We start from the raw sequence: 53878 nt of genomic DNA, 5'->3' as shown, positions 1-53878 counted from the left end.
AGGTGTAGGACAGGGACCTGTTCGGCTCGGCTGTCCGGACCTCGCAGTCGACCGAGCCCCAGTCGGCGCTCACATTGAAGCGGTACCCCACGTCCGGCTTGAAGTCGCTCTTCATGAACCACTCCTCCATCAGGTGCGGCTGCGTCAGCGCACGCCAGATCTTCTCCGGCGGATGGGGGATTTCTCTCTCGACGATGATTGTGAGCGTTTCGGCGGCGATGTCGGTCACTGGTCCATCCTCTTGAGCAGGTCCTCCAGGTCGTCGAAGCGGTCTCGCCAAAACCCGCCCATCTGCTTCGTCCAGTCGACTAGCGGGGCTAGCGCGCCGACCTCTGCGCTATAGTGCGTCTGCCGCCCCTGTTGCCGGTCGCGCACAAGCCCGGCCCGCTTCAGGACGCCAAGATGCTTGGAGACGGCCGGCTGCGAGACCCCGGCCGCTGCCGTCAGCGCCCCGACGGTCTGGTCTCCCTCGCGGCACAACCGCTCGAAAATGGCCCGCCGCGTCGGATCGGCGAGGGTTCTGAACAGGACATCGTGGGGCTGGAGCATTCGACCCATAACTCGTCGGCTATCGGTCCGATCCATAACCGCACGGATATATGTTCGTCAAGCCGGAAGTCGGGGGCAGGATGAAATCTCGCCGGATGCCCTGGGGGCTGTCGCCGGCGAAAGGCGTCACAGCATGGCGAGCACGCGCTGGCGCAGGTCTTCCGCCACGCGGCGGACTTCATCCCGGCGTGCCTGCCAATCGACGCTGACCGCGCCGAGATACTCCCTGCCGGCGCAAGTGATCAACCCGGCCGCTTCTTCAGGCAGCCGCGGCGCCGCCCACTCCGCCGCGACGTCCTTGGGCACGAACTCCCCGGTGCTGAGGGTACGCCACATGCGCGCGAGGGTCAGAAGGACGTTGCGCTCATCTCCGTCGAGCGAGGCGAGCAGGGCAGGCAGCAAATCGCCGATCGCCCGGCCTATGTGGGCTTGCGGGATGACCGGCAGCATTTCCGCTGGATCGGGACCGATCAGGGTTCTGGCTTCCCTTCGCGCTTGCGCCAGGATCAGGGTCATCTCCGGATCGCCTGCGGGTTCGGGCACACCGCCCGCCTTGAACGCGTCGCGCAGCCATTCGCCATAAATGAACTCGCTACGCGCCGGATAGGACGGTGGCGTGAGATCAGCGCGGAGGAAGACGATCAGCTCCAGTGGACGCGAGCCGTCGCCGCTGCCGGGCGCGCCGGACATCTTCATCAGTCCAGCAACCAGTTGCGCCCGCTCCGCATGCGTAATCGGCCGGCCGATGACCGCCAGCACGTCCACGTCACTGTTTGGGCGCAGGCCGCCGGCTACCGCCGAACCATGCAGATAGGCAGCCAGGAGCGACTTCCCGAAGGATCGCTCAAGGGCGCTCACCGCATCGATGGCCAGGGCAGGAATGGCTGCCTCGCTCATGATCCCGGTCGGCTCCGGGACTATTCGCCCGTCGTCGCGGATGCCGCATCCATATTCATCCAGGCCGGCTCGAAGGTGTGGCCGTCGGGGTCCTCGAACGTGCGCAGATACATGAAGCCCATGTCCTGACGCTCGCGGATGTCGGCTTTGCCGCCGGCAGCCGCCGCGGCCTCCGTGATGGTGTCCACCGCTTCGCGGCTGTCGCAGGAAAGGGCGATCAGCATCCCGACGGTCTCCCGCGCATCGGCAATCGGCTTCGTCGCGAAGGTCGCAAAGTAATCGCGCGTCAGAAGCTGGAACGTGATCGTGTCGGACCACACCATCGAGGCCGCGTTCTGGTCGCTGAACTGCTCATTCTTTCTGCACCCGATCGCCTCATAGAATCGGGTGGAGACGGCAAGATCCCTCACCGGCAGGTTCACGAAGATCATCTTCGGCATTGCGTTCTCCTCTGCGGTTTCCGTGGTTTTGGCTTCAAGCCGGCTCCTGCACGATCCTATCGCTGGGATGGATGCAGACAAGCTCTAGTCTGTCGTCACCCACATTGACGAAGCGGTGCGGAACATTGGCGGCCGCGACGACGATGTCTTCCGGAAAGGCTCGTGTCTTGTCGTCGCCGACGGTGAACTCGGCCTGACCCTTCCTGACGACCCATGTCTCTGAATAGGGATGCACATGCAGGGCCGATCCGCGGCCCGGCTCGGCATCGACCAGGAAGAAGGACACCGGGCCGCCGAGCTCCCGTCCCTCGAACCGGACTGTCCGGCTCTGGCCGGGCTGCGGCTCCTGATGGCGATGAATCCTGAACATTTGGTCCACCTCTTTCGCGCTCTGAATTGTCTTCGCAGGAAGATATCCTATAAAACTATCTTCTTGTCAAGATATATATCTTCCAATCGAGATATCTTTCTCGGCCTTTTGGAAGCATGTATGCTCTGCGCCCGTATCGGCATCCGAGGGCAGCATGGCGGGCGGAACTGAAGCGAAAGAAGAATGGGCGGTAGAGGACCATGTCGACCGGCTGCGCCGGCAATGGGCGCGGGAACTGCCAGATCTCGATACCGAGCCGATGGCGATTCTCGGCCGAGCCTACCGGCTGTCGAACTTGGTGCGCGGCAGCATAGAGGCGACCTTTGCCGCCTTCGGCCTGGACCGCGGCGAATTCGACGTGATGGCGACTCTACGACGTTCCGGGCCGCCTTACCGCCTGACGCCGACGGAACTTTACACGTCGCTGATGATATCTTCGGGCGGTCTCACCCACAGGCTTGACCGGCTGGAGAAGGCAGGGCTGATCCGGCGCGAGAAGTCGCCGAATGACGGGCGCAGCGTGCTCGTGGCTTTGACTGACGCCGGCGTCGCGCGCGCCGAGGAGGCATTTCGCACGGACATGGCGAACGAATCCTCCTTTCTGAAGGCTCTCGAGCCAAAAGAGCGCGAGATGCTTGCAGCCCTGCTGCGCAAGCTGATCGTCGGGGTCGAGAACGAGCTGGCGCGGAGGGAAGCCCAGGGCTCCGACGAGGGTTAGGGTGTGGAAGCCGGTGCGGTCTCCCTCCGCTTGAGCTTACTTCCGCCGCGCACGACGCAATCCTGCCCGGAACTGTCTTGCCCAAATGAGAAAGCCCCGCGAGCTTTTGAGGCGCGCGGGGCTTCGTCTGTCGATCGCAGGTGCGGAGGATTACTCCTTGCCGCCCTGCTTCTTGAGCGCGGCGCCCAGGATGTCGCCGAGCGAGGCGCCGGAGTCGGTCGAGCCGTACTGGGCCACCGCTTCCTTCTCCTCGGCAATCTCGAGCGCCTTGATGGACACGGTCAGCTTGCGCGTCTTCTTGTCGAACTGGATGACCCGGGCATCAACCTTCTGGCCGACAGCGAAGCGCTCGGGGCGCTGCTCGTCGCGGTCGCGTGAAAGGTCGGAGCGCTTGATGAAGGTGTCGAGGTCGTGGTCGACGAGACGGACCTCGATGCCGCCGTCCTTGATCGCCGTGACCTCGCAGGTGACCACCGCATTTTTGCGCAGGTCGCCGGAGGCGACTGCCTCGCCCACCGCATCGCGGCCGAGCTGCTTGATGCCGAGCGAGATGCGTTCCTTCTCGACATCGACGTCGAGCACCTGCGCCTTGACCATGTCGCCGCGGTTGTACTCCTCGATCACCTGCTCGCCGGGACGCGACCAGTCGAGATCGGAGAGGTGGACCATGCCGTCCACGTCGCCTTCCAGGCCGATGAACAGGCCGAACTCGGTCTTGTTCTTGACCTCGCCTTCGACCTGGCTGCCGACCGGGTGGTTGCGGGCAAAAGCCTCCCACGGGTTCTCCAGCGTCTGCTTGAGACCGAGCGAAATGCGGCGCTTGACCGGATCCACCTCCAGAACCACCACCTCGACTTCCTGCGTCGTGGACAGAATTTTGCCGGGGTGCACGTTCTTCTTGGTCCAGGACATCTCCGAGACGTGGATGAGGCCCTCGATGCCGGGCTCCAGCTCCACGAAGGCGCCGTAGTCGGTGATGTTGGTAACGCGGCCCTGCACCTTCTTCCCAAGCGGGTACTTGGCGCCGATGCCTTCCCACGGGTCGGCCTCGAGCTGCTTCATGCCCAGCGAGATGCGGTGCGTTTCCTGGTTGATGCGGATGATCTGCACCTTCACCGTCTGGCCGATATTGAGGATTTCGGTCGGATGGTTGACGCGCCTCCAGGCCATGTCGGTGACATGGAGCAGGCCGTCGATACCGCCCAGATCCACGAATGCGCCGTAGTCGGTGATGTTCTTGACGACACCCTCGACCACCTGGCCCTCTTCGAGGTTCTGCACGATCTCCGAGCGCTGCTCGGCCCGGCTCTCCTCGAGCACGGTACGGCGGGAAACGACGATGTTGCCGCGGCGCTTGTCCATCTTGAGGATTTCGAAGGGCTGCGGTGTGTGCATGAGCGGGGTGACGTCGCGGATCGGCCGGATGTCCACCTGCGAGCGCGGCAGGAAGGCCACGGCGCCGTCCAGATCGACGGTGAAGCCGCCCTTGACCTGGTTGAAGATGACGCCTTCGACGCGCTCGCCCTTGTTGAATTTCTCTTCGAGCTTGACCCAGCTCTCCTCGCGGCGCGCCTTCTCGCGGGAAAGCATCGCCTCGCCCAGCGCATTCTCGATGCGCTCCACATAGACCTCGACCTGGTCGCCGGGCTTCAGCTGGCCGTCCTTCGCCCTAGCGCCGAACTCCTTGAGCGGGACACGGCCTTCGACCTTGAGGCCGACGTCGATGATGGCCATGTCTTTTTCGATAGCGGTAACGGTACCCTTGACGACGGATCCTTCGACCGCATCGCGCTCGGACAAGGATTCTTCGAGTAGGCTCGCGAAATCATCGCGAGAAGGATTGAGTTGCGACATTGAATCTCCTGAAGACACCCCGGTGATGCGGGGCGAGGCGCCGGGTGGTTAGCGTTGCGTCTGGCCTGCCATGCATCCGGGCTCTTATGAAGCCCAGGGCCGCTCATCTTGCGGCAATCCGGCGCGTGGGGATGCGGGCAGACCGGTTCGTCATGCGTGCATCGCGAACATAGGCATTCGCGATGCACCTAAGCCGAAAAAGCGCCCGCCGCTTTCCCTGGGGGAAGCGCCGGCGCTGCTCTTTCAAACTTTGCTCCTCGCCGCCAGAGCCTTCTCGATGAGGGACCGGGCCGTGAGGAACGCGGTCTCTATATCCATTTCGCTTGTATCTAGCAAGTGCGCGTCCGCAGCAGGTTTTAGCGGGCTGATGGCACGGTTCATGTCGCGCGCGTCGCGCCGCTCCACATCCGCCAGGATCTCGGCGTAATCGGCTTCACCGCCGCCGTCTAGAATCTCGCGCCAGCGGCGCTCTGCGCGCACGGCGGCGCTTGCCGTCACATAGAGCTTCACGTCCGCATCGGGGAAAACCACGGTGCCGATGTCGCGGCCGTCGAGCACAGCGCCGGGTGGCTGCGCCGCGAATTCGCGCTGCTTTTCGACCAATGCGCCGCGCACTGGCGTCATCACCGCCACCTTCGAAGCCGCTTCGCCCACGCCGTGGGCGGACAGGACTTCTCGATCAAGCGATGTGAGATCGACCGCCCGCGCCGCCTTCTCGGCTTCCGCCTCGTCGTCGAGGGGCAGCCGCGCATCGATGAGCGCCTTCGCCACGGCGCGATAGGTAAGGCCGGTGTCGAGATGATTGAGCCCGAAATGACCGGCGAGCCTGCGCGCCAGCGTGCCCTTTCCGGAAGCGGCCGGACCGTCGATGGCGATGACGAGGTGGTCCGGCATCATACGGATCGTGTGACGCCGCCGTCGACGCGGATATTCTGGCCGGTGATGTAGCTCGACCGGTCCGACGCAAGGAACAGGATGAGTTCGGCCACCTCCTGCGATGTGCCGTAGCGCTTCATCGGAATACGGCTCCGGCGCTCCTCCTTCTCCGGCAGGCTGTCGATGAAGCCTGGCAGCACATTGTTCATGCGCACGTTGTCGGCCGCATACTTGTCGGCGAAGAGCTTTGTGAATGCCGCGAGGCCCGAGCGGAAGACGCCGGAGGTCGGAAAAGCCTCCTCCGGCTCGAATGCGGCATAGGTCGAGATGTTGACGATGGCGCCAGATTTCTGCGCCTGCATAACCGGCGTGACCAGGCGGGCGATGCGGACCACGTTGAGCAGGTAGAATTCCATCCCGAGCTGCCAGTCAGCGTCGGAAATCTCCAGCAGAGTCCCCTTTGGTCCGTGGCCGGCGCTGTTGACCACGGCGTCGATGCGGCCGAAGCGATCGAGCACGGCCTGGGTGAAACGCTGAAGATCCTCCACGGAACGGTTCGAGCCTGTAAAGCCCAGCCCGCCGAGTTCCTTGGCAAGTCTCTCCCCCTTGCCCGACGAGGAGAGAACCGCGACGGAAAAGCCGTCCTCTGCCAGCCTGCGCGCGGCTGCGGCGCCCATGCCGCTGCCGCCGCCGATCACCATTGCCACCTTCGCTTCCGCCATCATCCTGCCTCGCCGCGCTGCTCGATCGTGGCCCCGAGGCCCGTCATCAGCTCCATGAATTCCGGAAAACTGGTGGCGATCATCGACGCGTCGTCGATCGTGACGGGCCTTTCCGTCGCAAGGCCCAACACGAGGAAGGCCATGGCGATGCGATGGTCGAGGTGGGTGGCGACCGTTCCGCCGCCGAAACCCTTGCCGTCCGGACGGCCGCGCACGGACAGGGAGGCGTCGCCCTCGGTGCAATCTATGCCGTTTGCCTTGAGCCCTGCGGCCACGGCCGCAAGCCGGTCCGACTCCTTCACACGCAGCTCCTCAAGGCCAAGCATGACGGTCTCGCCTTCGGCGAAGCTCGCCGCGACGGCAAGCACCGGATACTCGTCGATCATCGAGGGGGCGCGTTCCGGCGGCACCGTGACGCCCTTCAGCTTGGACGAGCGGACGCGCAGATCCGCCACCTCCTCGCCGCCTGCGTCGCGCCGGTTCATGAGCTCGATTTCGGCTCCCATCTCCTGAAGCGTGAGGATGAGGCCGGTGCGCGTGGGGTTCATCAGCACGTTTTGGATGGTGAGGTCGGAACCCGGCACGAGGAGGGCGGCCACCAGGGGAAAGGCTGCGGAGGAAGGATCGCCCGGCACGGCGATGGTCTGTCCCTTCAGATCTCCCTGGCCCTTTATGCGGATGTGGCGCGCGCCTTCGGCGTCCTTCTCCACTTCGATCTCCGCGCCGAAGCCGGCCAGCATCTTTTCCGTGTGGTCGCGCGTCATCACCGGCTCGATCACCGTCGTTATGCCGGGCGTATTGAGGCCAGCGAGCAGCACGGCCGATTTCACCTGCGCCGATGCCATCGGCACGCGATAGGTGATGGGAGCCGCATGCTTCGGTCCGCGCAAGGTGATGGGCAGCCGGTTGCCTGCTTCCGCCTCCAGCACCTGTGTGCCCATCTGCCGCAGCGAATCGAGCACCCGGCCCATCGGCCGCTTCGAGAGCGAAGCATCGCCCACGAAGCGCGTGGTCATCTCATAGGTGCCGACGAGGCCCATGGTGAGACGCGCGCCGGTCCCGGCATTGCCGAAATCCAGCGGCGCTTCCGGCTCGAGCAGGCAGCCATTGCCCGTGCCCCTTATCACCCAGCTGTCGCCCTGCCGCTCGATGAGCGCGCCCATGGCGCGCATCGCGTCGGCCGTGCGCAGCACATCCTCGCCTTCGAGCAGGCCGGTGATCCGCGTCTCGCCGGAGGCGAGGCCGCCGAACATCAGCGAGCGGTGCGAGATCGACTTATCGCCGGGCACGCGCACGCGGCCGGACAGCGCCTGCGAGCGGCGGCTGAGCGCGGGGTGCGGCATTGCATCGTGGCTCATGGGCATCTCTCCGGCGGCATGTCTGGCCGTCGCTCTAGCATGCCGGAAAAAGCCGGTCATCCCCTTGCGGTTGCGCTTTTCGCCGGCGCGCGATTCTGCCCGCGAGGAGCCGTTCATTTGGCTTTGACAGCCGCCCGTTCTGTGGTTATGGGGACCCCAAACCCATACGGCAGCGGCGGCTGGCTTGGCCCGCCGGACCAGTCGGTCATCAGGCCGGCAAGGAACAGGATGAGGCAGGACGGTGGCTAAACCCGAACTCGGCACAAAGCGCATCTGCCCGGAAACGGGCCGCAAATTCTACGACCTGAACAAGGACCCGATCGTTTCGCCCTATACCGGCGTTTCCTATCCGCGCAGCTATTTCGAGTCCGGCGTCGAGCCGATTATCGAGGAAGATGACGAGGTCGCGGAGAAGGAACTCGACGCCGAGGAGGCGCCGGAGATCGTCTCGCTCGAGGATGCGGACGAGGAGGCCAAGGGCGACGAGGCGGATCTGCCCGATATCGACGACGAGGATGTCGATCTCGGCGACGAGGACGACACATTCCTCGAGGAGGAAGAGGAAGACGACGATGACGTGGCCGACATCATCGGGGTCGGCGAGGATGACGAAGAGCACTGAGGCGGTATCCGGCCACACCATTTATGCGGGGCTTGATTCTGCGGCCGGTCGGGTTTAGAAGCCGCCAACACCTTCGGCTGCCCAAGGCCGAAGAGTTCCCGCCGGCGACGGCGGCGGCCCTATCAGGGCCAAAGTGGGGCCATAGCTCAGTTGGGAGAGCGCTTGAATGGCATTCAAGAGGTCAGGGGTTCGACTCCCCTTGGCTCCACCAATTTCCTCAGCGTACTTTAGCCCGCACTGTTTGCCCGTTGTCGTGCAGAGCATGCGCCGGGTAGAGCGCGGCGCATCAGGCGCTCGAAGCACCGCGTTTGCCATGGCGCAGCAATAGCCGGCAGGCCCCCTGCCGAAATCGGAGGAGGCTCTTCAGGAATGAACGACGGTGGCGACGCTAGCGCTTCAGCGCGTCGCGAACCTTGTCCTTCGCCTTGCCGACGCCCTTCTGTACGCTTCCTTCGGCCTTGTCGGCCTTGCCCTCACCGCGCAGCTTTTCGTCGCCGGTGGCCTTGCCCACGGTTTCCTTGACGCTTCCGCGCACTTTCTTGGCGGAACCTTTGGCTTCGTCCTTGTGCATCACACTCTCCCTTGTTCAGAAGGTCAACCGACGAAAGGCCCGAAACGTTCCATCTCCGCCGGTAGGGCGGCAGTCCCCGGCAGCTGGTATCTAGTGGGAGCCGGCCGGACGGCTCGGCGTGGCTTGGAACCAAAATCCAGGTGGCCCATTCCCGCCCCATGAAAAGCACCGAACCGAAGAATCCCAATCCCCTGCGGTCACTCGTTACGCTCGCGGCGATCTGCTTCGCGATCGTGCTTGTTTTCCTCATCGGCTGGCGCTTTTCGGAGCCCGGTCAGGAACTGATGATCATTCCGACCGACGGCGCCGCTGACGACGCCCCGATGCCGCGATGAGGTGATCGCGCGCTCTTGGCCTTCCCGTTCGGATCGCTGCGCGATCAAAATCCCGTCCCGCTGCGGCACGGCCCTTGCAGGGAGAGCCGGCGGGGCGTGCGAGCGAGGAATTCACAGCAGGTTATGTTTCAAAACGAGACAAGCAGGAATCGCGGGAGCGGGCTGGATGCGAATACCCAGTGCAAAATACTGGTCACCGGCGGCGGGGGCTTCATCGGCTCTCATCTGGTGGACGCGCTTCTTGGGAGCTACCCGAATGCGATCGTAACGGTGCTCGACGCCTTTACCTATGCGGCGGACTACAGGAACCTTCTGATGGCCGGAGCCACGGGGCGCCTCGGCATTCTCCGCGGTTCCGTTGAGGATTGCGATCTCCTCGATCGGGCGGTTCGCGGTGTCGCATTGGTGTGCCATGTGGCGGCGGAGAGCCACGTGCCGCGATCCTTTGCCGATCCCGAACTGTTCGACCGCGTCAACCGTCTGGGCACGCGCAACGTGCTGGCCGCGGCCCTCGAAGCCGGTGTGCCACGCGTACTCCATTTCAGCACGGACGAGGTCTATGGCAGCCGCGTCACCCCCGCCGACGAGGAGACGGTGCTGGCCCCCACCAGCCCATATGCGATCTCCAAGGCCGAGGCTGAAGCCGAGGTGGAGAGGTTCCGCAGCGCGGGCCTCGATGTGACGATCTTGCGACCCAGCAATGTGGTCGGCCCGCGGCAGCACCGGGAAAAGCTCGTTCCCCGCTTCATCGAGCATGCACGTGCCGGACTGCCCTTTCCCATCGAGGGATCAGGCCGGCAGCGGCGCACCTTCCTGTCCGTCTCCGATCTCATGGCGGCGGTCCTGCTCGTGCTGGAGCGGGGCGAGCGGAACGGCACCTATAACGTGGCTGGACGGGAGACGCTGACTGTCATCGAGGCGGCCCGGGCGATAGGCGAGGCGCTGGGCACCGATTGCTGGTTCGACTATGTTGCCGATCGGCCCGTCAACGATCAGGCCCATATGCTCGACGGTAGCCGGCTTGCGGCGCTCGGCTTCCGCCAGCGCGGGAACTTCCGCCAGGCGGTGCTGGAGGCGGCGCGCTGGATGCGCATCCCGGCCCACTCCGGTGCCTGGGTCAGCAGCTTGATCCTGGGCGAGGTGGCGGCGTAGGCGGGTTGGCGAAGGGCGAGAAGCCCTCGATCGCCGAACCGTCTCTGGCTACCGCGCCAGACGAAAAGGCAGGCGAACTGTGTGGCACGGGCCGTTGCGGCTGGCACGCTGGCTTCAGGCGGGTGGGCTCCCGTACAGGCGGGCCTACTAAGTGTTGCTCCATCCGTCGCCGCGCGCCCCGCGCTAGCCGCCGGCTGGCGGCTGGGCTTGCGGCGGTTCGGGGTTCCGGTGGTAGCCAGGCCCGACGGTCAGCGGCTTGTCGGGCACTATCGTATCGCTGATCTGGCTCCGGTAACTGCGCTCCGTCTGCCAGATAAGCTGCTTGTGCTCTCGGTCATAGACCTTGATCGCCACGCGGTAGGGCTTGCCCGCCTCGACGCCGCGGATCGGCGGCGAGCGCAGGGAGTAGCGGTCGGTCATCGTGCTGACCCGCTCGGAGACGAGATGCGGCGGCCCGCCCCCGGGATCCTCGAAGCTGGCCTCGATGATCGAGCCTGAGGCGAGCGGCCGCGAGACCACTGCGGTGAAGCCGTAATAAACATCGGCCGTGCGATAGTTGAACATGAAGCCGCCGCCCATGATCTTCAGATAGGGCTCGTTCGACCGATCCTCGCGCGTCAGCCAGCCGACCGCAAAGAGCAGGGTGCAAAGCGCCAGTGCGGCGCCCAGGACCTTCTTTTCCGACCAGTGCCAGGGCATCTCTCCCTCCTATGCCCCATGCCGCGCAGCATAGCGGCGCGCTTTCGCGGCGCCGCCGCAATGGGCCATGCTGCACCATCGCCGCGAGGCGTTCTTCGTCTCGTCGTAAAAGAGCCAGCCGCAGCCTTCCGGGCCAGGACATTCCTTGAGCCGGGCAAGTTCATCCTCGGCAAGGAGGCTGCCCGCCGAAAGCGCGACCGCGTGGAGGGGCGAGTCGAGATCGAGACGCGCCTCGTCCCAGCCCCAGAAGAAATCGGTCCCCGCCGCGGCGAGTACCTGTCTTGCCCGCGCGTTGCGCAGACAGCGATTGAGAAGATCCATGTCTTCTCCGCGCGGGCTGGCTCGGTCGATGACATTGCGAAAAATCCGGTAAAGCCCTTCACGGAGCGCAAGCGCTGCCGCATGCGCTTCTTCGGCTCGCCGAGGGGCGGATGCGGCTTGTGCTTGCAGTCGCTTCAGGATGGTGTTGTCGAACAGTGCTGTCTGCCCGCACCAGCCGATGAGCGCTTGCCAGTCAGGAAGATAATCGCGCGTCGCCGGCCGCGACCGGCTGTTCACCGTATTGACGAAGTCGAGACAAAGCCGACCGCCGAAGAAGAAGGGGACCGGTCCCTCGGCGGCGGTTTCCATACGGTGGCTCATGCTGCAGAACAACTTCAACCAGCTAAATAAATTTTGCCGGTTGAGTCAAGCTGAGGGCGCGCAGCATGAACCTGCGGCAAGGCCAGCGCCGCCGCAGGGGGATCCCTGAAAACGCGGCGGGGCAGGCAAATGCCCGCCGGGTCTTTGAGGCCGGATCTTAGAAATTCACCTTGGCGTTTTCACCCATGGCGGGCCGGGTGCTGGACACGGCGGCGGCAGCCATTTTCACGTAGCTGATGATGGTGCCGGGGCTGTCCCAATACTGGGCGTCCTGCGGCACCACCTTCAGGACGCGGATTTTCGGATCGTCCGGGCTGTCCCACCAGGCCTTCGCCGGCGTCGACCACAATTCGCGCACCTTCTCGCGGTCATTCAGGATCTCGGCGATCCCGGTCACGGAGAGATAGGTCTGGCTGCCGGTATCGGCGAAGGCGAGCGCCACATGCGGATCGCGCTCAAGCTCTTCCTTCTTGTGGCTGTCGGCATCTGTCAGGAAATAGATGATGTGGGTGTCGCGGTCGAAATAGGCCGCCATCGGCCGGGAGCGCAGGTCATCGCCGTCGCGGCTCACCAGCATGCAGATGCCGATCTTGCGCACCAGCTCCCATACGCGTTCTTCCTTGTCCATCTGTCCCATGGCGAGAAATCTCCATCTTGGCTCTTGCCGGACGAACAATGACCGCCTGCCCTTGTTCCGCATGGTGACGAATTGACGGTGCGGCCAGCCACGGGCGCCGGTTGGCAGCGGAAGGCACGCATGCTACCTGTTTGACCAAACGATAAAATCCGAGGGGAAGACGGCTGGCCCATGGCGGACGCTGCGATCGAACTGGTCGGCATCGACAAGAGTTTCGGTATGGTCCATGCTAACCGGAACATCAGCCTCAAGATACCGGCCGGGACGATCCACGGCATTGTCGGCGAGAACGGCGCCGGCAAGTCTACGCTGATGTCCATCCTCTACGGCTTCTACCAGGCCGATCGCGGCGAGATCCTGGTCGGCGGCAAGCGGGCGGATATTCAGACGCCGAGCGATGCGATCGCCCGTGGCATCGGCATGGTGCACCAGCACTTCATGCTCGTGCACAATTTCACCGTTCTGGAAAACGTGATCCTTGGCGCCGAAGGCGAGCCGCTGCTGAAGACCTCCATCTCCAAGGCGCGCGCGGAGCTTCAGCGGCTCGAGCGTGACTACGGCCTGGAAGTCGATCCCGACGCGGTGGTGGAGGACCTGCCGGTCGGCCTGCAGCAGCGGGTGGAAATCCTGAAGGCGCTTTACCGCGGCGCCGATATCCTGATCCTCGACGAGCCGACGGGCGTGCTCACCCCCGCCGAGGCTGATCATCTCTTCCGCATCCTCCGCCAGCTCAAGGAGGAAGGGAAGACGGTGGTGCTGATTACGCACAAGCTGCGCGAGATCATGGCCGTCACGGACAATGTCTCGGTCATGCGGCAGGGGACGGTGGTCGCCACGAGGAAGACCGGCGAGACCACCGTGGAGGAGCTGGCCGAACTGATGGTCGGCCGCCGCGTGTTGCTGCGCGTCGAGAAGGGGCCAGCAAGGCCGGGCGAGGTGCTGCTGTCCGTCCGGAACCTGACGGTCAGGGATGCGCGGGGCGTGACAATGGTGGACAATGTCTCCTTCGATGTGCGCGCCGGCGAGATCGTCGGGATTGCCGGGGTTGCGGGCAACGGCCAGTCGGAGCTCCTGGAGACGATCACCGGCATCCGCAAGGCCGTTTCGGGCACGGTGACGCTGGCGGGCAGGCCGGTGGACCTGACCGGTGCAGCCGACCCTGCCGAGCTGCGCGCCCGCGGCATGGCCCATGTGCCGGAGGACCGGCACCACATGGGCCTCGTGCTCGCCTTCGAGGAGAGCGAGAATTCCATCCTCGGCTATCACCGGCAGGAGCGATATCGGAACGGTCCGCTCCTTGACGTGGATGCGATCCGCAGCGATGCGCGCGAGAAGATAGAGAAATACGACATCCGGCCCGCCGACTGCCGCCTGAGGACCGCCAATTTCTCGGGCGGCAACCAGCAGAAGATCGTGCTGGCGCGCGAGATGGAGCAGGACCCGAAAGTGCTGATCGTCGGTCAGCCGACCCGCGGCGTCGATGTCGGCGCCATCGAATTCATCCACAAGCGGCTCATCGAGATGCGTGACCGCGGCAAGGCCGTGCTTCTTGTCTCCGTCGAGCTCGACGAGATCCGCGCCCTTTCCGACCGCATCCTGGTGATGTTCGCCGGCCGCATCGTCGGCGAGCGCGAGGCCCAGGCGAGCGAGGGCGAGCTCGGGCTGCTGATGGCAGGCGTGGAGCAGAAGGAAGCTGCGGAATGAGCGCGCCCTATGCAAAGCTGCCGGCCTGGGCCGATTACGGGCTCATCCCGCTCATCAACCTTACCGTCGCCTTCATCGTAGCCGGCCTGGTCGTGTTGCTCATAGGCGAGAACCCGCTGCGCGCCGCGGTGATCCTGATCGATGGCGCGGTGGGGCGCGGGCAGTCGATCGCCTACACGCTCTACTACGCGACGAGCTTCATCTTCACGGGCCTGGCGGTCGCCGTCGCCTTTCATTGCGGCTTGTTCAATATCGGCGGCGAGGGGCAGGCCTATATCGGCGGCTTGGGCGTGGCGCTGGTCTGTCTCACCTTTGACAGCATCCTGCCGTGGTGGCTCACCTTTCCCATTGCCATTGCGGGTGCGGCACTGTTCGGCGCCGCCTGGGCCTTCATCCCGGCCTATCTGCAGGCCAGGCGCGGCTCGCACATCGTCATCACCACCATCATGTTCAATTTCATTGCCGCGAGCCTGATGGTCTATCTGCTCGTCAACGTGCTGAAGCCGGCCGGAAGCCAGGCGCCGCAGACCCGCACTTTCCTCGAAGGCGGGCAGTTGCCGAAGCTCAACTGGCTGCTGGAGGCCCTCGGGCTTTCGGTACGCTCCTCGCCTTTCAACCTGTCCTTCCTGCTGGCCCTGCTCGCGGCCTTCCTCGTCTGGCTGCTGATCTGGCGCACGCGGCTCGGCTATGAGATCCGCACGCGCGGCCACAGCGCCAAAGCCGCGCGTTACGCGGGCGTGAGCGAGACGCGCATCATCGTGATCACGATGCTGGTCTCCGGCGCGCTGGCCGGCATGATGGCGCTCAACCCTGTGATGGGCGACCAGAACCGTCTGGCGATCGACTTCGTCAGCGGCGCCGGGTTCGTCGGCATCGCTGTAGCGCTGATGGGGCGCTCGCATCCGGCGGGCATCGTGCCGGCGGCGATCCTTTTCGGCATCCTCTATCAGGGCGGTGCGGAACTTGCCTTCGAGATGCCGGGCATCTCGCGCGACATGATCGTCATCATCCAGGGGCTCGTCATCCTCTTCGCCGGCGCGCTCGAGCATATGTTCCGGCCCGGCATCCAGGGGCTTTTCGCCAGCCTGAGCCCGCGCTCCATTGCCGTCGAGGCCAAGCAGGGGGAGCGTGCCTGAGATGGAATTCTTCAACACGCTCATCTTCCTGCTCGACTCCACCATCCGCCTCTCCGTGCCTCTTCTCCTGGCCGCCCTTGCGGGTCTTTATGCGGAGCGCTCCGGCGTCTTCGATATCGGCCTGGAGGGAAAGATGCTGGCCGGCGCCTTCGCGGCCGGTGCCGCGGCGGCGATTTCGGGTTCGGCCTGGGCCGGGCTTCTTGCCGCCGTGGGCATCGCCGTCTTCCTTTCGCTGGTGCATGGCTTTGCGTCGATCACCCACCGGGGTAACCAGATCGTATCCGGCGTGGCGATCAACTTCATTGCCGCCGGCTCCACCATCATCCTTGGGCAGGCCTGGTTCGCCCAGGGCGGGCGTACTCCATCCCTCGGAGGCGATGCACGCTTCGGCTCCATTCAGCTCCCTTTCGCGGAAGCTTTGAGCGGCGTGCCTCTCGTCGGCGACCTCTATTCCGACCTGCTGTCCGGCCATTCCCTGATCGCCTATATCGCCTTCTTGCTGGTGCCCTTCACCTGGTGGGTGCTGTTCCGCACCCGCTTCGGGCTGCGGCTGCGCGCCGTGGGCGAGAACCCCGCCGCCGTTGACACGGCGGGCATTTCCGTCGCCTGGCTGCGCTATCGCGCCGTCATCTGCACGGGCGTCCTCACCGGGCTCGCCGGTACTTATCTGGCGCTGTCGCAGAATGCCGGCTTCGTGAAGGACATGACGGCGGGCCGCGGCTTCATCGCTCTCGCCGCCCTGATCTTCGCCAAATGGCGCCCGGTCCCGGTGATGTTCGCCTGCCTGCTGTTTGGCTTTCTCGACGCTTTTTCCATCCGCGTCCAGGGTACGGGCCTCCCGCTCATCGGCCATGTCCCGGTGCAGTTCATGCAGGCGCTGCCGTATATCCTTACGGTCGTCCTGCTGGCGGGCTTCATCGGCAGGGCCGAGCCGCCGCGGGCCGGCGGCATCCCCTATGTGAAGGAGCGCTGATGGCTGAGGAACTTTTCGCCGCCGCCAAGGCCGCGATGGAACGAGCCTATTCGCCCTATTCGCGCTTTCCTGTGGGCTCCGCGATCCGCACCGAAGCAGGCGCTGTCCATGCCGGCTGCAATATCGAGAACGCTTCCTACCCCGAAGGCTGGTGCGCGGAGACCACCGCGCTCGGCCATATGATCATGGCGGGCGGCGGTCGTGTCTCGGAGATCGCCGTGGTGGCGGAGAAAATGCCGCGCATCATGCCCTGCGGCGGCTGTCGGCAGCGCTTGTCGGAATTCGTGACGGCCGATGCGAAGCTGCATCTGTGCGATATCAATGGGGTCCTGGAGACGGTGCCCTTCGCTTCTATCTTCCCACGCGCCTTCGACATGGAGCCCGGCGCGTGAAGCAAACCATCGACATACTTATCGAGCGGCTGAACGGCCTGGCGCCTCGCCTGGCGCTCATCCTCGGCTCGGGGCTGGGCGGGCTGGCGCACCAGGTGGAGGAGGCGGTGCGTCTTCCCTATGCGGATCTGCCCGGTTTCCCCCGAAGCGGCGTCACCGGCCATGCGGGCGAACTGGTCGCCGGCTATTTTGCCGGAACGCCGGTCATCATGCTGGCCGGCCGCGCCCACTATTACGAGCACGGCAATGCCGCGGCCATGCGCCCGGTGCTGGAGGTGCTGGCGGGGATCGGCGTCAGCGCGGTCATCCTCACCAACGCCGCCGGCTCGCTCAAGGCAGAGATGCCGCCCGGCTCGGTGATGCTGATCGAGGACCACATCAATTTCTCCGGCACGAACCCGCTGATCGGCGAGCCGACCGAGCGACGCTTCGTCGGTATGAGCGAGGCTTACGATGAGGATCTGCGAGGGGCGCTGGAACGGGCTGCGGAACGAGCCGGCGTATTGCTTCAAAAGGGCGTCTATATGTGGTTCTCGGGTCCCACCTTCGAGACGCCGGCTGAAATCCGCATGGCTCGCATTCTCGGTGCGGATGCTGTGGGCATGTCCACCGTGCCCGAAGTGATCCTCGCGCGCTTCCTCGGCCTGCGCGTCGCTGCCTGCTCGGTGATCACCAATCTTGCCGCCGGCATGGCGGCGGGCGAGCTGTCGCATGAGGAGACGAAGGACATGGCGCCAGTGGGCGGGGAGAAGCTGGCGCGGATATTGCGGCAATTCCTTTCGGACGGGGTGCCCGATGCCTGAGGAGTTCCATAGCCTCCTCTGCCAGCAACTGCCGCTGCCGGGAGGTTAGAAGGCGACATGACGATGCTCCCCCAGGAGATCATCCGCAGGAAGCGGGATGGGAAAACCCTCGCGCAGGAGGAGATCGCCGAATTCGTCGCCGGGCTTACCTCCGGCGCATGGAGCGAAGGGCAGGTCGCCGCGCTCGCGATGGCGGTCCTGCTGAACGGCATGGATCGCGAGGAGACCGTCGCGCTGACGCTGGCCATGCGCGATTCGGGCGAGGTTCTCGACTGGTCGTTCCTGCCGGGGCCGGTCACCGATAAGCATTCGACGGGCGGCGTCGGCGACAATGTCTCGCTGATGCTGGCGCCCATCGTCGCGGCCTGCGGCGCCTACGTGCCAATGATCTCCGGCCGCGGGCTTGGCCACACCGGCGGCACGCTCGACAAGATGGATTCCATCCCCGGCTACCGCAGTCAGCCGACCCAGCAGGACTTTGAACGGGCCGTCCGAGCGGCGGGCTGCGCCATCATCGGCCAGACAGGCGAGCTCGCGCCCGCCGACCGCCGTCTTTATGCTGTGCGCGACGTCACGGCTACGGTGGAGTCGATCCCGCTCATCACCGCTTCGATCCTCTCCAAGAAGCTGGCAGCCGGCCTGCAGTCGCTGGTCCTGGACGTCAAATCCGGCAATGGCGCCTTCATGGCGCGCAAGGAGGATGCGGTTGCGCTGGCGAAAAGCCTCGTTCAGGTGGCGCAGGGCGCGGGACTTGCCGCAAGCGCACTCATCACAGACATGAACCAACCGCTCGCTAGCGCGGCGGGAAACGCCGTCGAAGTGCGCAACGCCGTGGATTTCCTGGCCGGAGAGGCGCAAGATCCCCGGCTGGAAGAGGTCACGCTGGCGCTCGCCGCGGAAATGCTGGTGGCTGCGGGGATAGCGCTGACCGCAGATGAGGCGCAGTCGCGGGCGCGCCAGGCGCTGGACAGCGGGAGCGCCGCGGAGCGCTTCGGCACCATGGTGGAAGCCCTGGGCGGCCCCGCGGATTTCCTGGAAAAGGCCGACAAGTATCTGCCGCGGGCGCCGGAGCGGCTTGCGGCCGGTGCCGAATGCGGCGGCTTCGTCGGCCGCATCGATACGCGCGCCCTGGGCGTCGCCGTGGTCGAGCTTGGCGGCGGCCGGCGCAAGCCGGAGGATGCGGTGGACCATGCCGTGGGCCTCACCGGCATTGTGCCGATCGGCACGGAAATCAGGCGCGGCGACCCTCTTGCTATCGTCCATGCCCGCAACCCGATCGATGCGCAACGCGCCGCCGAAGCGGTGCGCGATGCCTATGAGGTCATCGATGAACGCCCACCTGCGAATGCGCCCGTTCTGGAGAGGATCACGGGATAGGGGAGAGCCGGCTGCGGCCGGCTCTCGATAGGCTTCAGGCAGCCGGCGCCAGGGCGGGATGCCCGCGCATGAGAGCGTAGTGCAGGGCGCCCCCGAGTGCGGCGCCGATCAGCCAGGCAAAACCCGACAAGGCGGTGAGCGCAGGCACCCACACCGACGCCACCGAGAAGACCGCGGCTATGGCGAAGGCGATGAGCGCCTTCGTGTTCCAGCCGCTGTCGTAGTAATAGGCGCTGCCCGGCTCGGACGAGAAGAGCTGCTGGATATCAAGCTGCTGCTTTCGCACGAGGTAGTAGTCGACGACGAGGATCCCGTAGAGCGGTGCCAGCACGGCCCCGAGCGTGTCCACGAAGCCGGCGATGCCGATGCGGCTGATCAGCGACACCCACAGCGCGCCGATGAAGAAGGCGATGATTGCCGTGATGATGCCGCCCGTCCGCGAGGAGATGCGCGAGGGCGAAAGATTGGCGATGTCGTAGGCCGGCGGAATGAAGTTCGCGACCAGATTAATGCCCACCGTGGCGGCGAAGAAGGTGATCGCGGCCACGATGGTCAGCGGAAGGCTGTCGACCCGCTCCACGATCTCTGCGGGATTCGTAAGCGTCTCGCCGAAGACCACGACCGTGCCCGCGGTGACGAAGAGCGCGATCACGGAGAAGAGGGCGATATTCCCCGGCAATCCTATGAGATTGCCCTTGCGCATCTGGGCCTCCGTTTTCACGAAGCGGGAGAAATCGCCGAAATTGATGATGACCGCCGCGAAATAGGCGACCATGGTTCCGACCACGGCGACGAAGGCTCCGACCGAGCTCCCCTCATACTCGCCCGTGCCCCGGAAGATGTCGCCAACCGCGGCAAGCAGGCCGCTTCCGGCATAGTACCAGAGGACGAGCATCAGCAGGATCATCACCACATAGACCAGCGGCCCGGCCCAGTTGAGGAAGCGCGCGACAGTGTCGATGCCTCGCAGGAACAGGGCAAGCTGGAAGACGGCGACGAGCAGATAGGACAGCCACCCGACGGCCGTCATGCCCAGGAACTCGGCGCCCCCGGTAAGACCGAACAGTGAGTTGATCAGGAGGGCAACGGCTGTCGAGGCGAAATAGGTCTGCACGCCGTACCAGAAGATGGCGACGATGCCTCGGATCATGGCCGGGAAGTTTGCGCCTCGTACGCCCATGGAGGCGCGCGCCATGACCGGATAGGGAATGCCGTAGCGCACGCTCGGCCGCCCGGAGAGGTTGACCAGCACCATGACGATAAATCCGGCGACGATGATCGCGGCGAGCACCGCCCAGCCGTTCAGCCCATAGGAGAGAAAGAGCGAGGCCGCGAGCGTGTAGCCGAAAAGGCTCTGCACGTCATTTGACCACACGTTGAAGATCTCGAACCAGCCCCATTTGCGCTTTTCGGGCGGAAGAGGCGCGAGGTCCTCGTTGTAAAGCGACGGATCTATCTTGCGGATCTGAAAGTCTGAATTCGCCATAGAGGCCGGCCCCCTTCTGATTGCCCACGGGACTATTGGGCCCAAAGCAAGCGAAGTCAAACAGGAGCCGGGCTATGGTCCTGGTTGCAAACAGAATAGAGGCGTCCCCCTATTACTGCTCCAGGACAAGCGAGCCGCCCTCGACCTCGAAACGGGCGAGCCTGCCGAGAAAGCTCATGCCGACCAGCGTCGTGGCCAAGGCGCGGTCCTCCAGCACCATCGCCTGCACGTTATCTACGCGGATCCGGCCGATCTGCAGGCTTTCGAGCGTCACAGCGCCGGCGCGGGCCTTGCCATTGGCCGTGTCCACCTCATAGCGGAAATCGGATGCAGCAACCTTTAGGCCGATCCGCCGGGCGGTGGACTGGTTGATCGCCACCAAAGTGGCGCCCGTGTCCACAAGCCCGGTGACGGCGCGGCCATTGAGCTTGAAATCGGCGATATAGTGGCCCTGGGCATCGGCGGGAAGGCGCACTTTCCTGCCCAGGAGGACTTCTGCGCCGCCGTTGCGTTCCGGATTGAACCGCGAACCGGATGCTGGTTCCCCGCCGCCTTGCCTCGGCATGCGCAGGATCGCCTCGAAGAGGTCCGGGTTCTGCCTATGGAGGGCGGGGACAGAGAGAGCTGCGCCAACCGCGAGGGCGCCGAGGAGAATGAGTCTGCGCAGCACCGCCATGCCCCTGGTTGTGAAGTGGAGACGCTGGCAGGGCATTCTCACCGGCGCGTTAACGGCAACGGGCTTTGTTGCGAATGGTTAAGGACTGCCTAAGCTATTTCGTGCCGTACATGCGGTCGCCGGCATCGCCCAGGCCGGGCAAGATATAGCCCTGCTCGTTGAGACGCTCGTCGATCGAGGCGGTGAAGATCGGCACCTCCGGATGCGCCGAGCGGAAGCGGGCAATCCCTTCCGGGGCGGCGAGCAGACAGAGGAAGCGGATGTTGGTGGCCCCGCGCGACTTCAGCTTGTCGACGGCCGCCACGGCCGAATTCGCCGTCGCCAGCATGGGATCGACGACGATGACCAGCCGGTTCTCCAGATCGCTCGGCGCTTTGAAAAAATATTCGACGGCCTGCAAGGTCTCATGGTCGCGGTAGAGCCCGATATGGGCAACGCGCGCCGCGGGGACGAGGTCGAGCATGCCGTCGAGCAGGCCGTTGCCGGCGCGCAGAACCGAGGCGAAGACCAGCTTCTTCCCCTCCAGAGTGGGCGCCTCCATGGTGGTGAGCGGAGTCTCGATCGTGCGCGTGGTCAGTTCCAGGTCGCGCGTGACTTCGTAGCACAGAAGCAGTGAGATCTCGCGCAGGAGCCGGCGAAATCCGGCCGTGGAGGTCTCCTTGTCCCGCATGATTGTGAGCTTGTGCTGGACAAGCGGATGATCGACGACGGTTACGCCCTGCATATGCAACTCTCCACGGAACTCCTGCTCGCGCAGTGACAATAACCTCTATGCGCCACGCGTCCTACCGCGGCGCGTCTTCGGCCACAGAATTTGTCGCCGCTCAGGCGGGCGCCTTCTCCTGCGCGAGGCGGGCAAGCAGCGCCGGGCGTGTCTCCTCGTCCACGAAGGCCGCCTTGATCGCCGTACGCGTGATCGCTTCAAGCACAGTTTGATCGAGGCCGAAGTGTTCCGGCGCGACCTGGTATTCCCGGCGGATGCTCGTATGGAAATGCGGCGGGTCGTCGGAATTGAGCGTCACCCGGCAGCCCGCTGCGAGCAGGTGCGGAATGGGATGGCTGGCGAAATCCGGAAAGACCTTCAGCATGACATTGGAGACGGGGCAGACTTCCAGCACCACGCCTTCATCGGCGATGCGGCGCACCAGGTCCGGATCTTCGACCGCCCGCACGCCGTGGCCGAGGCGGGACGGGCGCACATGGTCGAGCGCGGCCCTCACGCTCTCCGCTCCGCCGAACTCGCCCGCATGAATGGTGATGCCGAGGCCGGCCTCTCGCGCGATCTCGAAGGCCCGCGCAAAGTCGCGCGGGTGACCGATGCGCTCGTCGCCCGCCACTCCGAAACCGGTGACGAGCGGGTGATTGCAGCTTGCGGCGAAGCGGGCCGCCCTTTCCACCGCTTCGGTGCCAAAATGCCGCACGCCGGTGACGATCATGCGCGCCTCGATGCCGGTGGCAGCCTTGGCGCGGGCGATGCCTTCGCCCAGCGCCTCGGTGTAGGCGTGAGGCGAAAGCCCGGCGCGTTCGGCATGGTCGGGCGAGGTGAAGAATTCGCTGTAGATGGCGTCCTCGGCGGCCAGCTCCGTCAGATAGGTTTCAGCAAGAAGCGCATAGTCCTCCGGCGTGCGGAACAGGCTTGCCGCCTTGTCATAGGCGAGGAGGAAGCTTGTGAAATCCGTCCAGCAATAGGCGCCGTCGCGGATGAAGGAGGAGATGTCGACGCCATATTTCTGCGCCTGGGCGGCAACGAGGGCGGGCGAGGCCGCGCCTTCGACATGGCAATGCAGTTCAGCCTTGAGCACCATCCGGCCTGATCCCCTTCGGGTCAGACCATATCACAAACGTCGCTCCAGGCAGCCGCCTTGCGCAGCGCTTCGAGGAACCGTTCGCCCGCCTGCTCCAGCGGCCCCGAATTGTCGATGACGAGGGCTTCGGGGACGGCGAGCTCGCCCGCGCTGGCTCGGGCAAGCCGTGCGAGCACCTCGTCCCGTGTCTCGCGGCCGCGCCGGGCAAGCCGCTCAGCCAGCACTTCGCGTGGGGCCGTGACGACGACCGGCTGGACATGGGCATAGCGCGACCGGAGCTCGGGAATGACCGTCCGCGAGACATTCGCAACGACGACGCGGCCCTGACGCATGACATCGTCGAGCGTTGCCGGCAGGGCATAGCTCAAGCCGTTCGCGCGCCAGGAGAGAGCGAAACGCCCACCCGCCTTCTCCCGCTCGAACCCCGCCTCGTCCAGCGTGTCGTGCTCCTCGCTTCCCGGCTCCATGGGCCGGGTTATGATCCTGCGGGCGAAGACGATGTCAGACTGAAGCTCGCCGAGGCGCTGGCGGGCATAGTTGATGACGGAATCCTTGCCTCCTCCCGACGGACCTGCCACCGCGACGAAGACGCCCCGGCGGATAGGAAAGGGCGCCTCGTCCTGCGCGCGTTCTATGGAGGCGGAGATCATCAGGCGACGCGCCGCCCCTCGCGCCAGACGGTGCGAACGACAGGAATGCCGTCATCCAACCGCACACGCACGAGATCGGCGCGCCGGCCCGGCTCGATGACACCGCGATCGTCGAGGCCGACGGCATCCGCTGGGTTCTTCGTGACCGTCGCGATGGCTTGCGGGAGACTGATCCCGTCCACCACCTCACCGAGGAAGAAGGCCGCCTGAACCATGCTGAAAGGGATATAGTCGGACGACAGGATGTCGAGATCGCCGGCCTCCGCGAGCTCGCGCGCCGACACATTGCCGGAATGGGAGCCGCCGCGCACGATATTCGGGGCGCCCATGAGCACGGCCATGCCGGCTTCCTTTGACGCCCGCGCCGCTGCGACAGTCGTGGGGAACTCGGCGACGCGCACGCCATCGGCGGCCGCCTCTCTCACATGCTCGGGCGTGGCATCGTCATGGCTCGCCAGGATGATGCCGTGCTGGCGGCAGGCCTCGGCGACCGCGCGTCGGTTGCGCGCGGAGTTCCTTTCCGACTCGGCCATGCGCCGCTCGCAGAAGCGGCGGAATTCCTCGTCATCCATCCTGCTCTTGACCTTGTAATAGGTCGCGTAGGCATCGAGGTTGGTGAACTGCCGCTGGCCGGGCGAATGATCCATCAGCGAGGCAAGCTTCACATGCGGGTCGTCCGCAAAGAGGGCAAAACCGTCCATGCAGTCCGGCGCCGAGACCTCGCAGCGCAGATGGATGAAATGGTCGGCGCGCAGCCGGTCGGCGGCGATGCTTTGCTCGATGGCGTCGGCCAGGTGACGCATCTCCCGCGCTTCCACGTCGGCGTCCTCGTCAAGGCCGACCCGCAGCGCGTCGAACACGGTGGTGATGCCCGACGCCGCGATCTGGGCGTCGTGGGCAAGAACAGATGCGACCGGATTCCAGCGCACTTTTGGGCGCGGCGAATAATGCCGCTCCAGGTGGTCCGTATGCAATTCGACGAGTCCCGGAATAAGGAAATCCCCTTCCATGTCTTCGCCGGCCTGTGTGTCTCCGGACGTAACCTCGGCGATGCGACCGTCGCGGATGGCAAGGCTGCCATGCACGACCTCGTCGACAAGCACGATGCGGGCGTTCTTCAGGATCAGTTCACGCGACATTCTTGGGCAGGCTTTCTCTTCTCGCGCCACCGATGGGGTGGAAGGACTTGATGTGGAAAGGCGCGCCGCCTTCCGGCTCCACGAAAAGTGCGAGCGAGGCGATCTCTAGCGGCTCGAGAAGGAGCGGGCCGAAGAAGGATTCGATTGCTGCCTCCATGCGCTGGGCCTCCGCCGAAGGGACGCGGCCGGTCAGGGTCATGTGGAAGCGGAATTCCTCGAACACGTGGGGATAACCCCATTTATGCAGGTTTTTCAGCTGAGCCGGCGACAGTCCGTCGGGGTTGCGCCGCTCGATCTCCTCCGGCGTCAGCGGCGCGCGGAAGGGTTCGAAGGCCGTCACGACATCAGCGGCGAGCCGGTCGAGCTCGGGCAAGGGGGCGGCGGGTACCAGGGCGAAAAAGCCGTCGAGCCGCGCAAGCTTGATGCGCTCCAGCGTGAAGGGCTCGCGCTCGGCCGCGAATTCAGCGAGCGCGGCGGTGAGTTGGGCCTCGGTCTTCCCCTCCGCCAGGCGGAAGGGCGCCTTCAGCGTCGCATGGAAGCCGTAGCGGCGCGCTGCGGCCGTGTGGAAGGCGATCTCCGCGGCGGAGAAGGAGCCCGCGGCCGCGGGCCCCAGCGCCGGCCCGCCAAAGGCGCTGCGGCCCAGCCACCGCTCGGCGATGCGGGTGAGTGGGTCGTCCTTGTCCGGCGTATAATAGATCGCGTATCGCATGCCTCGGTCCTTCGCAGATCGCGACGGCTTAAGTGATTTGCATGACAGATTAACGAAGCTGTCTCGGAAAATCATGCCTCCGGCGGCAAATGCCGCCGGGTCAATGCGCCGGAGTAACCTGCGTTCCGGTCAGCCGCCGGCGCAACATGCTGGATATATTGTCAAAAACGAAGACGACAAGGAGGATGAGCAGCACCATATAGGCGACATTCTCCCAATCGGAGTTGGTGCGCATCGCCTCCCAGAGTTTGAGGCCAATGCCGCCCGCGCCGACGGCGCCGATAATCGTGGCCGAGCGCGTGTTCGATTCCCAGAAATAGAGCGACTGGCTGAGGAAGACGGGCAGCACCTGCGGCAGCACCCCGTAGCGCTGAACCGCCGACGGCGCCGCGCCCACGGAGCGCACACCCTCGCGCTGCTTGTCGTCGATGTTTTCAAGCGCCTCGGAATAGAGCTTTCCGAACGTGCCAGTGTCGGTGACGAAGATGGCGGAGATACCCGCGAGCGGTCCCGGCCCGAAGGCGCGAGTGAAGAACAGGGCCCAGATCAGCATATCCACCGAGCGCAGGAAATCGAAGAAGCGCTTCAGGAGAAAATTGGCGGCGCGGCTCGGATAAATGTTGCGGGCCGCGGCGAAGGCAAGCGGAAAGGCAAGCAGGCTCGCGAGCACCGTGCCGACAAACGCCATCACGATCGTCTGCAGGAGTTTCAGCCAGACATCGCCGTGCTGCCACTCGGAATTGTTAAGAAAATTGCTCCAGGCGAGCGTCGCGTTGGACGTCTCCGGCCGAAGCCTCTCGCCGAAGAGGATGAGCGAGATGACCTCGTCCGCCGGGCGGCCGAAGAAGGGAGAGCGGGTGTCGAAGAAGAAGTTTTCCCAGCCGAGGAAACGGCGGCGGATCCTCACCTCGTCCGTCTGGACTTCGGCGCTGCCGCCGACCCCGAAATAGAGGATCGCCTTGGCGCCCGGCTCGGACTGGGACACCCAGTCCGGCAAAGGACCGTGCGCCTCGACCCGCTCGCCTTCGATCTCGAATGTTATCGTTTCGCCGCCACGCGTGGCCCGCACGATTCCGGGAAGGATACGGAGGCTCTTCTCCTCGCCGAAGGCGACGCTCGCCTCGACCACCGCCTCTTCCCGGCGCGAGGGCGCGTCGGCCGGAGGGAGCGTGGACACCGCGGCTTCGTTCCCGCCGAGGGGCCCGAGAAAGCCCGTGCTCCCACCCTCCGGCGGTGCGGGCTCGATCGCGCCCATGAAGCCCGAGCCGGCACCGGCGGCGCTGCTGGCGGCCCCATCCGTCTTGGCGGAAATCGCGACCACGGCCGTCTTCCTCGTCAGCCAGTCGGGATCGGGGTTGTCGCCAAGTGGCGAGAAGCGCGGAAAGCTTATCTCGAGGTGATCTTCCCCCAATTCGATATCCGGCCGGACCTCGTAGGACACCCAGTCGGCCATATAGGCGCTGGCGATCCCCCAATTGGCATTGGCGAAGATCGCGCCGACGGAGAAGAACCACCAGGCGAAGACGAGGTAAAGAGCGATGCCGCCGCCGATCAGCCATCCCGCAAGTCTTCTGCGCAGGGAGCCTGTAAAGATCTCCGGATGGCGGGAGGCGAGGGCTGTCGCCTCGGCGGGCGTGAAAGCGCGCATTGTCAGGCTCCGCGTCCGAATTCAAAGCTTTGATTGCCGACGATACGGCGGCGCAGCCAGGCAGAATACTGGTCGACCGCCATGACGGTGCAGAAGAGCAAGAGGATAATCGCCAGCGTCTTCGCCTCGTGAGCCTGGCTGATAGAGAGCCTGAGCGATTCGCCGATGCCGCCGCCGCCGACCGCACCGATGATCGTGGATGCGCGCACATTGATCTCGAGGCGCAGCAGTGCGTAGCTCAGGAAATTGGGCAGCACCTGCGGCACGATGCCGAACCAGACGCGCTCGATCCAGTTGGCTCCGGCCGCCCGCAGCCCCTCTTCCGCGCGCATATCGGCATTCTCCACCACCTCGAAGAACATTTTTCCCAGGGCGCCGACCGTGTGGATCGCCACGGCGATGATGGCGGGGACGGCGCCAAGCGACAGGACGGCTAGGAAGAAGCCGGCAATGACGATCTCGGGGAAGGCACGCAGCAGCTCCATGAAGCGCCGCACGAAGAAGCGCAGCCAGCGCCGCGTGGTTAGGTTCGCGGCGGCAAGGAAACAGAGAACAAAGCCGAGCCCGAATCCGATGAGCGTGGAGACGAGCGCGATGTTGATCGTCTCCAGCATCTTGTAGAAATATTCGGGGATGTAGACGCTCTCGGTCAGATACACCCTGCCTTCCGGGTAGTTGTATTTCAGGCTGCCGTCGTCATACGGCGAGGGGAGGTCGAACAACGCGCGCCATATCTCCGTGCCGTCGCGCGGGATGAGCTGGCCGATGAAGTCGAAGAAGTAGGGCAGCCGGTCGAAAAATTTGCCGGCGTTGGATTCGTTGGCGAACCACATCGAGCCGCCCATGGCGACCACCATGAGGATGAGGCCGCCGATCGTATAGAGCCGGCGGCGGACGGCCAGCGCCTGCCAGTGCCGCTCGATCGTCTGGCCGGCGGAGGAAAGGACCGGACCTTGGCTGGTGACGCTCATGGGGGACAGCTCGTCAAAAAAAGAGCGCCGCCAGGAGGGCTGGCGGCGCAGTTGCGGCATGGATTTCTTACGACCCGATCTGCGCCTTGCGGGCGTCGATGATGGGCTTGTAGAACTCCGGCGTGACCTCGGTGAAGCCGGTGAAATCGCCCCCCTGGATGGCGGAGAAGCACTCGGGGTCGCTCTGCGGCAGATCCACCATGAACTTCTTGAAGGTGTCCTTCATCTCCTGGTCCATGGAGGTGCGCACGACAACGGGGCCGTTCGGGATGAGCGGCGACTTCCAGATCTCCACGAGATCGTCCATGTCGAGGACGCCCTTCTCGACCATCTTGTGCAGGTTGCCGGAGGTGTAGCCTTCCGAGAAATCGCCAACGCCGGAGCCGAAGGTCGTGCCGGCGTCGAAGGTGCCTTTCAGCACTTCAAGCACCAGATTTTCGTGGCCGCCGCCGAAGCCGGTCTCGGCGAAATGCTCTTCGACGCTGGTGCCCAGCGCCTCGGGCAGCGTGACCATGGGAATAAGGTAGCCGGACGTCGAGTCCGGGTCGGCGAAGCCGAGCTTCTTCCCCTTGAGGTCGGCCAAGGTACGGATGCCCGAGTCCTTGCGGGCGACCATGATCGAATGATAGCCGGTGGAGCCGTCGGTCTGGACGGTGGTGAGGATCGGTTCCACCGCGTTGGGGTCTTCCAGATAAATCTTGGCATATCCGGAGGCTCCGAGCTCGGCATAGTCGAGTGTGCCGCCGAGCAGTCCCTGGATCACCCCGTCGTAATCTGCGGCGGGAAAGAGCGATACCCTCTCGACGCCCAGAACCGAGGGAAGCTTGTCCACCATGCACTCGAAATTGCGCAGGCGGTCGGCCTCATTCTCGCCGCCGATGATGCCGATGCGGAACTCCTTGAGGTCCTCGGCCTGCGCGCTTCCCACCAGGATCGCGCCGAGCGCGACGGCGCCCATCAATAGATGCTTCAACATGTTCGTCTCTCCTGTTGGCCGGCTTAGCCGGCATGGTTCTTGTTGGCTGTTCTTGCGAGTGTCGTTTGCAAAGCGCCGGTTCAGCCGGCAAGCGCGGGCTCCAGGCGCCGCTGCTTTGCCCCTTGCGCCCCCACGGGCTTGCCGATGCTGGTGGAGGTGATCGCCTCGGCGACCGCTTCCGTGCCTTCCGCGCCATAGATCTGGCGCACCATCTCGCTGGTCAGTTCCTCAGGCGCGCCATCGAACACGACGGCACCCTTCGCCATACCGACGATGCGCGAGCAATAGTGGCGCGCGGTATCCAGCGTATGGAGATTCGTGATGACGGTGATGCCTTCGCGGGCATTGATGTCGGCAAGCGAGTCCATCACCACCTTCGCATTCAGCGGATCGAGCGAGGCGATGGGCTCGTCGGCGAGGATCACCTTCGGCTCCTGCATGAGGGCGCGGGCGATCGCCACGCGCTGCTGCTGGCCGCCCGACAGCGTGCCGGCGCGCTGCAGCGCGGTTTGCGCGATGTCGAGCCGCTCCAGGGCGGCGATCGCCTGCAGGCGCTCCTCGCGCGAATAGATGTTGAGCAGGTTGAGCGCGGTCGAGCGGTGGTTCAGCCGGCCGAGCAGAACATTGGTCAGCACGTCGAGCCGCGGCACGAGGTTGAACTGCTGGAAGATCATGGCGCAGTCGCGCTGCCAGCGGCGGAGATACGCGCCCTTCAGCGCCGACACCTCGACGCCCTGGAAGAAGATCGCGCCTTGGCTCGGGTCGATCAGCCGGTTGATCATGCGCAGCAGCGTCGACTTGCCGGCGCCGGAGCGGCCGATGATGCCGACCATCTCGCCCTTGCCGATTTCAAGGTCTACTCCCTTGACGGCAACCGTCTTTCCGAAGCGCCGCGTTACATGGCGTATCTGAAGCATAGGCTTCTCCCCGTTCGGGCTTTCCGCCCTTGTCGTGAGATGGCCTAAAGCTCCAGCGTGAAGCTGGCATGTCGGACAAATGTCAGTTTTGTTACAATCCACCGGTGCGCCGGTGCTCCCGGCTCTTGTGACCAGCAGCACTACCGCACGGATCGAGGGAAATCTCCGGTGTCGCTGGCGGAGCGAGAACTCCGCCGTCTCGCCAGCGACCCGGATCCTGTTACGACAGCCACCCCACCGAGACCGCAAGCCATCCGATCGGTGCCGCGATCAGAACGCTGAGCGCGGTGCGGATATACCAGATGACGAGCAGATCCTTCATTGTGAGCGGGATGGACGTGGCGAGCACGCAGGGGATAGAGGCCGACAAGAACAGCACCTGGCTGACAGACACGACCGCGGCGACGAATCTCAAGTCGAGTCCGGCGTCCTGCAGCAGGATGGCCGGCAGGAACATCTCTGCAAGTCCGGAGGCTAGCGCCTTCGCAGCCAGCATCGGCTCCGAAAGCTGAGCGGCCCAGGTGAACGGGTAAAGCAGATATCCCAGAATATCGAAGAGCGGTGTGTACTTGGCCGCCAACAGTCCGAGCAGGCCGACGGCCATGATGCTCGGCAGGATGAGGGATGCCATGCGCAACCCGGCAACGAAGCTGTCGCGCAGCGTCACCGGCAGGCTCTTCGCAGCGGCAGCCTGCTCCACGCCCGCGTCCATGGCGGCCTGGAGCCGACCGCGACCCGGGGGCAGCGGCACGTCGCGATCCGCGGGATGGTCCATGCCCGCGATCGGCCACAGGCGCGCGGTAATCGCCGAGACGACGAAGGTGACGACGAGCGTGGACCAGAAATAGAGATTCCACGACTCCATCAGGCCGAGCGTTCTGGCGACGATGATCATGAAGGTGGCCGAGACCGTGGAAAAGCCGGTTGCTACGATCGCCGCCTCGCGCTCCGTGTACTTGCCTTCCTTGAACACCCGGTCGGTGATGAGCAGGGCCAGCGAGTAGCTGCCGACGAAAGATGCGACCGCGTCGATGGCCGACCAGCCTGGGGTGCGCCAGACCGGGCGCATGATCGGCTGGACGAGCACGCCGGTGAATTCGAGCAGGCCGTAGCCGATCAGGAAAGCCAGCGCCAGCGCGCCGATCGGCACGATGAGGCCGACGGAAAGGACCAGCTTCTCGAACAGGAACGGCAGCATGTCGGGAGCAAACAGCGCCGCCGGCCCCACCCCGGTCAGGTACATGGCGGTGACCACGACACCGAGCAGACGAAGCAGCGAGAAGACCCGTTCCGTCGCGCGCTTGTTCCAGCTTCCGGTCATGAACGGCGTAACCGCGCCGTAGAGGATCAGCAGGCAAACGAAGACCACCGCCACGGGATGCGCATAGGCGACGATGGCCGTCGCAGCGTGGTCGAGCGGGATCGTCGACTTGCCGCCGATACTGATCGGCACGAAGAACATAAAGATTCCGATCGCGCTATAGGCGATCAGCCTGAAGAGGGCAGCCCCCCGGAAACCCTGCGCGCCGGTTGCAGTCTCGGTCATTTTATCCTCCCTGGTCCCTGTCTCGCACAGATTCGTCAGCCCAGGATGCCCGGCAGGTTAAGGCCGTGCTCCCTGGCGCAGGCGAGCGCCTCCTCGTAGCCCGCATCCGCATGGCGCGTGACGCCACTTGCCGGATCGTTCCACAGCACGCGCTCGAGCCGCTTTGCCGCTGCGTCCGTTCCGTCGGCGCAGATCACCATGCCCGCATGCTGGGAAAATCCCATGCCGACGCCGCCGCCGTGATGCAGCGAGACCCAGGTGGCGCCCGAAGCGCAGTTCAAAAGCGCGTTGAGGAGCGGCCAGTCGGAGACGGCATCCGAGCCGTCCTTCATGGCCTCGGTCTCACGGTTGGGCGAGGCGACGGAGCCGGAATCGAGATGATCGCGGCCGATAACGACCGGCGCCTTCAGTTCGCCCTTGGCCACCATCTCGTTGAAGGCTAGGCCCAGCCGGTGGCGGTCACCCAAACCTACCCAGCAGATGCGCGCTGGAAGGCCCTGGAAGGCGATGCGCTCACGCGCCATATCGAGCCAGCGGTGCAGGTGCTCATTTTCCGGCAGGATCTCCTTCACCTTTGCATCGGTGCGGTAGATGTCCTCCGGATCGCCGGAAAGGGCGGCCCAGCGGAAGGGGCCGACGCCGCGGCAAAACAGCGGGCGTATATAGGCCGGCACGAAGCCGGGGAAGGCAAAGGCGTTCTCAAGGCCCTCCTCCTTGGCGACCTGCCGGATGTTGTTGCCGTAGTCGAGGGTGGGCACGCCCTTGTTCCAGAAGGCGACCATCGCCTCCACATGCTCGCGCATGGAGGCGCGGGCAGCCTTCTCCACCGCCTTCGGCTCGGTCTCGCGCCTCTCGCGCCATTCAGCCAGTGACCAGCCCTTCGGCAGGTAGCCGTTGAGCGGATCATGCGCCGAAGTCTGGTCCGTCACGATGTCGGGACTCACCCCGCGACGAATGAGTTCGGGCAGGATTTCCGCCGCATTGCCGAGCAGCCCGACCGACTTCGCCTCACCGGCCTTGGTCCAGCGCTCGATCATGGCAAGCGCCTCGTCGACGCTTCGCGCCTTCTCGTCCAGGTAGCGGGTGCGCAGGCGAAAATCGATGCGGCTCTCATCGCATTCGATCGCGAGGCAGCATGCGCCGGCCATGACCGCAGCCAGTGGCTGCGCGCCGCCCATGCCGCCCAAGCCGGCTGTGAGGATCCAGCGGCCTTTGAGATTGCCGCCATAGTGCTGGCGGCCGGCCTCGACAAAGGTTTCGTAGGTGCCCTGCACGATGCCCTGGGTGCCAATATAGATCCAGGAGCCGGCGGTCATCTGGCCGTACATCATCAGCCCGGCGCGATCGAGCTTGTTGAAATGGTCCCAGGTGGCCCAGTGCGGCACGAGGTTGGAGTTGGCGATCAGCACGCGCGGCGCGTCCGCGTGCGTGCGGAACACGCCGACCGGCTTGCCGGACTGGACGAGCAGAGTCTCATCCTCGTTCAGCGCCTTCAACGCGGCGACGATGCGGTCAAAATCCTCCCAAGTCCGCGCCGCTCGGCCGATGCCGCCATAGACGACGAGCTCGTTCGGGTTTTCCGCCACGTCCGGGTCGAGATTGTTCATGAGCATCCGGAGCGGCGCTTCGGTCAGCCAGCTTTTTGCGTTGAGCTCAGGCCCGCGTGGCGCTCTCACCTCGCGGATATTGTGGCGCGGATTGATCATTGTCTTTCCTCTCCGATGGCAAGGGCGATCTGTTCCAGCCGCTCCAGAGTGGCCTTTAAATGCCGGCGCAGGCGCTCGGCCTTCAGCGCGTCATAGGCGAAGGGCTCGCTCTCGCTTTCCAGATGCGTGGCCTGAGCGAGCTCCATCTGGACGGCATGCACCCTTTCCGCGGGCCGGCCATAGTGCCGGGTGGTCCAACCGCCGCGGAAGCGGCCGTTGAGGATGTGGGAGAAGCCTTCCGCCGCCGAGCAGATCTCCACGACGGCCTCCTCGAGGGCGGGAGCGCAGGTGCGGCCATTGTCGGTGCCGATGTTGAAGTCGGGCAGCGTACCGTCAAAGAGGAATGGGCAGCGCGAGCGGATGGAATGGCAGTCGTAGACCACCGCAATCCCGTTGAGCGCCTTCACGCGCGCCACTTCCTGCTTCAGGGCGGTGTGGTAGGGCCGGTGAAACTCGGCGGTCCGCGCGGCGATCTCGGCCTCGTCCGGCTCCTCGCCTTCCCGCCAGATCGGCTGGCCGTCGAAATTGGAGAGCGGCACGAGCCCTGTCGTGTTCTGGCCTGGGTAGAGGCTCTGGCCGGACGGGTCGCGATTGGCGTCGATCACATAGCGATGGAACGTGGCGCGCACGGAGGTGGCGTTGGGCAGGAGGTCCCGGTAGAGCACATCGACGTGCCAGTCCGTGTCGCGCAGCTTGCGGCCTTCTTCGTTCAACCTGCTCCACATCTCTTCCGGCATGTACGTGCCGGTGTGTGGGAAGCCGAGAATGACGGGCGAGGTGCCTTGGACCACTTCCACCGGCGTCATGGCTCGCTCCTGAGTTCCGGCAATATGCCGGGCGAGACGCTAGCATTGAGCTGGCTTGAACGCACCAGCTCCGTTGCCGCCTCAAGATCGCCCGCCATGAAGCGGTCGACATCCAGCGCCGGCACGGCGGCGCGGATGGCGGCATGCGCCTTCTGCAGCTCGGTGCTCGTCCTGAGCGGAGCGCGCAGATCGATTCCCTGTGCTGCCGTGATCGCCTCGATCCCGATGATGCCGAACAGATTGTCGCTCATGGCAAGAAGGCGGCGGGCGCCATGGCAGGCCATGGAGACGTGGTCCTCCTGGTTGGCGGAGGTGGGAGTGGAGTCCACAGAGGCGGGATGGGCCATCTGCTTGTTCTCCGACATCAAGGCGGCTGACGTCACCTCAGCGATCATGAAGCCGGAGTTGAGCCCCGGCTTCTTGGCGAGAAACGCGGGCAAGCCGAAGGAGAGCGCCGGGTCGACCAGGAGCGCGATGCGCCGTTGGGCGATCGCGCCGATCTCGCAGATGGCAAGCGCGATCTGGTCGGCAGCGAGGGCCACGGGCTCGGCATGAAAATTGCCGCCGGACGCCACCGTGCCGTCGGAAAGCACCAGCGGATTGTCTGTCACCGCATTGGCCTCGATCGTGAGCGTGCGCGCGGCCTGGCGCAGGACGTCGAGACAAGCGCCATCCACCTGCGGCTGGCAGCGGATGCAGTAGGGGTCCTGCACACGCTCGTCGCCCTCGCGGTGGCTTTCGCGGATTTCGGAGCCGTCAAGCAGCTTCCAGAGCGCTGCTGCCGTGTCGATCTGGCCCTGGTGGCCGCGCAGGAGATGGATCTCCGGATGGAACGGGGCGGAGGAGCCCATGGCGGCATCGGTTGAAAGCGCGCCGGTGATGACGGCCGCGCGCGCGGCACGGTGGGCGCGGAAGAGGCCGGCGAGCGCGAGGGCGGTCGAGACCTGTGTGCCGTTGATGAGTGCCAGCCCCTCCTTGGCCTGGAGAGTGACCGGGGAAAGCCCGGCCTTGCTGAGCGCTTCCCCGGCCGACAGCCTTTCACCGCGGAAATGCGCGTCGCCTTCGCCGATCATCGCCGCCGTCATATGGGCGAGGGGCGCGAGGTCGCCCGAGGCCCCGACCGAGCCCTTCTCCGGGATCACGGGGATGACGCCGCGCGCAAGCATCTCCTCCAGGAGACGGATGATCTCCATGCGCACACCCGAGGCGCCGCGGCCGAGCGACATCAGCTTCAGCGCCATCACCAGACGAACGATTTTCTCGTCCAGCGGCGCGCCGAGCCCGCAGCAATGGGAGAGGATGAGGTTGCGTTGAAGCGTGGCCACATCGGACGCCGGTATGCGCACGCTGGCGAGTTTCCCGAACCCGGTATTGATGCCGTAGACGGCCTGGTCACCGCCGGCGATTTCGGCGATGCGCTGCGCCGAGCGTTCGATTGCGGTATGGCAGGATGGATCAAGCCGGACCGGCGGCCCTTCGCGCCAGATGCGCTCGAGAGTGTGGATCGAGACTTCGCCGGGTGTGACGGTGAGGGTCATGGCCGCTCCTGCCCAGCTCCGGCCTCGACCCGGCTCGCCCGCATCCTGCGGATACTGACGCGGCTACCCTCCCAATGCGGGGGAGGATGGGGCATTCCTGCGGCCAGGGCCGACGAATGGGTCATGCGACATCTCCCAGGAAGAGGCGGTAAAGCGGATTGAAGCCGATGCGATAGGAAAGCTCGGCGGGGTGCTCGACATCCCAGACGGCGAGCTCGGCGCGCTTGCCCGGCGCGATGGTGCCGATCTCATCGGCAAGGCCGAGGGCGCGGGCAGCTTCGCGCGTGACGCCGGCAAGCGCCTCTTCCGGCGTCAAGCGAAAGAGGGTGCAGGCCATGTTCATGGCGAGAAGCAGGGAGGAAAGCGGCGAGGAGCCCGGATTGCAGTCGGTCGCAATTGCGATGGGAACGCCCGCGCCGCGCAGTTCGGCCACCGGCGGCGCCTGCGTCTCCCGCAGTGTATAGAAGGCGCCGGGCAGGAGCACGGCGACAGTGCCGGCGGTCTTCATGGCCGCGACGCCTTCCTGGTCGAGATATTCCAAGTGATCGGCGGAAAGCGCACTGAAGCTGGCGGCAAGCTTTGCTCCGCCGAGATTGGAAAGCTGCTCCGCGTGAAGCTTTACCGGCAGGCCGAGTGCCTGTGCCTTGGCGAAAACGCGCTCCATCTGCCCGGGCGAGAAAGCGATGCTCTCGCAAAAGCCGTCAACGGCGTCGGCGAGGTCCGCTTCATAAGCTGCCTCCATGCCGGGAAGCACGACCTCGTCGATATAGGCATCGGCCCGGTCCTTGTATTCCGGGGGCACGGCGTGAGCGGCAAGGTAGCTCGTCTTCACCCGCACATTGCGTAGCGTCCCCAGCCGGCGCGCAGCACGCAGCATCTTCAGCTCGTCCTCGATCGTCAGCCCGTAACCGGACTTGATCTCGACCGTCGCGACCCCCTCCGCAATGAGCGCATCGAGGCGCGGCAAGGCGGAAACCACGAGTTGCTCCTCGTCCATATGCCGGGTCGCGGTCACCGTGGAGAGAATTCCGCCGCCGGCGCGCGCGATCTCTTCATAACTCGCCCCCTGCAGACGCAGCTCGAACTCGCGCGCGCGGTCGCCGCCGTGAACCAGATGCGTGTGGCAGTCGATCAAGGCCGGGGTGGCAAGCCGTCCACCAAGATTTATCCTCTCGACGCCGCTCCATTCGCCAGGCAGGTCGGCTCGGGTGCCGGCCCAGGCGATGCGACCGCCCTCGATGGCGATGGCTCCGTCATCGAGCAGGCCATAGGAGCCGCCGCCCCTTGTCATAGTGGCAAGCCTTGCTTCCGTAATGACGACGCGTTTCATCGCCTGGGACTCGTCTAGACTGGAGGGTAATATGTCTATACAAATACGCTTGTAGTTCAGGACGGACCCTGCATGCAACAGATTTTCGCCCGAGCGGCTTTCACGCCCGAAGGCTGGCAGAACGATGTCGTCGTGACGATCGACGAGAGTGGGCGCATCGCTTCCGTTGCGCCCAGCGCCAGACCCTCGGGTGCAATTCAGGTGCCGGTGCTGCTGCCCGCACTTGCCAATCTCCATAGTCATACATTCCAGCGCGCCATGGCAGGGCTCGCCGAGCGACGCAGCCAGGCGGGGCGTGACAGCTTCTGGACCTGGCGGGAGGTGATGTACCGCTTCCTTGACCTCCTTTCCCCGGAGGACGTCGAGACGATAGCCGCCTTCGCCTTCATGGAGATGCAGGAAGCAGGCTTCTCGGCGGTGGCGGAATTTCACTACCTCCACCATCAGCCAGGCGGCACCCCCTATGACGATCAGGCTGAGCTTTCCTCCCGCATCACGGCCGCGGCGGGAAAGACCGGCATTGGGCTGACGCTCCTGCCCGTCCTCTACCGCTATGGCGGGGCGGACCGGCGCGCGCTCAGGGGAGGGCAGTTAAGATTCGGCAATGAGGTAAGCGGCTTCGAGCGGCTTGTGGCACGCGCGGAAGCGCATATGGCAGGCCTGCCGGCGGATGCTGTCCTTGGCACCGCCGCCCACTCGATCCGGGCGGCAGGGATGGACGATATTCACGCGGCCCTGGCTATAAAGCAGTCCGGGCCCTTCCACATGCACATAGCCGAGCAGGAGCCGGAGGTGCAGGAGGTGCTGGCCGCCTATGGGTCGCGGCCAGTCGAATACCTGCTCGGCGAGGTGACCGTCGATCGGCGATGGTGTCTCATCCATGCCACTCATATGAACGCGCTGGAAACGGAGCGTCTTGCCCATTCCGGCGCGGTGGCGGGGTTGTGCCCCGTGACGGAAGCCAATCTCGGCGACGGGTTTTTCAATGGCCCCGCGTTCCGTCAGGCAGGCGGGACGATAGGCATCGGCAGCGATTCGAACATCCGCATCTCGGTGGCCGAAGAACTGCGCCAGCTCGAATATTCCCAGCGCCTGCATCACCGCGCCCGCGCATTGATGGCGGAGGAGGGCGGCTCGTGCGGGCGGGCGCTCTACGAGGCGGCGCTCGCTGGCGGGGCGCAAGCGCTCGGCCGTGAAAACGGCGCGCTGCAAGCCGGCCGGTGGGCGGATCTGGTGGCCATCGATCCGGCCGCTTTCGCAGGCGCGGGTGAGGGGGACGCAATCCTCGACGGCTGGATCTTTGCCGGCGGCAATGACGCGGTGACGGATCTCTGGTCGGCCGGCAGGCACATGGTGCGGGAAGGCCGGCATGTGGCCCGCGAGGCGATCGCCGCGCGCTATCGCGCCGTGGTGGCTCGGCTCGCCGGCGCCCTATGAGTGAGCGCAACTCCTTCAAAGTTATTCGCGACGAGATGGCGCGCCGCATCGCCGAGCGGCTGTGGCTGCCCGGCGCGTTGATCCCGGGCGAGGAGGTTCTGGCGCGCGAGTTCGGCGCCGCGCGGGCCACCGTCAACCGGGCGTTGCAGGAGCTGGCGCGTGCGGGGCTCGTCGAGCGGCGGCGCCGCGCCGGAACGCGCGTGGCGCTCTATCCAATGCGCGAGGCACGTTTCGTTATCCCGCTCGTGCGCCAGGAGATCGAAGCGCGCGGCGCAGCCTATCAGTATCGTCTGCGCTCCTGCGAAGAGGTGTCACCGCCCGAACTCGTGCGCACGAGGCTCGGCCTCTTGGACGACACGCCTCTGCTGCATGTCCGCTGTCTGCACCTGGCGGACAGTGCGCCTTATCAATACGAGGACCGATGGATCAATCTCGACGCGGTACCGTCCGTGCGGGATGTGGATTTTACCACAGTCAGTCCGAACGAGTGGCTGGTCGAGAACGCGCCCTTCACCGAGGCTGAGTTCACGTTCCTCGCCGCCGCCGCGAGCGCGGAAGAAGCGGATCTGCTGCAACTGCGGGAAGGCTCGCCGGTTTTCGTGGCCGAGCGCATCACATGGTTGCGCGACAAACCGATCACGCTGGTGCGCATGGTACATCCCCCCGCGCACCGGATGGTGACGCGGCTCTGAGTCTCGACATCGGCGATTGAAGGCGATACGGCAGAGACGACGCTGCCGCCGGGAAAAATTCGATGCCTTCAACGCTGATCGCCCCCTCCATCCTGGCGTCCGACTTCTCGCGATTGGGCGAGGAGGTGGAAGCCGTGGCGGCCGCCGGCGCGGACTGGATCCATCTCGACGTTATGGATGGGCATTTCGTGCCGAATATCACCTTTGGCCCGCCGGTGGTGAAGGCGGTCCGTGGCCGCACGAGCAAACCCTTCGACTGTCACCTGATGATCGCGCCGGCCGATCCTTACCTCGCCGCCTTCGCCGAAGCGGGCTGCGACAACATCACCGTCCACGCGGAAGCCGGCCCGCACCTCCACCGCTCGCTCCAGACAATCAGGAGGCTCGGCAAGAAGGCGGGCGTGTCCCTCAACCCGTCCACCCCTGAGAGCATGATCGAATATGTGCTCGACGACATCGACCTCATCCTGATCATGACGGTCAATCCTGGCTTCGGCGGCCAGGCCTTCATCCCCGCCACGGTGGAAAAGATTCGGCGCGTGCGGAATATGATCGAGGGCCGTCCCGTCAGGATCGAGGTGGACGGCGGCATTTCGGCGGAGAACGCGGGCGTCGTGGTGGCCGCGGGCGCCGACGTGCTCGTCGCTGGCTCGTCGATCTTCAAAGGAGGAGGCGAGGCTGCCTATCGCCGGAACATCGCGGAATTGAGGAAGGCAGCAGCCGGGTAGGGCGTTCAGCGCTTTCCTCTTCCATATCGCACAGTTTCAAACCGCGCTGCCAGCGCCTCGTAGAGCAGCAGGCGCCCGACGAGCGGCTCGCCGATGCCGGTGACAAGCTTTATCACCTCCATCGCCTGCAGCGTGCCCATCACACCGGTAAGCGCTCCGACGATCCCCGCTTCGGCGCAGGAAGGCACCAGGCCAGGCGGGGGCGGCTCCGGGAAGAGGTCGCGATAGGAGGGCAACGGGTTACCGTCCGCTCCTGTCCCGTAAGGTTTGAGGACCGTGATCGAGCCGTCGAAGCGGCCGACCGCCGCCGTGACGAGCGGCACCTTACATTCCGCGCAGGCATCGGCGAGCGCATAGCGCGTCTCGAAATTGTCGGAGCCGTCCACGACCACATCGTAGCGGGCTACCAGCGGCCCGGCATTTTGCGCGTTCAGACGCAGAATGTGCGGCTCCACCAAGACATGCGGATTGAGGCGGGCGATTGCCGCCTTGGCACTCTCGGCCTTTGCGGTTCCTACTGATTCCGTCCCGTGGATGATCTGCCGCTGCAGGTTGGAGAGCGCTACGCGGTCATCATCGATGATGCCCAGCGTTCCCACGCCGGCCGCGGCGAGATAGTGCAGCACCGGCGCGCCGAGGCCGCCTGCGCCCAGCACCAGCACGCGCGCCCGCTTCAGTTTCTGCTGGCCGGCGCCGCCGATCTCCGGCAGGACGATATGCCGCGCGTAGCGCTCCAGCTCTTCTTCGGACCAAAGGATCTCGCTCATGCGGCGGACCATACGTCGCCCGAACCTGCTTGTCAGGTGCGCATGACGGTCCTGATGTCTAGCTTTGCGGGGCTCCCGCCTAGGCCGAGCGGACGGTGCCGCCCGAGACGGTCAGGAACTGCGCCCGGCCTTCGAGGCTCGAAAAGAGCGCGCGTTCCGTGCCGGTCATGAAAGCCTGGCAGTTTAGCTCTTCCAGTATGTCAAACAGCGCAGCCCGCCTGCCGGCGTCGAAATGGGCGGAGATCTCGTCGAGCAGCAGGATGGGTGCCATTCCCGAAAGTTCGGCCGTGAGCCGCGCATGGGCGAGCACCAAGCCGACGAGCAGGGCCTTCTGCTCGCCCGTTGAGCAGTGTTCGGCCGGCATATTCTTGGGAGCGTGCCGCACCAGAAGCTCACTCCGATGCGGTCCTTCCAGCGCGCGGCCCGCCGCCCGGTCGCGCGGTCGCTCGGCGCGCAAACGGCTGCGGAACTCTTCCTCCGCATCGACGGCCGGCATCCGTGCGACCGCCTGGTCCACGCTGCCTTCCAGCGCCAGAAGCGCCTTGGGAAACGGTCCTTCGGCCGGCAGGCGCTCGATCATCGCGGAAAGCAGCCGCAGCATTTCCCCGCGCGCCGCCGCGATCGCGACGCCCGTCTCGGCCATCTGCGTTTCGATGGCGTCAAACCAGGCATCGTCGCGCACCTCGTCGGCAAAGAGCCTGTTGCGCGAGCGCATCGCCTTCTCATAATCCGCGGCGCGGCGCCCATGTGCAGGATCGATGGCGAGCACGAGGCGGTCCAGGAAGCGGCGGCGGTCGGCCGAAGGGCCGGTGAAGAGCTGGTCCATCGTGGGTGTTAGCCAGATGACCCGCAGCCAGTCGAGCATGGCTTCCGCGCTGCGCGGCGTGTCGCCATTGATGCGCACCCGGCGGGCGGCTTCGCTTCCGTCCGGCGCGGCGCCTGCCGTACCTGTCCCGATACGGCAGGAGCCGTAGGGCCCCTCGATCTCCGCATGCACGGCAAAGCCGTCGCTGGAGCCGATCCGCGCCACCTCTTCCAGCGTCGCACGTCGCAGGCCGCGCCCGGGCGAAAGAAAGGACACCGCCTCGAGCAGATTGGTCTTGCCAGCGCCGTTCTCTCCGGACAGCACAACGGCGCCCGGCTGAAGACCGAGCGAAAGCGAAGCATAATTGCGGAAATTGGCGAGGCTGAGCTTGGCGAGATGAACCTGCGCCGGCCGTCCGCCCATAGCCTCCTTTGGCGTGGTCGTCACACCCGCATCGGCATCAGGACGTAGAGGGTGCGGTCGTCGGACGCGTCCTGGATGAGCGTCGGCGAGCCGGCATCGGCCAGCAGGAATTTCGCCTCGCTGCCTGAAAGCTGCGCGGCGACGTCGAGCAGGTAGCGGGCGTTGAAGCCGATCTCGATCGGGTCGGCATCATAGCCCGCCGGGATTTCTTCCGTCGCGCTTCCCGAATCCGGGTTGTTGACCGTGAAGGTGACCTGCCCGTCGGCGATGGAGAGCTTGACCGCCCGTCCGCGCTCGGACGAGACGGTGGAAACGCGGTCGACCGCCGCCGAGAAGCTTTGCCGGTCAATGACGAGCTCCTTGTCATTGCCGGTCGGGATGACCCGCTGGTAGTCCGGAAACGTGCCGTCGATCAGCTTCGAGGTGAGGACGACGCTGCCGATGGTGAAGCGGATCTTCGTGTCCGACAGTTCCACGGTGACGGCTACGTCGGGATCGTCCACCAGCTTCTGCAACTCGCCCACAGTCTTGCGCGGGATGATGATGCCAGGCATGCCCTCCGAGCCCGCCGGAGCATCGATCTCGGCGCGGGCTAGGCGGTGGCCGTCCGTGGCCACCGCGCGCAGCTTTAAGGTGCCGCCCGTCTCAAGCGTGTGAAGGAAAATGCCATTGAGATAATAGCGCGTCTCTTCCGTGGAGATGGCGAACTGGGTCTTTTCGATCAGCGCACGCAGGGAGGCCGACTCCATGCGGAAGATATGCGAGAACTGGCCGGCCGTGAGCGAGGGGAAGTCGGCCTTGGGCAGGCATTGCAGCCGGAAGGTGGAGCGGCCGGAAACGACCGACATGGTCTGGCCGCTCTCGTCCGCCTTCAGCATCACTTCCGCGCCATCCGGCAGCTTGCGCACGATGTCGTAGAGAAGATGCGCCGGCACGGTCGTCGCGCCGGCCTGTTCGATGGAGGCTGGCGCGGCCTCGGTCACCTCCAGGTCGAGGTCCGTGGCCTTCATCTCCAGACTGGTGCCGTCTACCGAAAGAAGCACATTGGAGAGAATTGGTATCGTATTGCGCCGTTCCACCACCCGATGAACATGGCCGAGGGATTTCAGGAGATTGGAACGTTCAAGAACTACGCGCATAACCTGTGAATCTCGCCTGGATGAAGAGTGGATGCATTGCGGGCGATACCCCGCTCGCAACGCCGCTCTACACGCTGGATTTGCGCAAACTGACAGTAAATTCAGGCGGAACGCAAGCCCGCGAAACGGCCGAGGCCGATTTCCGCGGGCATCCTGGGGATAACGCTTAAGGTGCCCCTCCTGCCGCGCGCCTCATGCTTGCTCGCTGATCAGCCTTTTGAGGAGCTCGAGTTCCTGGGCGAGTTGCTTGTCGTCCCCCGACATGCCTTCGATCTTGCGCACCGCATGCAGCACCGTCGTATGGTCGCGGCCGCCGAAGCGGCGCCCGATCTCGGGCAGTGAGCGCGGGGTCAGCACCTTCGCGAGGTACATCGCCACCTGCCGTGGTTTGACGATCGAGCGGGTGCGCCGGTTTGAGAGCAGCTCCGTCTTGGAGACGTTGTAGTGCCGCGCCACGATGCGCTGGATGTCCTCGATGCGTACGCGCCGGGGTTCGCCCGTGCGGCAGACTGGGCCGAGGATCTCGTCGATGCGGTCGAGCGTGATCTGCGGTTCGAAGGAATGGCGGAACACGAGTTGGTTGAACGCGCCTTCGAGCTCGCGGCCGCTGCCGGTCACCACCTGCGCCACATGCTCGAGCACTTCCTGCGGAATGTTGAGAGATGGGTCTTCGGCGCGCGTTGCTGCAAGCCGCTGTTTGAGGATGGCGAGCCGCAGCTCATAATCCGGTGACATGATCTCGAGCGATACGCCGCCATTGAGGCGCGACTTCACGCGCGGCTCCAGGGACTCCAGCTCCGAGGCCGGCCTGTCGGCGGCGACCACCACCTGCCGGGCACTGTCGAGCAGCATGTTCAGGAGGTGGCAGAACTCGTTCTGGATCGACTTGCCCTGCAGGAACTGCATGTCGTCGATGATGAGGAGATCGATGTCGCGCAGCTGCTCCTTCAGCGTCAGCGCATTGTTGTCGCGGATGGCTGTGGCGAAGCGCCACATGAAATACTCCGCCGTGAGATAGACGACGCGCGACTGCGGCCGCCGCGCGAGCGAGGCTGCGGCAATCGCCTGCAGGAGATGGGTTTTGCCGAGCCCCACCGACGCATGCAGGAAGAGCGGGTTGAAGCGCACCGCGCTGGCTGCCGATTCCGCAACCGTGCGGGCTGCCGCGCAAGCAACGCGGTTCGACGCCCCCTCAATGAAGGATTCAAAAGTGTAGCGGCTGTCGAGTGGCGAGCCGAACATGCTCGGCCGCGGCGCCTGCTCGAGTTTGGCGGTCGGAAGGGTGGCGATCCGCGCCCCGTTGATGACCCCCGTTGCGAGCGCGGTCTGCGGCTGGGCCCCCGCTTTCCGGACCGGCCCCGGCTTGATCTCGGCTTTGGTGGGCAAGGCGCGGGTGGCGGTGCGCACCACGATCTCTACTTTGAGGACCGAGCGGTCCTCCGCCTTCCAGATCTCGGTGATCAGATCAAGATAGTGGCCGTTGATCCAGGCCCTCAGGAACGCGGTGGGAACGGAAATGCGGACGACACCCTTGGATGTTTCCGCAAGCTTCATCCTCCCGAACCAGCTGGAATATACCTCGGTGCCCAGCCGGGCTTTCAATTGCGCCCTGACGCGCTCGAAGACCGCCGCCGCCTGATCGGAGGTCTCGGCCTGTTCGCCGTGATCTCCAGGGCTGCGAAAAGAAAACCCTCCCCCAATTTCCCTCTCAACGCCGCTTTGCATTCTTTTGTCCCTGTTAAAATAAAGTCTTTTTCAAACGGGCAGTGCTGAACAGCCGCATGATGTCGCCCCGCCCGTCGACACTCGTGTTGGCACCCGATGCTCTCTCACGCACCTCCGCACGCTCAATACTGGGCTGAGTTTTTGCCCTATCGTGGCTGAATCCCACCTGACGGCGCCCAGCCTCGGCTCGACCGCAAACCCCTCTCCAAGACATGATCTTGGCCCACTGTCTCGCGAGAACAAACGTTACCCGTGCACGAATTTCTCCGCGCCGCAGAAGCCCGTTTTGTCTGGTTTTTTGGGGCGCTCACGCTTGCCCTTGCGATAAGCGAACATTACCGAAATTCGTGCGGACAGGGCAAGGGCGCGACTAACGGTTTTTTCATCAATGAGGCCGCCATGAGGCTTTGCGACAACACCGCAGCGAGTGGTGGATGCGTTAAGCCGTTTTGATTCCAGATGCTTTTGCCAGCAGCCCGGCGGGCGGGAAAAAATGCGCACAAACTCAAAAAATCTGCTTGACATCGGCGGGCCCCTTGGCCTCGGGGCGCGGTGGTAACTACCTGTGGATAAACTCCTGTAAATTACTGACCCAAAACGGGAATTCTGAATGGCGGCCACCCTGGCACTCGCGCCAGTGTGACACTTTTCCTAACGCCGTGGGAAAGCATGCCGGCAAACAAAAACAAGCGCCTCGCGGGCGCATCGCACGCGAGGTCAACTCGTTGCTCGGCAAAGAAAAACCCGGCCGAAACGAGCCGGGCCGAAATGAAGCTGGAGAGCTTAGGCGTTCAGGGACTTGACGCGCTGGGCGAGTCGCGAAACCTTCCGCGAAGCGGTGTTCTTATGCACAACGCCCTTGGTGGCGGCGCGCATCAATTCCGGCTGTGCGGCCCTGAGGGCGGTCTCCGCAGCAGACTTGTCGCCCGCTGCGATTGCTTCCTCGACCTTGCGGATGAAGGTGCGGACGCGCGAACGGCGTGACTTGTTGATCTCGGTGCGGCGGGCGATCTTGCGCACCGCCTTCTTGGCCGAAGTGGTGTTGGCCATAATTCCTCTCTCGTTTCAAGTGACTGCCGGACCTACCGTTAGGCAGACCTCTCGGCACAAAACAAAAGGGCAGCCAGCGGCCACCTCAGTCGAGGCGGCTTATAGTCGAGGCGGCCGGGCGCGTCAACGGTTGCGGAATTGCGCGGAGCGCTTTTCCGCGAAGGCGGCCATGCCCTCCTTCTGGTCGTCCAGCGCGAACATGGAATGGAACAACCGTCGCTCGAAGCGCAACCCCTCAGAAAGCGTGGTCTCGTATGAGCGGTTGACCGCCTCCTTCGTCATCATCACGGCAGGCATCGAGAAGTCGGCGATCTTGGCCGCGACCTCCAGCACCTCCTCGATGAGCTCGCCGGCCGGTACCACACGGGAGACGAGGCCGCAGCGCTCCGCCTCCTGCGCATCCATCATGCGCCCCGTGAGGCACATCTCCATGGCCTTCGACTTGCCGACGAACCGGGTGAGGCGCTGCGACCCGCCCATGCCGGGCATGACGCCGAGCGTGATTTCGGGCTGACCGAATTTCGCACTGTCGGCGGCGATGATGAAATCGCACATCATGGCGAGCTCGCAGCCGCCGCCGAGCGCATAGCCCGCCACGGCAGCGATCACCGGCTTGCGGACGCGCGTCAGCCGCTCCCAGCCGGCGAAGAGGTCCTCCATATAGGCGTCGATGAAGGACTTGCTCTGCATCTCCTTGATGTCGGCGCCGGCGGCGAAAGCCTTTTCAGAACCGGTGATGACGATCGCACCGATCCGTTGGTTCGCGTCGAACGCCTCGGCAGCGGCGACAAGCTCCTCGAGCAGCTTGGAATTCAGCGCATTCAGCGCCTTCGGGCGATTGAGGGTAATAAGGCCGACACGCCCCCGCGTCTCGACCAGGATCGTCTCATAAGCCATGCGCATCGCCCTTCGGTTCGGTTGTACTCCGGCATAGCCTAGCGCTGGCAGGCGGGGCAATAGAAGGTGGAACGGCCGCCCTGCACGATGCGGCGGACCGTCCCGGAACAGCCGTCCTTTCGGCAGCGCTCCCCCTCGCGGTCGTAGACATTGAACCGGTGCTGGAAATAGCCGAGCGAGCCGTCCGCCTGCACGTAATCCCTGAGCGACGAGCCGCCCGCGGCGATCGCGTCCGCGATGACGTTGCGCACCGCTTCGGCCAGCCGGGAGCTCCGCTCGGTCGGCTTTCCGCCTTGGGCGGCGAGGGTCCCCGCAAGGCGCCGCGGCGAAAGCCCGGCGCGCCAAAGCGCCTCGCAGACATAGATGTTGCCGAGCCCGGCCACGACGCGCTGGTCCATCAGCGCGGCTTTCAGTGGCGTGCGCTTGCCGGCAAGAAGCTTTGCAAGCAGCGCGCCGTCGAGCTCGTTGCCGGTCGGCTCCACCCCAAGTCCCGCAAGGAGCGGGTGGGTGTTGAGATCCGCCGCGTCGGTTATGAGCATGAAACCGAAACGGCGCGGGTCATTGTAGATTACGCGCGCCCTTGCGCCGTCTGCCTTTTCCAGGTGGAAGACCACGTGATCGTGCTTGTCATCCTTCAAACGGGAATAGTGGAACTCGCCAACCACCTGCTCCGCCTCGCCTTCCTCCACGCGGAAGGAGCCGGACATTCCGAGATGGCAGATCAGCACCGCGCCGTCTTCCATATGGATGAGCAGGTACTTGGCCCGGCGGCCGAGACCCGTTACGGCGCGCCCGGCCACGCGGCTGGAGAATCCGGCAGGAAAAGGAAAGCGCAGATCCTTCCGGCGCTGCTCCACGCGCAGGATGCGCGAGCCCTCCATCACCGGCGCAAGCCCGCGCCGGACCGTTTCCACCTCGGGCAGCTCAGGCATTTCCGCCTATCGCGCCCAGGAATGAGCGGCCGTGTGGACCGGACGCAAGGCCGAGATGCTCGGCCAGGGTCTCGCCGATATCGGCGAAGCTTTCCCGCACGCCGACCGAACCCTTGGGAAATCCCGGCCCGGTCCCCAGGATGGGGACACGCTCGCGCGTGTGGTCGGTGCCCTTCCAGGTGGGATCGCAGCCGTGATCGGCAGTGATGACCAGAAGATCGCCCTCTCGCAGCTTGGCGAAGAGTTCGGGCAGGCGGGCATCGAAGACTTCGAGGGCCGCGGCATACCCGGCCACATCGCGCCGGTGGCCAAAAAGCGTGTCGAAGTCGACGAAATTTGCGAAGACGAGATCCCCGTGCCGAGCATCGTCGATGGCTTCCAGCGTGGCGTCGAAGAGCGCCATGTTGCCGGGGGCCTTGCGCACCTCGGTGACGCCCTGATGGGCAAAGATATCGCCGATCTTGCCCATCCCGATCACCCGCCCGCCGGCAGCTTTGACCCGGTCGAGCAGGGTCGGCTCGGGGGGCGGCACGGCATAGTCGCGGCGATTGGGTGTGCGCTCGAAATCGGCCGCGCTTTCGCCGAGGAACGGGCGCGCGATGACCCGGCCGATCTTGTATTCGTCCACCAGACGCCGCGCGATTTCGCAGACGCGGTAAAGCCGTTCCAGCCCGAAATGCTTCTCATGCGCGGCGATCTGGAACACCGAATCGGCCGAGGTGTAGCAGATGGGCTTTCGCGTGCGGATATGCTCTTCGCCCAGCTTGGCGATGATCTCCGTTCCCGAGGCGTGGCAATTGCCGATGACACCCGGGAGATCTGCCTCGGCCACAAGCCTCTCCGTCAATTCACTGGGAAAGGTCGGGACCGTTTCGGGGAAGTAGCCCCACTCGAACGGCACGGGCACGCCGGCGATCTCCCAATGGCCGGAGGGCGTATCCTTGCCGCTGGAGCGCTCCTCAGCCGCCCCGTAGAAGCCGATCGGCCGGAAGGCAGGGTCGATCCCGCTGCCTGCCGCGAGCGCCGCGGCGGCGCCGAGGCCGAGCGCCCGCATATGCGGCAGGCGAAGCGGCCCCATTCGGACACCGCTGCGGTCGGCCTTCCCGGCCGCGCAGGCCGCCTCAATATGCCCAAGCGTGTCCGCGCCTTCATCTCCGAAGCGCGCCGCGTCCGGCGCATGGCCGATGCCGAAGGAATCGAGAACGAAAAGAAAGGCGCGCGCCATCAGCGGGGTATCCTTTGCGCTCAGAGATAGGCGGGCCGAGAACGCTTGGCAATCGCCAGGCAAACTAGCAGTCGGAGCAGGGAATAGTGGGAGTCTGCCGCGGACGCAGATAATAGCGCTCGCCCATGCTGATCTGGTCGAAGGCGGCGGTCAGCCCCAGCGCATCCTTCGCCCCGGCGGCCCAGACGATGAGCGGCAGATAGTGCAGCCGCGCTTCCGCGCGAATGAGGAAGATGCCAGGTACGAGCAGGCTCTCCGGTACCTCGGTGCGCCTGCCAGGCTGCTCCGCGTCGCGGATTTGCCCATCGGCGAAGACCTGCGACCAGACAACCCGCCCTTCCAACGGAGCCGCGAAGGTGACCTGGATGGCCGTGACGGTGATGGCAAGACCGCTGCGCCGATAAGGCTGGAGGGCCGCTTCGCTCAGTTCCATGATGCCCCTGAGCTCGCCGACGGTCATCGCCGGCTGCTGGGCTACGAGGTCGGCCACCTGGCTTGCCACGCGGCTCACCTTGCTGTTGGTCTCCAGGGCCTGGGAGAACTCCATGGTGAGGAAATAGAGCCCGAGCATCAGCGGCACGACCAGCGCGAACTCCAAGGCGGCAACGCCCCGCCTTTCCGCAGCGAAGGCGCGGAGCTGTTGCGCGATGCGCAATCCCAGCCGCAGCATTTTTGTGTTCACCGCGGCCATGGGCGCTACTCGTTTTGCGAAACTGGCGGGGTGAACGGCTCGTTCTGCCAGGTCTGCGTGGCGAAAAGCAGCGTATTGCCGTCCGGCAGGTTGGACATGCTTTCGCGCATGATGTCCGTGATCACCGGCCAGAAATAAAAGACGCGCAGCACGTTCTTTTCCTCGGCTTCACCGGGATCGAACCTGAACTGTTCCGGCACCACCGGGCCGTCGAACACGGCGGCGGCCTCGGCAAACGTCCGAAAACTCTGCAGATCGACGCGCAGTCCTGGGCAATTACTGGGGAAGAGCAGGCCCATGCGCTCGCAGAGGCGGTCCCGCACACTCTCCGCGGTAAGGTCGCCCGCGCGCAGCTGGCCGGTGCGGAACTGCCGGGCGACATCTTCGGTTGCGCTGGTCATCAGTTGCTGCGCCACCAGGGATAGGCTGGTTTCCAGGATAGCGAACAGCACCAGGAAGAAGGGGAGGGCGAGAATGGCGAACTCGATGGCGGTTGCTCCGCTACGCTCCCTGCAGAAGCGGCGTGCGAGCCCCTCCGGCTCGCCGCGCGGCATTTCTGACTCAGCTTGAAGTCCCATGCCCCGACCCCTCATCCGCACGGAGTAAGACTGGCCTGGTTGCCTTCCTCTTTGCGGGGTCGATAGAATTAAGCGGTTGCCCTGTACAATTCGTTTACGTCCGGTGCGGAGTTGCGGAGGATCACTGGCCGCTCATCTCCGCTTCCGAGGCGCGTTCCGCTTCGCTCTTGTAGGAGCTCTCGCAGAACGGGGTGCAGGACAGGGTCTGCACCGCCGCCCGGCGATAGACGCGCACGGAATCCACCGTCTGGCGCGAGACCACCACCTGCTCATCCATGACTGGCTGTCCATCCAGGTCGAGCACCACGACATTCGTGACGCCAAAACCTTTCCCCGTAAGCACGATGGTTGTGGAATCCTGGACGGTCGCGTCGGCAATTTGCGAATTGCCGATCACAACCGTATCCGCCGGCCGGGCGAGCTTGATGATCTTGGCTTGGTTCATCACCAGGCGGATGCTTTCGGCATAAGTGGGGGCCGAAAAGGCGGCGAAGGCCAGCAAAGCCGCCACGGCAATGACTTTGTCACGAGAACGCATTGCGTTGCCACCCCCGCTGAACCCTGAACGAAATATCAAACGGAGTGGTTAAACAGTGATTAAGACGCGACAGGTGTGTTCTGTTCGCAGGAAGACCGGCGTCCGATCAAATCTGTTCTTATCGGCTCGTTAACCGACACAATCGAAGCAGGCACTAAACGGTTCAGTAACAGTATTTCTTAAGGTCGTTGCAACAGCAGCCGGATAGGTTCCCGCCCATCCGATCGACGCCAGAGAGAATGTCGACGGAGTGCTGTTAATCCGGAGTGAAGGAGTTCTCCAATGTCCAAGCTTTTCGCACGTTTCCTAAAGGATGAGTCCGGCGCCACCGCCATCGAGTATGGCCTGATCGCCGCGCTGGTGGCGGTAGCCATTATCGCTGGCGCGGGCCTAATGGGCGCCCGGCTGGGCACCCTTTTCACCAATATCGCGAACAGGCTTAACGTGACGGTGCCCACGAGCTAATTCGATCGCGACACGTCAACAAGGCCGCTTGCGGTACAGCAGGCGGCCTTTTTATTGGAGAAGGCCACTTGCAATGCGCGAGCTTTTCGTCGGCGCTTCACCGACGGTTAAGCCGGAACGGCTAGTCTGGTCGAGGTTCCCCGCGGATTGTGGCCATGCTTGAAGCAGCAGTTCTCGTTACCTTCCCCTTCTGCATGGTCTTCGCGGCGGTGTCCGACATGGTCTCCATGACCATTGCCAACCGCGTGTCCGTCCTGCTGGTCGCGGCCTTCGCCGCCCTTGCGCCGCTCACGGGCATGCCCTGGCCGGAGATCGGCATGCATCTTGCCGCCGGCGCGGCGGTGCTCGCCGTCACCTTCACCCTCTTTGCCATCGGCGGCATGGGGGGAGGGGATGCCAAGCTGATGGCCGCCACATCCGTCTGGTTCGGATTCAGTCTTGGCCTTCTGAGCTATCTGGTGATTGCCGCTCTCCTCGGCGGAATACTCACCCTGGCACTTTTGATATTCCGCAGCTCCAGCCTCTCGATGTTGGTGGGCAACAATCTCTTTCTGCGCCATTTCGCCAATGAGAAGACCGGCGTTCCCTACGGCATTGCGCTCGGCCTCGGCGGGCTGATCTCCTATGGCCAGACGCCGCTCATGCAGTGGGCGATGGCGCGCCTCGCTGCTCTGTAAGAGAAAAAAGCCGAAGCGGAGTCTCCGCCTCGGCCTGGGTCCTTCCTCAGCACTCGCCCGGCCGGATGATCCGGTAGTCGGCCGCATCGGCCTCGCAGGCATTTCCGAAGGTGCGCATGCGATTTCCCCGCACGCCGCAGACGGGCGCATATTCGCGCGTGCAGAACTGCGGTTCATTGGCCGGGGGACGGCCGCCGCCCCATTGCGGCCGGCATTCGCCCGGATGGATGGGCCGGAAACCTTCCGCTTCCGCCATGCAGGGGTTGGGGAAGCTCCGCTCGCGCCCGCCGCGCACGGCGCAGACCGGCCGGTATTCGCGCGTGCAGACTTGCGGCGGAAGGCTGGGTCCCGCCGCTCGGCATTCGCCGGGATGGATGGGGCGATATCCCTCCGCATCGGCAATGCAGGCATTGGGGAAGGTGCGGCGGCGGTCGCCGCGCGCGGCGCAGACGGGCTGATACTGTTGCGTGCAGATCTGCGGCCGATCAGGCGGCAGAGGACGCGGAAAGCGCGGCTCCTCCTCGACGACAACGGTACAGCTCCACAGGAGCAGGCCGGCAAAGGCCAGCGCGGCAGCCCTGGCAAGATGGCTCAGAATTCGCACGAAACCCTCCTCCTCAAAATTCGAATGGATCGGCCGAGCTTAACCCCCATCTTGGCCGCCGCGTTCCCTACCCGATTTCCTGCACCAGGTCTCGATCGGGAAAGCAGGTCGGATTCCTTCCTGCCTTCTCCTGCCACAGGCCAATGGAGCGCCGCGTCTTGAAGCCGGCGAGCCCGTCCGCACCGCCGACATCATAGCCCTGGCGTTCGAGCGCGCGCTGCATGGCGGCAATATCCGAGCGCCGCATGCCGTCGATCCGGCCCCATTGGCCGGCAAAGCCGGTATTCCCATGCATGATGCGGTCGGCCGCATGGCCGACGAAGAGGGCGTAGAGGTCGCTCTCGTTGTAGTCCTTGAGCCGGTAGAAATTCGGCGTCACGAGGAAGGCCGGCCCATGCCGTCCCGCGGGCATCATGAGAAAGCCCTCGCCGCGCATCTCATGTGCCGGGAACGGCTTTCCGTTCACGCGCGCCACGCCCATGGCGGCCCAGTCGGCGATGCGCCGGCCCTGGTCGGGTCCTTCCAATGCGCAGGATATTTCGCGCGGGACAACCACTTCAAACCCCCAGTCGCGCCCGCGCACCCAACCATGGCTGGCAAGGTAGTTGGCGATCGAGGCGAGCGTGTCGGGCACCGAGTTCCAGATATCGGCCGTGCCGTCGCCGTCTCCGTCCACCGCGTATTTGAGATAGGAGGACGGCATGAACTGCGGCTGCCCCATCGCGCCCGCCCAGGAGGAGCGCATGGAAGCCGGCCCGATGCGGCGCGTCTCGACCATTTCCAGCGCGGCAAGCACCTCCTGCCGGAACATATCCTTGCGCGTGGCCAGGAACGCCTTCGTGCCGAGCACCTCGAAGGCGTTGTGCGGGATCTTGGCGCTGCCGAAACCCGACTCGCGGCCCCAGATGGCGAGGAGGATGCCGGCCGGCACCCCGAACTGCCTCTCGATCGCCGCGAGGGTCGATGCGTATGTCTTGGCTCGGCTGCGTCCGCCGGAAACGACGCCATCGATATGGGCGAAATAGGCAGCCGGGGCCCGAAACTCGGCCTGGTGCTGCTCTCTCGCGCGCGGCGCGCTCTCGCCGGGCAGCACGAGGTCCGGCAGTTTCAGGTTGGGCTCCACGCCGGCGAAGGCGGCCTTGAACGTCGCCTCGGAAATCCCACGCGCCCGAGCTTCGGGCCACAGATCGTTCTGAAGCCACTGCTGGAACAGCGCGGTTGCGTTCTGTGCCATCGCCGGCAGCGGCGCGAGAAGGAGGAGGAGCAGGATCGCCGCGCAAAGCGCCCAGTCGCGCCCATTCCTGTCCTTCCGGCGAAGAGCATAGACGATCAAAAGAGTGCTCCTCCCTTGCCTTAAAACACAGTACGCGATTTCAACGCCGCGGCGAGCGTGCCCTCGTCCAGATAGTCGAGCTCGCCGCCCACCGGCACGCCATGCGCGAGCCTCGTCACCTTCACGTTGAGACCGCCCAGCTGGTCGGTGATGTAGTGAGCTGTCGCCTGCCCCTCGACTGTGGCATTCACGGCAAGGATGATCTCGGAGATGCCGCCTCCGGCCACGCGGCTCACCAGGCCCTTGATGTTGAGGTCATCAGGCCCGACGCCGTCGAGCGGCGAGAGCGTGCCGCCGAGCACATGATAGCGCGCGTTCATGGCCGCCGCACGTTCCAGCGCCCAGAGGTCGGCGACGTCTTCAACCACGATCAGCATGGCGGCATCCCGGCGGGGATCTGTGCAGATCGTGCAGGGATCGACCGTGTCCACATTGCCGCAGA

59 protein-coding genes and 1 tRNA gene (2 of these 60 only partly in view) are annotated in these 53878 nt (G+C 64.9%); 16 read left to right on the top strand and 44 right to left on the bottom strand.

Features of this window, described 5'->3' with window-relative positions; translation table 11 throughout:
• From RIN79_RS05085 to RIN79_RS05065, 5 genes are all read right to left on the bottom strand, one after another.
• Nucleotides 1-229: the 5' portion of an SRPBCC domain-containing protein gene (locus RIN79_RS05085; RefSeq protein WP_309083522.1), read on the bottom strand. Its footprint begins 182 nt before the window's first position; 229 of the gene's 411 nt are visible here — the first part of the coding sequence; its start codon is at nucleotides 227-229; its stop codon lies beyond the left edge, outside the window.
• A complete protein-coding gene (locus tag RIN79_RS05080; RefSeq protein ID WP_309083521.1) occupies nucleotides 226-549 on the bottom strand; it encodes a metalloregulator ArsR/SmtB family transcription factor in 324 nt (107 codons plus the stop codon). The genes RIN79_RS05085 and RIN79_RS05080 overlap by 4 nt, the downstream gene beginning before the upstream one ends.
• Nucleotides 550-675: 126 nt before the next feature.
• Nucleotides 676-1446: an aminoglycoside adenylyltransferase family protein gene (locus RIN79_RS05075; RefSeq protein ID WP_309083520.1), complete on the bottom strand. Its 771-nt coding sequence runs from the start codon at nucleotides 1444-1446 to the stop codon at nucleotides 676-678.
• Nucleotides 1447-1466: 20 nt separating this feature from the next.
• Entirely contained in the window at nucleotides 1467-1886 is a 420-nt protein-coding gene (locus RIN79_RS05070) for a VOC family protein (protein WP_309083519.1), read from the bottom strand.
• Nucleotides 1887-1920: 34 nt separating this feature from the next.
• Entirely contained in the window at nucleotides 1921-2256 is a 336-nt protein-coding gene (locus RIN79_RS05065; protein WP_309083518.1) for a cupin domain-containing protein, read from the bottom strand.
• Nucleotides 2257-2410: 154 nt separating this feature from the next.
• On the opposite strand from RIN79_RS05065, the gene RIN79_RS05060 reads away from it, so the two are divergent.
• Complete coding sequence (locus tag RIN79_RS05060; RefSeq protein ID WP_309083517.1) at nucleotides 2411-2974, top strand: MarR family transcriptional regulator; 564 nt, start codon at nucleotides 2411-2413, stop codon at nucleotides 2972-2974.
• A 150-nt stretch (nucleotides 2975-3124) separates the two neighbouring features.
• Here RIN79_RS05060 and rpsA read toward each other — a convergent pair whose 3' ends face one another.
• The 4 genes from rpsA to aroA all read right to left on the bottom strand — a co-directional run bounded on the left by rpsA (nucleotide 3125) and on the right by aroA (nucleotide 7784).
• Nucleotides 3125-4828: a 30S ribosomal protein S1 gene (rpsA, locus tag RIN79_RS05055; RefSeq protein ID WP_309083516.1), complete on the bottom strand. Its 1704-nt coding sequence runs from the start codon at nucleotides 4826-4828 to the stop codon at nucleotides 3125-3127.
• 243 nt (nucleotides 4829-5071) lie between these two features.
• On the bottom strand, nucleotides 5072-5722 hold the full coding sequence (cmk, locus tag RIN79_RS05050; RefSeq protein WP_375165878.1) for a (d)CMP kinase: 651 nt from the start codon (nucleotides 5720-5722) through the stop codon (nucleotides 5072-5074).
• Entirely contained in the window at nucleotides 5722-6426 is a 705-nt protein-coding gene (locus RIN79_RS05045) for an SDR family oxidoreductase (RefSeq protein ID WP_309083548.1), read from the bottom strand. Before RIN79_RS05045 ends, cmk begins: the two co-directional genes overlap by 1 nt.
• Entirely contained in the window at nucleotides 6426-7784 is a 1359-nt protein-coding gene (aroA, locus tag RIN79_RS05040; protein WP_309083514.1) for a 3-phosphoshikimate 1-carboxyvinyltransferase, read from the bottom strand. Before aroA ends, RIN79_RS05045 begins: the two co-directional genes overlap by 1 nt.
• A 241-nt stretch (nucleotides 7785-8025) precedes the next feature.
• Between aroA and RIN79_RS05035 the strand changes: the two genes are divergently transcribed.
• Together RIN79_RS05035 and RIN79_RS05030 are read left to right on the top strand one after the other, a co-directional pair.
• Nucleotides 8026-8406: a TIGR02300 family protein gene (locus RIN79_RS05035; protein WP_309083513.1), complete on the top strand. Its 381-nt coding sequence runs from the start codon at nucleotides 8026-8028 to the stop codon at nucleotides 8404-8406.
• Nucleotides 8407-8541: 135 nt separating this feature from the next.
• A tRNA-Ala gene (locus tag RIN79_RS05030) sits at nucleotides 8542-8617 on the top strand.
• 177 nt (nucleotides 8618-8794) lie between these two features.
• On the opposite strand, the gene RIN79_RS05025 is transcribed toward RIN79_RS05030, so the two are convergent.
• Nucleotides 8795-8977, bottom strand: a complete 183-nt coding sequence (locus RIN79_RS05025) for a CsbD family protein (protein WP_309083512.1) — start codon at nucleotides 8975-8977, stop codon at nucleotides 8795-8797.
• Nucleotides 8978-9135: 158 nt separating this feature from the next.
• Between RIN79_RS05025 and RIN79_RS05020 the strand changes: the two genes are divergently transcribed.
• Nucleotides 9136-9312 (top strand): hypothetical protein, encoded by a 177-nt coding sequence (locus RIN79_RS05020; protein ID WP_309083511.1) that lies wholly within the window; start codon nucleotides 9136-9138, stop codon nucleotides 9310-9312.
• A gap of 123 nt (nucleotides 9313-9435) precedes the next feature.
• A complete protein-coding gene (locus tag RIN79_RS05015) occupies nucleotides 9436-10464 on the top strand; it encodes an NAD-dependent epimerase/dehydratase family protein (RefSeq protein WP_309083510.1) in 1029 nt (342 codons plus the stop codon).
• Between the two features lie 183 nt (nucleotides 10465-10647).
• On the opposite strand, the gene RIN79_RS05010 is transcribed toward RIN79_RS05015, so the two are convergent.
• The 3 genes from RIN79_RS05010 to RIN79_RS05000 form a co-directional block, all read right to left on the bottom strand.
• Nucleotides 10648-11163 carry a hypothetical protein gene (locus RIN79_RS05010; RefSeq protein ID WP_309083509.1) on the bottom strand — a complete coding sequence of 172 codons (516 nt, stop codon included), beginning with the start codon at nucleotides 11161-11163 and terminating at the stop codon, nucleotides 10648-10650.
• Between the two features lie 9 nt (nucleotides 11164-11172).
• On the bottom strand, nucleotides 11173-11793 hold the full coding sequence (locus tag RIN79_RS05005; RefSeq protein ID WP_309083508.1) for an ABATE domain-containing protein: 621 nt from the start codon (nucleotides 11791-11793) through the stop codon (nucleotides 11173-11175).
• Between the two features lie 169 nt (nucleotides 11794-11962).
• The gene (locus tag RIN79_RS05000; protein ID WP_309083507.1) at nucleotides 11963-12442 is read right to left on the bottom strand and encodes a pyridoxamine 5'-phosphate oxidase family protein; all 480 of its coding nucleotides are present in this window, start codon (nucleotides 12440-12442) and stop codon (nucleotides 11963-11965) included.
• A 171-nt stretch (nucleotides 12443-12613) separates the two neighbouring features.
• Here RIN79_RS05000 and RIN79_RS04995 point away from each other — a divergent pair, with 171 nt between their 5' ends.
• From RIN79_RS04995 to deoA, 6 genes are all read left to right on the top strand, one after another.
• Nucleotides 12614-14146: an ABC transporter ATP-binding protein gene (locus RIN79_RS04995; protein WP_309083506.1), complete on the top strand. Its 1533-nt coding sequence runs from the start codon at nucleotides 12614-12616 to the stop codon at nucleotides 14144-14146.
• Nucleotides 14143-15282, top strand: coding sequence for an ABC transporter permease (locus RIN79_RS04990; protein WP_309083505.1), 1140 nt, complete (start codon nucleotides 14143-14145; stop codon nucleotides 15280-15282). Before RIN79_RS04995 ends, RIN79_RS04990 begins: the two co-directional genes overlap by 4 nt.
• 1 nt (nucleotide 15283) lies before the next feature.
• Nucleotides 15284-16255 (top strand): ABC transporter permease, encoded by a 972-nt coding sequence (locus RIN79_RS04985; RefSeq protein WP_309083504.1) that lies wholly within the window; start codon nucleotides 15284-15286, stop codon nucleotides 16253-16255.
• A complete protein-coding gene (locus RIN79_RS04980; RefSeq protein ID WP_309083503.1) occupies nucleotides 16255-16647 on the top strand; it encodes a cytidine deaminase in 393 nt (130 codons plus the stop codon). Before RIN79_RS04985 ends, RIN79_RS04980 begins: the two co-directional genes overlap by 1 nt.
• The gene (locus RIN79_RS04975; protein ID WP_309083502.1) at nucleotides 16644-17450 is read left to right on the top strand and encodes a purine-nucleoside phosphorylase; all 807 of its coding nucleotides are present in this window, start codon (nucleotides 16644-16646) and stop codon (nucleotides 17448-17450) included. The genes RIN79_RS04980 and RIN79_RS04975 overlap by 4 nt, the downstream gene beginning before the upstream one ends.
• Before the next feature lie 63 nt (nucleotides 17451-17513).
• Nucleotides 17514-18827: a thymidine phosphorylase gene (deoA, locus tag RIN79_RS04970; protein WP_309083547.1), complete on the top strand. Its 1314-nt coding sequence runs from the start codon at nucleotides 17514-17516 to the stop codon at nucleotides 18825-18827.
• Between the two features lie 34 nt (nucleotides 18828-18861).
• Here deoA and RIN79_RS04965 read toward each other — a convergent pair whose 3' ends face one another.
• The 16 genes from RIN79_RS04965 to hutI form a co-directional block, all read right to left on the bottom strand.
• Complete coding sequence (locus tag RIN79_RS04965) at nucleotides 18862-20313, bottom strand: NCS1 family nucleobase:cation symporter-1 (protein WP_309083501.1); 1452 nt, start codon at nucleotides 20311-20313, stop codon at nucleotides 18862-18864.
• A 112-nt stretch (nucleotides 20314-20425) separates the two neighbouring features.
• Nucleotides 20426-20989: a TIGR02281 family clan AA aspartic protease gene (locus RIN79_RS04960; protein ID WP_309083546.1), complete on the bottom strand. Its 564-nt coding sequence runs from the start codon at nucleotides 20987-20989 to the stop codon at nucleotides 20426-20428.
• A 94-nt stretch (nucleotides 20990-21083) separates the two neighbouring features.
• A complete protein-coding gene (upp, locus tag RIN79_RS04955; RefSeq protein ID WP_309083500.1) occupies nucleotides 21084-21713 on the bottom strand; it encodes a uracil phosphoribosyltransferase in 630 nt (209 codons plus the stop codon).
• Nucleotides 21714-21813: 100 nt separating this feature from the next.
• A complete protein-coding gene (locus RIN79_RS04950; protein WP_309083499.1) occupies nucleotides 21814-22794 on the bottom strand; it encodes an adenosine deaminase in 981 nt (326 codons plus the stop codon).
• 20 nt (nucleotides 22795-22814) lie between these two features.
• Nucleotides 22815-23444: a phosphonate metabolism protein/1,5-bisphosphokinase (PRPP-forming) PhnN gene (phnN, locus tag RIN79_RS04945; RefSeq protein ID WP_309083498.1), complete on the bottom strand. Its 630-nt coding sequence runs from the start codon at nucleotides 23442-23444 to the stop codon at nucleotides 22815-22817.
• A complete protein-coding gene (locus tag RIN79_RS04940; RefSeq protein ID WP_309083497.1) occupies nucleotides 23444-24583 on the bottom strand; it encodes an alpha-D-ribose 1-methylphosphonate 5-triphosphate diphosphatase in 1140 nt (379 codons plus the stop codon). The genes phnN and RIN79_RS04940 overlap by 1 nt, the downstream gene beginning before the upstream one ends.
• Nucleotides 24573-25292: a DUF1045 domain-containing protein gene (locus tag RIN79_RS04935; protein WP_309083496.1), complete on the bottom strand. Its 720-nt coding sequence runs from the start codon at nucleotides 25290-25292 to the stop codon at nucleotides 24573-24575. The genes RIN79_RS04940 and RIN79_RS04935 overlap by 11 nt, the downstream gene beginning before the upstream one ends.
• 100 nt (nucleotides 25293-25392) lie before the next feature.
• A complete protein-coding gene (phnE, locus tag RIN79_RS04930) occupies nucleotides 25393-26940 on the bottom strand; it encodes a phosphonate ABC transporter, permease protein PhnE (protein WP_309083495.1) in 1548 nt (515 codons plus the stop codon).
• Between the two features lie 2 nt (nucleotides 26941-26942).
• Entirely contained in the window at nucleotides 26943-27911 is a 969-nt protein-coding gene (gene phnE, locus RIN79_RS04925; RefSeq protein ID WP_309083494.1) for a phosphonate ABC transporter, permease protein PhnE, read from the bottom strand.
• Between the two features lie 67 nt (nucleotides 27912-27978).
• The gene (phnD, locus tag RIN79_RS04920) at nucleotides 27979-28887 is read right to left on the bottom strand and encodes a phosphonate ABC transporter substrate-binding protein (RefSeq protein ID WP_309083493.1); all 909 of its coding nucleotides are present in this window, start codon (nucleotides 28885-28887) and stop codon (nucleotides 27979-27981) included.
• 80 nt (nucleotides 28888-28967) lie between these two features.
• Nucleotides 28968-29804 carry a phosphonate ABC transporter ATP-binding protein gene (gene phnC, locus RIN79_RS04915; RefSeq protein WP_309083492.1) on the bottom strand — a complete coding sequence of 279 codons (837 nt, stop codon included), beginning with the start codon at nucleotides 29802-29804 and terminating at the stop codon, nucleotides 28968-28970.
• Between the two features lie 220 nt (nucleotides 29805-30024).
• Entirely contained in the window at nucleotides 30025-31350 is a 1326-nt protein-coding gene (locus tag RIN79_RS04910; protein ID WP_309083491.1) for a YjiH family protein, read from the bottom strand.
• 35 nt (nucleotides 31351-31385) lie between these two features.
• A complete protein-coding gene (hutU, locus tag RIN79_RS04905; RefSeq protein ID WP_309083490.1) occupies nucleotides 31386-33056 on the bottom strand; it encodes a urocanate hydratase in 1671 nt (556 codons plus the stop codon).
• Nucleotides 33053-33862 carry an N-formylglutamate deformylase gene (gene hutG, locus RIN79_RS04900; RefSeq protein ID WP_309083489.1) on the bottom strand — a complete coding sequence of 270 codons (810 nt, stop codon included), beginning with the start codon at nucleotides 33860-33862 and terminating at the stop codon, nucleotides 33053-33055. The genes hutU and hutG overlap by 4 nt, the downstream gene beginning before the upstream one ends.
• The gene (gene hutH, locus RIN79_RS04895) at nucleotides 33859-35400 is read right to left on the bottom strand and encodes a histidine ammonia-lyase (RefSeq protein WP_309083488.1); all 1542 of its coding nucleotides are present in this window, start codon (nucleotides 35398-35400) and stop codon (nucleotides 33859-33861) included. Before hutH ends, hutG begins: the two co-directional genes overlap by 4 nt.
• Nucleotides 35401-35521: 121 nt before the next feature.
• Nucleotides 35522-36730: an imidazolonepropionase gene (gene hutI, locus RIN79_RS04890; RefSeq protein WP_375165875.1), complete on the bottom strand. Its 1209-nt coding sequence runs from the start codon at nucleotides 36728-36730 to the stop codon at nucleotides 35522-35524.
• A gap of 72 nt (nucleotides 36731-36802) precedes the next feature.
• Here hutI and RIN79_RS04885 point away from each other — a divergent pair, with 72 nt between their 5' ends.
• The 3 genes from RIN79_RS04885 to rpe all read left to right on the top strand — a co-directional run bounded on the left by RIN79_RS04885 (nucleotide 36803) and on the right by rpe (nucleotide 39587).
• The gene (locus RIN79_RS04885; RefSeq protein WP_309083487.1) at nucleotides 36803-38167 is read left to right on the top strand and encodes a formimidoylglutamate deiminase; all 1365 of its coding nucleotides are present in this window, start codon (nucleotides 36803-36805) and stop codon (nucleotides 38165-38167) included.
• 35 nt (nucleotides 38168-38202) lie between these two features.
• Nucleotides 38203-38859, top strand: a complete 657-nt coding sequence (locus RIN79_RS04880; RefSeq protein ID WP_309083486.1) for a GntR family transcriptional regulator — start codon at nucleotides 38203-38205, stop codon at nucleotides 38857-38859.
• 62 nt (nucleotides 38860-38921) lie between these two features.
• The gene (gene rpe, locus RIN79_RS04875) at nucleotides 38922-39587 is read left to right on the top strand and encodes a ribulose-phosphate 3-epimerase (RefSeq protein WP_309083485.1); all 666 of its coding nucleotides are present in this window, start codon (nucleotides 38922-38924) and stop codon (nucleotides 39585-39587) included.
• Nucleotides 39588-39592: 5 nt separating this feature from the next.
• Here rpe and RIN79_RS04870 read toward each other — a convergent pair whose 3' ends face one another.
• From RIN79_RS04870 to RIN79_RS04815, 12 genes are all read right to left on the bottom strand, one after another.
• A complete protein-coding gene (locus tag RIN79_RS04870) occupies nucleotides 39593-40354 on the bottom strand; it encodes a molybdopterin-synthase adenylyltransferase MoeB (protein ID WP_309083484.1) in 762 nt (253 codons plus the stop codon).
• A gap of 79 nt (nucleotides 40355-40433) precedes the next feature.
• On the bottom strand, nucleotides 40434-41582 hold the full coding sequence (gene recF / locus RIN79_RS04865) for a DNA replication/repair protein RecF (RefSeq protein WP_309083483.1): 1149 nt from the start codon (nucleotides 41580-41582) through the stop codon (nucleotides 40434-40436).
• Nucleotides 41583-41602: 20 nt separating this feature from the next.
• Nucleotides 41603-42721, bottom strand: a complete 1119-nt coding sequence (dnaN, locus tag RIN79_RS04860; RefSeq protein ID WP_309083482.1) for a DNA polymerase III subunit beta — start codon at nucleotides 42719-42721, stop codon at nucleotides 41603-41605.
• 192 nt (nucleotides 42722-42913) lie between these two features.
• A complete protein-coding gene (dnaA, locus tag RIN79_RS04855) occupies nucleotides 42914-44446 on the bottom strand; it encodes a chromosomal replication initiator protein DnaA (protein WP_309083481.1) in 1533 nt (510 codons plus the stop codon).
• A 246-nt stretch (nucleotides 44447-44692) separates the two neighbouring features.
• Nucleotides 44693-44971 (bottom strand): hypothetical protein, encoded by a 279-nt coding sequence (locus RIN79_RS04850; protein WP_309083480.1) that lies wholly within the window; start codon nucleotides 44969-44971, stop codon nucleotides 44693-44695.
• 258 nt (nucleotides 44972-45229) lie between these two features.
• Nucleotides 45230-45496, bottom strand: a complete 267-nt coding sequence (rpsT, locus tag RIN79_RS04845; protein WP_309083479.1) for a 30S ribosomal protein S20 — start codon at nucleotides 45494-45496, stop codon at nucleotides 45230-45232.
• A gap of 123 nt (nucleotides 45497-45619) precedes the next feature.
• Nucleotides 45620-46393 carry an enoyl-CoA hydratase gene (locus RIN79_RS04840; protein WP_309083478.1) on the bottom strand — a complete coding sequence of 258 codons (774 nt, stop codon included), beginning with the start codon at nucleotides 46391-46393 and terminating at the stop codon, nucleotides 45620-45622.
• A 38-nt stretch (nucleotides 46394-46431) separates the two neighbouring features.
• Nucleotides 46432-47325 carry a bifunctional DNA-formamidopyrimidine glycosylase/DNA-(apurinic or apyrimidinic site) lyase gene (gene mutM, locus RIN79_RS04835; protein ID WP_309083477.1) on the bottom strand — a complete coding sequence of 298 codons (894 nt, stop codon included), beginning with the start codon at nucleotides 47323-47325 and terminating at the stop codon, nucleotides 46432-46434.
• Entirely contained in the window at nucleotides 47318-48550 is a 1233-nt protein-coding gene (locus RIN79_RS04830; protein WP_309083476.1) for a phosphopentomutase, read from the bottom strand. The genes mutM and RIN79_RS04830 overlap by 8 nt, the downstream gene beginning before the upstream one ends.
• 64 nt (nucleotides 48551-48614) lie before the next feature.
• On the bottom strand, nucleotides 48615-49241 hold the full coding sequence (locus RIN79_RS04825) for a pilus assembly protein (RefSeq protein WP_309083475.1): 627 nt from the start codon (nucleotides 49239-49241) through the stop codon (nucleotides 48615-48617).
• 5 nt (nucleotides 49242-49246) lie between these two features.
• The gene (locus RIN79_RS04820; RefSeq protein WP_309083474.1) at nucleotides 49247-49819 is read right to left on the bottom strand and encodes a pilus assembly protein; all 573 of its coding nucleotides are present in this window, start codon (nucleotides 49817-49819) and stop codon (nucleotides 49247-49249) included.
• A 121-nt stretch (nucleotides 49820-49940) separates the two neighbouring features.
• Entirely contained in the window at nucleotides 49941-50357 is a 417-nt protein-coding gene (locus tag RIN79_RS04815; RefSeq protein WP_309083473.1) for a pilus assembly protein N-terminal domain-containing protein, read from the bottom strand.
• A 282-nt stretch (nucleotides 50358-50639) separates the two neighbouring features.
• Here RIN79_RS04815 and RIN79_RS04810 point away from each other — a divergent pair, with 282 nt between their 5' ends.
• Together RIN79_RS04810 and RIN79_RS04805 are read left to right on the top strand one after the other, a co-directional pair.
• Nucleotides 50640-50822: a Flp family type IVb pilin gene (locus RIN79_RS04810; protein ID WP_309083472.1), complete on the top strand. Its 183-nt coding sequence runs from the start codon at nucleotides 50640-50642 to the stop codon at nucleotides 50820-50822.
• Between the two features lie 155 nt (nucleotides 50823-50977).
• Nucleotides 50978-51499: a prepilin peptidase gene (locus RIN79_RS04805; protein WP_309083471.1), complete on the top strand. Its 522-nt coding sequence runs from the start codon at nucleotides 50978-50980 to the stop codon at nucleotides 51497-51499.
• A gap of 46 nt (nucleotides 51500-51545) precedes the next feature.
• On the opposite strand, the gene RIN79_RS04800 is transcribed toward RIN79_RS04805, so the two are convergent.
• The 3 genes from RIN79_RS04800 to recR all read right to left on the bottom strand — a co-directional run.
• On the bottom strand, nucleotides 51546-52103 hold the full coding sequence (locus RIN79_RS04800) for a Kazal-type serine protease inhibitor domain-containing protein (protein WP_309083470.1): 558 nt from the start codon (nucleotides 52101-52103) through the stop codon (nucleotides 51546-51548).
• Nucleotides 52104-52170: 67 nt separating this feature from the next.
• Complete coding sequence (locus RIN79_RS04795; protein WP_309083544.1) at nucleotides 52171-53337, bottom strand: lytic murein transglycosylase; 1167 nt, start codon at nucleotides 53335-53337, stop codon at nucleotides 52171-52173.
• 119 nt (nucleotides 53338-53456) lie between these two features.
• Nucleotides 53457-53878, bottom strand: partial view of a recombination mediator RecR gene (gene recR, locus RIN79_RS04790; RefSeq protein WP_309083469.1) — the 3' portion only. The gene runs 184 nt beyond the window's last position; the window shows 422 of its 606 coding nt (coding positions 185-606); its start codon lies off the right edge, out of view; it ends in the stop codon at nucleotides 53457-53459.

The organism is Chelativorans sp. (genome assembly GCF_031180965.1).
In the GTDB taxonomy this organism is placed as follows: domain Bacteria; phylum Pseudomonadota; class Alphaproteobacteria; order Rhizobiales; family Rhizobiaceae; genus Chelativorans.
This window is presented reverse-complemented; position numbering and strand designations above follow the sequence as displayed.

Coding starts and splice junctions, on each gene's coding strand:
- RIN79_RS04840 (WP_309083478.1), bottom strand. CDS start 46,393: ATGGCTTATGAGACGATCCTGGTCGAGACGCGGGGGCGTGTCGGCCTT.
- RIN79_RS04910 (WP_309083491.1), bottom strand. CDS start 31,350: ATGACCGAGACTGCAACCGGCGCGCAGGGTTTCCGGGGGGCTGCCCTC.
- RIN79_RS05060 (WP_309083517.1), top strand. CDS start 2,411: ATGGCGGGCGGAACTGAAGCGAAAGAAGAATGGGCGGTAGAGGACCAT.
- RIN79_RS04950 (WP_309083499.1), bottom strand. CDS start 22,794: ATGGTGCTCAAGGCTGAACTGCATTGCCATGTCGAAGGCGCGGCCTCG.
- RIN79_RS04870 (WP_309083484.1), bottom strand. CDS start 40,354: ATGAGCGAGATCCTTTGGTCCGAAGAAGAGCTGGAGCGCTACGCGCGG.
- mutM (WP_309083477.1), bottom strand. CDS start 47,325: ATGCCTGAGCTGCCCGAGGTGGAAACGGTCCGGCGCGGGCTTGCGCCG.
- cmk (WP_375165878.1), bottom strand. CDS start 5,722: ATGCCGGACCACCTCGTCATCGCCATCGACGGTCCGGCCGCTTCCGGA.
- RIN79_RS04940 (WP_309083497.1), bottom strand. CDS start 24,583: ATGTCGCGTGAACTGATCCTGAAGAACGCCCGCATCGTGCTTGTCGAC.
- hutH (WP_309083488.1), bottom strand. CDS start 35,400: ATGACCCTCACCGTCACACCCGGCGAAGTCTCGATCCACACTCTCGAG.
- rpsT (WP_309083479.1), bottom strand. CDS start 45,496: ATGGCCAACACCACTTCGGCCAAGAAGGCGGTGCGCAAGATCGCCCGC.
- dnaA (WP_309083481.1), bottom strand. CDS start 44,446: ATGCAAAGCGGCGTTGAGAGGGAAATTGGGGGAGGGTTTTCTTTTCGC.
- RIN79_RS04810 (WP_309083472.1), top strand. CDS start 50,640: ATGTCCAAGCTTTTCGCACGTTTCCTAAAGGATGAGTCCGGCGCCACC.
- RIN79_RS04850 (WP_309083480.1), bottom strand. CDS start 44,971: ATGTCAAGCAGATTTTTTGAGTTTGTGCGCATTTTTTCCCGCCCGCCG.
- RIN79_RS05020 (WP_309083511.1), top strand. CDS start 9,136: ATGAAAAGCACCGAACCGAAGAATCCCAATCCCCTGCGGTCACTCGTT.
- hutI (WP_375165875.1), bottom strand. CDS start 36,730: ATGAAACGCGTCGTCATTACGGAAGCAAGGCTTGCCACTATGACAAGG.
- RIN79_RS04985 (WP_309083504.1), top strand. CDS start 15,284: ATGGAATTCTTCAACACGCTCATCTTCCTGCTCGACTCCACCATCCGC.
- phnE (WP_309083495.1), bottom strand. CDS start 26,940: ATGCGCGCTTTCACGCCCGCCGAGGCGACAGCCCTCGCCTCCCGCCAT.
- RIN79_RS04885 (WP_309083487.1), top strand. CDS start 36,803: ATGCAACAGATTTTCGCCCGAGCGGCTTTCACGCCCGAAGGCTGGCAG.
- RIN79_RS04935 (WP_309083496.1), bottom strand. CDS start 25,292: ATGCGATACGCGATCTATTATACGCCGGACAAGGACGACCCACTCACC.
- RIN79_RS04965 (WP_309083501.1), bottom strand. CDS start 20,313: ATGGCGAATTCAGACTTTCAGATCCGCAAGATAGATCCGTCGCTTTAC.
- RIN79_RS05000 (WP_309083507.1), bottom strand. CDS start 12,442: ATGGGACAGATGGACAAGGAAGAACGCGTATGGGAGCTGGTGCGCAAG.
- RIN79_RS04880 (WP_309083486.1), top strand. CDS start 38,203: ATGGCGCGCCGCATCGCCGAGCGGCTGTGGCTGCCCGGCGCGTTGATC.
- rpsA (WP_309083516.1), bottom strand. CDS start 4,828: ATGTCGCAACTCAATCCTTCTCGCGATGATTTCGCGAGCCTACTCGAA.
- RIN79_RS05010 (WP_309083509.1), bottom strand. CDS start 11,163: ATGCCCTGGCACTGGTCGGAAAAGAAGGTCCTGGGCGCCGCACTGGCG.
- phnC (WP_309083492.1), bottom strand. CDS start 29,804: ATGCTTCAGATACGCCATGTAACGCGGCGCTTCGGAAAGACGGTTGCC.
- RIN79_RS05065 (WP_309083518.1), bottom strand. CDS start 2,256: ATGTTCAGGATTCATCGCCATCAGGAGCCGCAGCCCGGCCAGAGCCGG.
- RIN79_RS05045 (WP_309083548.1), bottom strand. CDS start 6,426: ATGGCGGAAGCGAAGGTGGCAATGGTGATCGGCGGCGGCAGCGGCATG.
- aroA (WP_309083514.1), bottom strand. CDS start 7,784: ATGAGCCACGATGCAATGCCGCACCCCGCGCTCAGCCGCCGCTCGCAG.
- hutG (WP_309083489.1), bottom strand. CDS start 33,862: ATGACGCCGGTGGAAGTGGTCCAAGGCACCTCGCCCGTCATTCTCGGC.
- RIN79_RS04815 (WP_309083473.1), bottom strand. CDS start 50,357: ATGCGTTCTCGTGACAAAGTCATTGCCGTGGCGGCTTTGCTGGCCTTC.
- RIN79_RS05080 (WP_309083521.1), bottom strand. CDS start 549: ATGCTCCAGCCCCACGATGTCCTGTTCAGAACCCTCGCCGATCCGACG.
- RIN79_RS05015 (WP_309083510.1), top strand. CDS start 9,436: ATGTTTCAAAACGAGACAAGCAGGAATCGCGGGAGCGGGCTGGATGCG.
- RIN79_RS04990 (WP_309083505.1), top strand. CDS start 14,143: ATGAGCGCGCCCTATGCAAAGCTGCCGGCCTGGGCCGATTACGGGCTC.
- phnE (WP_309083494.1), bottom strand. CDS start 27,911: ATGAGCGTCACCAGCCAAGGTCCGGTCCTTTCCTCCGCCGGCCAGACG.
- RIN79_RS04980 (WP_309083503.1), top strand. CDS start 16,255: ATGGCTGAGGAACTTTTCGCCGCCGCCAAGGCCGCGATGGAACGAGCC.
- phnN (WP_309083498.1), bottom strand. CDS start 23,444: ATGATCTCCGCCTCCATAGAACGCGCGCAGGACGAGGCGCCCTTTCCT.
- RIN79_RS05025 (WP_309083512.1), bottom strand. CDS start 8,977: ATGCACAAGGACGAAGCCAAAGGTTCCGCCAAGAAAGTGCGCGGAAGC.
- RIN79_RS05070 (WP_309083519.1), bottom strand. CDS start 1,886: ATGCCGAAGATGATCTTCGTGAACCTGCCGGTGAGGGATCTTGCCGTC.
- hutU (WP_309083490.1), bottom strand. CDS start 33,056: ATGATCAATCCGCGCCACAATATCCGCGAGGTGAGAGCGCCACGCGGG.
- rpe (WP_309083485.1), top strand. CDS start 38,922: ATGCCTTCAACGCTGATCGCCCCCTCCATCCTGGCGTCCGACTTCTCG.
- RIN79_RS04995 (WP_309083506.1), top strand. CDS start 12,614: ATGGCGGACGCTGCGATCGAACTGGTCGGCATCGACAAGAGTTTCGGT.
- RIN79_RS04805 (WP_309083471.1), top strand. CDS start 50,978: ATGCTTGAAGCAGCAGTTCTCGTTACCTTCCCCTTCTGCATGGTCTTC.
- RIN79_RS05005 (WP_309083508.1), bottom strand. CDS start 11,793: ATGGAAACCGCCGCCGAGGGACCGGTCCCCTTCTTCTTCGGCGGTCGG.
- RIN79_RS04795 (WP_309083544.1), bottom strand. CDS start 53,337: ATGGCACAGAACGCAACCGCGCTGTTCCAGCAGTGGCTTCAGAACGAT.
- upp (WP_309083500.1), bottom strand. CDS start 21,713: ATGCAGGGCGTAACCGTCGTCGATCATCCGCTTGTCCAGCACAAGCTC.
- dnaN (WP_309083482.1), bottom strand. CDS start 42,721: ATGCGCGTAGTTCTTGAACGTTCCAATCTCCTGAAATCCCTCGGCCAT.
- recF (WP_309083483.1), bottom strand. CDS start 41,582: ATGGGCGGACGGCCGGCGCAGGTTCATCTCGCCAAGCTCAGCCTCGCC.
- phnD (WP_309083493.1), bottom strand. CDS start 28,887: ATGTTGAAGCATCTATTGATGGGCGCCGTCGCGCTCGGCGCGATCCTG.
- deoA (WP_309083547.1), top strand. CDS start 17,514: ATGCTCCCCCAGGAGATCATCCGCAGGAAGCGGGATGGGAAAACCCTC.
- RIN79_RS04820 (WP_309083474.1), bottom strand. CDS start 49,819: ATGGGACTTCAAGCTGAGTCAGAAATGCCGCGCGGCGAGCCGGAGGGG.
- RIN79_RS04830 (WP_309083476.1), bottom strand. CDS start 48,550: ATGGCGCGCGCCTTTCTTTTCGTTCTCGATTCCTTCGGCATCGGCCAT.
- RIN79_RS04960 (WP_309083546.1), bottom strand. CDS start 20,989: ATGGCGGTGCTGCGCAGACTCATTCTCCTCGGCGCCCTCGCGGTTGGC.
- RIN79_RS04825 (WP_309083475.1), bottom strand. CDS start 49,241: ATGGCCGCGGTGAACACAAAAATGCTGCGGCTGGGATTGCGCATCGCG.
- RIN79_RS05075 (WP_309083520.1), bottom strand. CDS start 1,446: ATGAGCGAGGCAGCCATTCCTGCCCTGGCCATCGATGCGGTGAGCGCC.